This window comes from Secundilactobacillus hailunensis, from assembly GCF_005405185.1.
GTDB classification, from domain to species: Bacteria; Bacillota; Bacilli; order Lactobacillales; family Lactobacillaceae; genus Secundilactobacillus; species Secundilactobacillus hailunensis.
This window is the reverse complement of the sequence record NZ_BJDO01000005.1, coordinates 1-57,671: the sequence shown is the minus strand read 5'-3', so window position 1 is coordinate 57,671 and position 57,671 is coordinate 1. Positions and strand designations below refer to the sequence as shown.

Annotated in this window: 48 protein-coding genes, 7 pseudogenes and 1 other annotated feature (1 of these 56 running past the window's edge); of the genes and pseudogenes, 42 read left to right on the top strand and 13 right to left on the bottom strand. The window is 42.0% G+C overall.

Features of this window, described 5'->3' with window-relative positions:
- Positions 1–275 carry the beginning of a hypothetical protein gene (locus tag FFM73_RS02505; protein ID WP_137630210.1) on the bottom strand. Its footprint begins 547 nt before the window's first position, so the window shows 275 of its 822 coding nt (coding positions 1–275); its start codon is at positions 273–275; its stop codon lies beyond the left edge, outside the window.
- Between the two features lie 226 nt (positions 276–501).
- Positions 502–1,653: an RNA-guided endonuclease TnpB family protein gene (locus FFM73_RS02500; RefSeq protein ID WP_137630209.1), complete on the bottom strand. Its 1,152-nt coding sequence runs from the start codon at positions 1,651–1,653 to the stop codon at positions 502–504.
- A gap of 163 nt (positions 1,654–1,816) precedes the next feature.
- Here FFM73_RS02500 and FFM73_RS02495 point away from each other — a divergent pair.
- The 16 genes and pseudogenes from FFM73_RS02495 to ttdB form a co-directional block, all read left to right on the top strand.
- Positions 1,817–2,023, top strand: a pseudogene (locus FFM73_RS02495) (transposase); the annotation flags it as partial.
- A gap of 331 nt (positions 2,024–2,354) precedes the next feature.
- Positions 2,355–3,740, top strand: coding sequence for a class II fumarate hydratase (locus FFM73_RS02490; protein WP_137630208.1), 1,386 nt, complete (start codon positions 2,355–2,357; stop codon positions 3,738–3,740).
- A 38-nt stretch (positions 3,741–3,778) separates the two neighbouring features.
- Entirely contained in the window at positions 3,779–5,176 is a 1,398-nt protein-coding gene (locus FFM73_RS02485) for a flavocytochrome c (protein ID WP_137630207.1), read from the top strand.
- Positions 5,177–5,216: 40 nt separating this feature from the next.
- Positions 5,217–6,635, top strand: coding sequence for an anion permease (locus tag FFM73_RS02480; RefSeq protein ID WP_137630206.1), 1,419 nt, complete (start codon positions 5,217–5,219; stop codon positions 6,633–6,635).
- A 140-nt stretch (positions 6,636–6,775) separates the two neighbouring features.
- The gene (locus tag FFM73_RS02475) at positions 6,776–7,804 is read left to right on the top strand and encodes a HoxN/HupN/NixA family nickel/cobalt transporter (RefSeq protein ID WP_137630205.1); all 1,029 of its coding nucleotides are present in this window, start codon (positions 6,776–6,778) and stop codon (positions 7,802–7,804) included.
- 29 nt (positions 7,805–7,833) lie between these two features.
- Positions 7,834–9,090 (top strand): lactate racemase domain-containing protein, encoded by a 1,257-nt coding sequence (locus FFM73_RS02470; protein WP_137630204.1) that lies wholly within the window; start codon positions 7,834–7,836, stop codon positions 9,088–9,090.
- A 19-nt stretch (positions 9,091–9,109) separates the two neighbouring features.
- Positions 9,110–9,853, top strand: coding sequence for a nickel pincer cofactor biosynthesis protein LarB (gene larB / locus FFM73_RS02465; RefSeq protein WP_235874431.1), 744 nt, complete (start codon positions 9,110–9,112; stop codon positions 9,851–9,853).
- 20 nt (positions 9,854–9,873) lie between these two features.
- The gene (gene larC, locus FFM73_RS02460) at positions 9,874–11,112 is read left to right on the top strand and encodes a nickel pincer cofactor biosynthesis protein LarC (protein ID WP_137630203.1); all 1,239 of its coding nucleotides are present in this window, start codon (positions 9,874–9,876) and stop codon (positions 11,110–11,112) included.
- 17 nt (positions 11,113–11,129) lie between these two features.
- Entirely contained in the window at positions 11,130–11,960 is an 831-nt protein-coding gene (larE, locus tag FFM73_RS02455; protein ID WP_137630202.1) for an ATP-dependent sacrificial sulfur transferase LarE, read from the top strand.
- Between the two features lie 229 nt (positions 11,961–12,189).
- Positions 12,190–13,101 (top strand): LysR family transcriptional regulator, encoded by a 912-nt coding sequence (locus FFM73_RS02450; RefSeq protein ID WP_137630201.1) that lies wholly within the window; start codon positions 12,190–12,192, stop codon positions 13,099–13,101.
- Between the two features lie 289 nt (positions 13,102–13,390).
- Positions 13,391–14,671, top strand: coding sequence for a 3-isopropylmalate dehydratase large subunit (locus FFM73_RS02445; protein WP_137630200.1), 1,281 nt, complete (start codon positions 13,391–13,393; stop codon positions 14,669–14,671).
- A gap of 16 nt (positions 14,672–14,687) precedes the next feature.
- Positions 14,688–15,191 carry a LeuD/DmdB family oxidoreductase small subunit gene (locus FFM73_RS02440; RefSeq protein WP_137630199.1) on the top strand — a complete coding sequence of 168 codons (504 nt, stop codon included), beginning with the start codon at positions 14,688–14,690 and terminating at the stop codon, positions 15,189–15,191.
- Positions 15,192–15,537: 346 nt separating this feature from the next.
- Positions 15,538–16,185, top strand: coding sequence for a GntR family transcriptional regulator (locus FFM73_RS02435; protein ID WP_137630198.1), 648 nt, complete (start codon positions 15,538–15,540; stop codon positions 16,183–16,185).
- 196 nt (positions 16,186–16,381) lie between these two features.
- Positions 16,382–17,416, top strand: coding sequence for an AraC family transcriptional regulator (locus FFM73_RS02430; protein ID WP_137630197.1), 1,035 nt, complete (start codon positions 16,382–16,384; stop codon positions 17,414–17,416).
- Between the two features lie 257 nt (positions 17,417–17,673).
- Entirely contained in the window at positions 17,674–18,612 is a 939-nt protein-coding gene (gene ttdA, locus FFM73_RS02425; RefSeq protein ID WP_137630196.1) for a L(+)-tartrate dehydratase subunit alpha, read from the top strand.
- A gap of 1 nt (position 18,613) precedes the next feature.
- Entirely contained in the window at positions 18,614–19,225 is a 612-nt protein-coding gene (gene ttdB / locus FFM73_RS02420) for a L(+)-tartrate dehydratase subunit beta (RefSeq protein WP_137630195.1), read from the top strand.
- A gap of 263 nt (positions 19,226–19,488) precedes the next feature.
- Here ttdB and FFM73_RS02415 read toward each other — a convergent pair.
- Positions 19,489–20,837 (bottom strand): annotated as a pseudogene (locus FFM73_RS02415) (IS4 family transposase).
- 163 nt (positions 20,838–21,000) lie between these two features.
- Here FFM73_RS02415 and FFM73_RS12705 point away from each other — a divergent pair.
- The gene (locus FFM73_RS12705) at positions 21,001–21,150 is read left to right on the top strand and encodes a hypothetical protein (protein WP_171001170.1); all 150 of its coding nucleotides are present in this window, start codon (positions 21,001–21,003) and stop codon (positions 21,148–21,150) included.
- Here the strand turns inward: FFM73_RS12705 and FFM73_RS02410 are convergent.
- Positions 21,147–22,003, bottom strand: a pseudogene (locus FFM73_RS02410) (IS982 family transposase). The gene FFM73_RS12705 and the pseudogene FFM73_RS02410 overlap by 4 nt on opposite strands.
- A gap of 114 nt (positions 22,004–22,117) precedes the next feature.
- Here FFM73_RS02410 and FFM73_RS02405 point away from each other — a divergent pair.
- Positions 22,118–23,536: pseudogene (locus FFM73_RS02405) on the top strand (anion permease).
- 336 nt (positions 23,537–23,872) lie between these two features.
- The gene (locus FFM73_RS02400) at positions 23,873–24,775 is read left to right on the top strand and encodes a LysR family transcriptional regulator (RefSeq protein WP_137630194.1); all 903 of its coding nucleotides are present in this window, start codon (positions 23,873–23,875) and stop codon (positions 24,773–24,775) included.
- A gap of 73 nt (positions 24,776–24,848) precedes the next feature.
- Here FFM73_RS02400 and FFM73_RS02395 read toward each other — a convergent pair whose 3' ends face one another.
- Positions 24,849–25,232, bottom strand: a complete 384-nt coding sequence (locus tag FFM73_RS02395) for a type II toxin-antitoxin system death-on-curing family toxin (RefSeq protein WP_137630193.1) — start codon at positions 25,230–25,232, stop codon at positions 24,849–24,851.
- On the bottom strand, positions 25,232–25,453 hold the full coding sequence (locus tag FFM73_RS02390) for an AbrB/MazE/SpoVT family DNA-binding domain-containing protein (protein WP_137630192.1): 222 nt from the start codon (positions 25,451–25,453) through the stop codon (positions 25,232–25,234). The genes FFM73_RS02395 and FFM73_RS02390 overlap by 1 nt, the downstream gene beginning before the upstream one ends.
- Positions 25,454–25,969: 516 nt before the next feature.
- Between FFM73_RS02390 and FFM73_RS02385 the strand changes: the two genes are divergently transcribed.
- From FFM73_RS02385 to brnQ, 5 genes are all read left to right on the top strand, one after another.
- Positions 25,970–27,136, top strand: a complete 1,167-nt coding sequence (locus FFM73_RS02385) for a 2-isopropylmalate synthase (RefSeq protein WP_137630191.1) — start codon at positions 25,970–25,972, stop codon at positions 27,134–27,136.
- Positions 27,133–28,203, top strand: coding sequence for a 3-isopropylmalate dehydrogenase (leuB, locus tag FFM73_RS02380; RefSeq protein WP_137630190.1), 1,071 nt, complete (start codon positions 27,133–27,135; stop codon positions 28,201–28,203). The genes FFM73_RS02385 and leuB overlap by 4 nt, the downstream gene beginning before the upstream one ends.
- Positions 28,184–29,560, top strand: a complete 1,377-nt coding sequence (gene leuC / locus FFM73_RS02375) for a 3-isopropylmalate dehydratase large subunit (protein WP_137630189.1) — start codon at positions 28,184–28,186, stop codon at positions 29,558–29,560. Before leuB ends, leuC begins: the two co-directional genes overlap by 20 nt.
- Complete coding sequence (gene leuD, locus FFM73_RS02370; RefSeq protein WP_137630188.1) at positions 29,560–30,141, top strand: 3-isopropylmalate dehydratase small subunit; 582 nt, start codon at positions 29,560–29,562, stop codon at positions 30,139–30,141. The genes leuC and leuD overlap by 1 nt, the downstream gene beginning before the upstream one ends.
- A 94-nt stretch (positions 30,142–30,235) precedes the next feature.
- Positions 30,236–30,474, top strand: a binding site (T-box leader).
- A gap of 159 nt (positions 30,475–30,633) precedes the next feature.
- On the top strand, positions 30,634–32,043 hold the full coding sequence (gene brnQ, locus FFM73_RS02365; RefSeq protein WP_137630187.1) for a branched-chain amino acid transport system II carrier protein: 1,410 nt from the start codon (positions 30,634–30,636) through the stop codon (positions 32,041–32,043).
- A gap of 401 nt (positions 32,044–32,444) precedes the next feature.
- On the opposite strand, the gene FFM73_RS02360 is transcribed toward brnQ, so the two are convergent.
- A complete protein-coding gene (locus tag FFM73_RS02360) occupies positions 32,445–33,464 on the bottom strand; it encodes an SDR family NAD(P)-dependent oxidoreductase (RefSeq protein WP_235874430.1) in 1,020 nt (339 codons plus the stop codon).
- 80 nt (positions 33,465–33,544) lie between these two features.
- On the opposite strand from FFM73_RS02360, the gene FFM73_RS02355 reads away from it, so the two are divergent.
- From FFM73_RS02355 to FFM73_RS02320, 10 genes and pseudogenes are all read left to right on the top strand, one after another.
- Positions 33,545–34,126 (top strand): MerR family transcriptional regulator, encoded by a 582-nt coding sequence (locus FFM73_RS02355; RefSeq protein WP_171001169.1) that lies wholly within the window; start codon positions 33,545–33,547, stop codon positions 34,124–34,126.
- Between the two features lie 171 nt (positions 34,127–34,297).
- Positions 34,298–35,551 (top strand): SH3 domain-containing protein, encoded by a 1,254-nt coding sequence (locus tag FFM73_RS02350; protein ID WP_137630185.1) that lies wholly within the window; start codon positions 34,298–34,300, stop codon positions 35,549–35,551.
- A complete protein-coding gene (locus FFM73_RS02345) occupies positions 35,544–36,563 on the top strand; it encodes a metallophosphoesterase family protein (protein WP_171001168.1) in 1,020 nt (339 codons plus the stop codon). Before FFM73_RS02350 ends, FFM73_RS02345 begins: the two co-directional genes overlap by 8 nt.
- 139 nt (positions 36,564–36,702) lie before the next feature.
- Complete coding sequence (locus tag FFM73_RS02340; RefSeq protein WP_137630183.1) at positions 36,703–37,557, top strand: hypothetical protein; 855 nt, start codon at positions 36,703–36,705, stop codon at positions 37,555–37,557.
- 218 nt (positions 37,558–37,775) lie between these two features.
- Positions 37,776–37,889: pseudogene (locus tag FFM73_RS12965) on the top strand (GH25 family lysozyme); the annotation flags it as partial.
- Positions 37,890–38,041: 152 nt separating this feature from the next.
- Entirely contained in the window at positions 38,042–40,375 is a 2,334-nt protein-coding gene (locus FFM73_RS02330; protein ID WP_137630182.1) for an SH3 domain-containing protein, read from the top strand.
- Between the two features lie 139 nt (positions 40,376–40,514).
- The gene (locus tag FFM73_RS02325) at positions 40,515–41,363 is read left to right on the top strand and encodes a hypothetical protein (protein WP_137630181.1); all 849 of its coding nucleotides are present in this window, start codon (positions 40,515–40,517) and stop codon (positions 41,361–41,363) included.
- 232 nt (positions 41,364–41,595) lie between these two features.
- Positions 41,596–41,751 carry a hypothetical protein gene (locus FFM73_RS12700; RefSeq protein ID WP_171001167.1) on the top strand — a complete coding sequence of 52 codons (156 nt, stop codon included), beginning with the start codon at positions 41,596–41,598 and terminating at the stop codon, positions 41,749–41,751.
- A pseudogene (locus FFM73_RS12960) lies at positions 41,712–41,825 on the top strand (GH25 family lysozyme); the annotation flags it as partial. The gene FFM73_RS12700 and the pseudogene FFM73_RS12960, both read left to right, overlap by 40 nt.
- A 151-nt stretch (positions 41,826–41,976) precedes the next feature.
- Positions 41,977–44,196 carry an SH3 domain-containing protein gene (locus tag FFM73_RS02320; RefSeq protein WP_137630180.1) on the top strand — a complete coding sequence of 740 codons (2,220 nt, stop codon included), beginning with the start codon at positions 41,977–41,979 and terminating at the stop codon, positions 44,194–44,196.
- Between the two features lie 210 nt (positions 44,197–44,406).
- Here the strand turns inward: FFM73_RS02320 and FFM73_RS02315 are convergent, their stop codons facing one another.
- Complete coding sequence (locus FFM73_RS02315; protein ID WP_137630179.1) at positions 44,407–45,282, bottom strand: hypothetical protein; 876 nt, start codon at positions 45,280–45,282, stop codon at positions 44,407–44,409.
- Between the two features lie 633 nt (positions 45,283–45,915).
- On the opposite strand from FFM73_RS02315, the gene FFM73_RS02310 reads away from it, so the two are divergent.
- From FFM73_RS02310 to FFM73_RS02280, 8 genes and pseudogenes are all read left to right on the top strand, one after another.
- Complete coding sequence (locus FFM73_RS02310; protein ID WP_137630178.1) at positions 45,916–46,308, top strand: DUF722 domain-containing protein; 393 nt, start codon at positions 45,916–45,918, stop codon at positions 46,306–46,308.
- 18 nt (positions 46,309–46,326) lie between these two features.
- Positions 46,327–46,737, top strand: coding sequence for a hypothetical protein (locus tag FFM73_RS02305; RefSeq protein WP_137630177.1), 411 nt, complete (start codon positions 46,327–46,329; stop codon positions 46,735–46,737).
- A gap of 1 nt (position 46,738) precedes the next feature.
- Positions 46,739–47,335: a GH25 family lysozyme gene (locus FFM73_RS02300; protein WP_171001166.1), complete on the top strand. Its 597-nt coding sequence runs from the start codon at positions 46,739–46,741 to the stop codon at positions 47,333–47,335.
- Positions 47,336–47,476: 141 nt separating this feature from the next.
- Complete coding sequence (locus tag FFM73_RS02295) at positions 47,477–49,810, top strand: SH3 domain-containing protein (protein ID WP_137630175.1); 2,334 nt, start codon at positions 47,477–47,479, stop codon at positions 49,808–49,810.
- Between the two features lie 139 nt (positions 49,811–49,949).
- Positions 49,950–50,786, top strand: coding sequence for a hypothetical protein (locus tag FFM73_RS02290; protein ID WP_137630174.1), 837 nt, complete (start codon positions 49,950–49,952; stop codon positions 50,784–50,786).
- Positions 50,787–51,010: 224 nt separating this feature from the next.
- Entirely contained in the window at positions 51,011–51,859 is an 849-nt protein-coding gene (locus FFM73_RS02285; protein ID WP_137630173.1) for a hypothetical protein, read from the top strand.
- A gap of 434 nt (positions 51,860–52,293) precedes the next feature.
- A pseudogene (locus FFM73_RS13275) lies at positions 52,294–52,435 on the top strand (IS256 family transposase); the annotation flags it as partial.
- 114 nt (positions 52,436–52,549) lie between these two features.
- Entirely contained in the window at positions 52,550–52,849 is a 300-nt protein-coding gene (locus tag FFM73_RS02280; protein WP_137630172.1) for a hypothetical protein, read from the top strand.
- A gap of 96 nt (positions 52,850–52,945) precedes the next feature.
- Here FFM73_RS02280 and FFM73_RS02275 read toward each other — a convergent pair whose 3' ends face one another.
- From FFM73_RS02275 to FFM73_RS02255, 5 genes are all read right to left on the bottom strand, one after another.
- A complete protein-coding gene (locus FFM73_RS02275) occupies positions 52,946–54,334 on the bottom strand; it encodes an amino acid permease (protein WP_137630171.1) in 1,389 nt (462 codons plus the stop codon).
- Between the two features lie 419 nt (positions 54,335–54,753).
- Positions 54,754–55,935: an MFS transporter gene (locus FFM73_RS02270; RefSeq protein WP_137630170.1), complete on the bottom strand. Its 1,182-nt coding sequence runs from the start codon at positions 55,933–55,935 to the stop codon at positions 54,754–54,756.
- A gap of 346 nt (positions 55,936–56,281) precedes the next feature.
- Positions 56,282–56,851, bottom strand: a complete 570-nt coding sequence (locus FFM73_RS02265; RefSeq protein WP_137630169.1) for a ferritin-like domain-containing protein — start codon at positions 56,849–56,851, stop codon at positions 56,282–56,284.
- Positions 56,852–56,864: 13 nt separating this feature from the next.
- A complete protein-coding gene (locus FFM73_RS02260) occupies positions 56,865–57,110 on the bottom strand; it encodes a heavy-metal-associated domain-containing protein (RefSeq protein WP_137630168.1) in 246 nt (81 codons plus the stop codon).
- A gap of 86 nt (positions 57,111–57,196) precedes the next feature.
- Positions 57,197–57,671: HAD-IC family P-type ATPase (locus FFM73_RS02255; RefSeq protein ID WP_137630167.1), on the bottom strand; the 475-nt coding region annotated here is incomplete at its 5' end.

Sequence of the window (57,671 nt, the reverse complement as noted above, 5' to 3'; positions counted from 1 at the left end):
TTTAAGGAGATCGGCTGTTTACCAGTTGGTAACATATAAGTAGTAGCTTTACCTTTTTGAAGGACAAAGATTCCGTTGACGGCAGAGTTGGCAGTGACCTGATTTTGAGCTTGAGAAACATGATACCAAATACGTGGTCGGGCAGTCTGGCCTGATTTAACCAATGCCAGTTTAGTGACTGGTTGCGTCTGAACCTTTTGATTACCGCAAGCGGTTAAGAGTAGGCCGAGCGGTACAACTAAAGTTCCGAATAGTAAGTGTTTAATACGCAACAAAAAATTCCTCTCTATAAATGACAGCCGAAATAAACCTGATTTAGAAGTTAATTCTACTATAAAATGGGGAATAATAACATAAATCCGATTAAGTGAACTACTCGTCACTAAAGTAACGAGCTTCTAGGAACACCGCTGACTTACACAGCATTCTCCGAATGGCATGCAGCGGTTACGGCTATTTACTAAGGCACGTTCCATGCCAGATAGTCTTTTAGACTCCAAGTTACGCAGTCGCTTGTAGAATATTAACTGCGGCATTAATGTCTCGATCATGGCTAACGCCACAATTAGGACAGGCCCACTGTCTAATATCTAAAGTGTGCTTACCATCATCATAGCCACAGCTGGAACATATTTGAGAAGTTTTTCTAGGATTAACAGTGACTAACTGTTTTCCATACCAAACGCACTTATATTCAAGCATTCGATGTAGTTCCCGCCAGCTTTGATTGGCAATTGCTCTAGCAAGCTTGTGGTTTTTAAGGAGATTTTTGGTTTTCAAATCTTCAATATAGATCACATCATATTGGGCTACCAAAGTTTTTGTTAACGTATTTAAGTAATTGTTACGTTGGTTGGCTATTTTTTCCGCATACTTAGCGACCATTCTTTTAGCTTTTTGATAGTTCTTAAAGTCTGATAGCTCGCGGGGTTCAATGACTTTGTTGTGTTTATCCCAAGCAATTTCTTGCTGAGCTTGTAACCTTCTCCGAGCTAAACGTTTCTCCCAGTAATGTTTCTTTTTACTGAGTCGTTTATCAAAGCGAATCGTTGGGTATTTCACGCCATCACTGGTGATCATTAAGTCAGCAACACCCAGATCAATACCAACTGGATTACCGGTCTTGGCTAAGGCTTTAATGTCAGTGTCGACTAGAATAATGGCATAGAACTTACCCGTAGCTGAAAGGCGAATAGTCACATTCTTGATTTTGCCAACTGGTTTTCTACCTGATTTAAATTTTAGCTTTCCCAATTTGGGTAACTGGATGTGGTGATTATCAACTAGTTTAATATTGTGATTGACCGACTTGGTCTGATAGCTCTGCTTCGGGTACTTACGAGATTTGAACTTAGGGAAGCCTTTATGCAGCCTAAAAAACTTTTTATAGGCTTCTACTAAGTCATGGTTGGTTGACTGTAAGCTAGTGCTTTCAGCATCTTTTAACCATTCATACTCAGTCTTCAAGGCTGGCAGTAAATTATTCAAGGCAAACGCATTTAAGAATTTAGCTTCTGGGTTATTTTGATATCTTTCAACCATCATCGCTAGTATTTGATTCCAAACAAAACGGTTATACCCAAAGTTGAGTTTGATTTTGAGTTGCTGCTCTTGATTAGGATATAGCCGTAATTTGATCCCTTTTAAAGTCATATAGGTTCACCTCTTTTCCATTTCTAGTATATCATAATGGTATGCTAAAAATGAATATAAGTGGCTATATACCAACGAAATTAGGTAAACGTATGATTAAGCACGAACATCCTAATGTGTATGATTTTAACTTTCAACTGGTTTGGACTACCAAGTAGTGAATAAATCAGCGCCATCTTCAATCGTTAAAGCTTTTAAAGGTGGTTCATGGTTTATTCAGTTCCCACAAACCAAGAGATTACTCTGGAGCGGACATTTATGGTCTCCTAGCTTCTTTATGAGTACCCTTGGTAATGCTTCAAAAGAAACAATAGTTCAATACGTTGACTCACAATTAGACCGATACAACGGTGGATGTCCAAGACATTGATTCATCTCGGCATTAAAATACCGATTTTTCTCAACTGACGCCACTTATAAAGTACAAAATGGGGAATAACTTGTGAAAACGATTCCAAAAAATATGTGTGAAAATGTAAACTAAATTAAAAAATATTCATTTGGATTGTGTAAAATATAAAATGGGGGCATAATACTAATTGATCGCCGATATAGCAACCTCATAAGCAAATATAATGAAGTGAGTAGTTTTTGACTATAACGTATTTGGCTATTATTCTATAGATGTTAGTGAACAATATCACGATAGTCTTTTTGTTGTTACCTGTATAGCAGTTACAAATACAATGGAGGTCAAGAAAATGTCAGATTACAGAATTGAATCAGATACGATTGGCGAAGTTAAGATTCCCGCTACCGCACTTTGGGGCGCTCAAACCGAAAGAAGCCGTAACAACTTCCCAACTGGTGAAAAGATGCCACTGGAAATTATCAAGGCTTTGCTGCAGATCAAGAAAGCCGCAGCTACTGCCAACAAAGAATTAAAGAATATTGACGGTGCTAAGGCCGACTTGATCGTCGAAGCCATTGATACCTTACTTGCACTTGACGATGAGGACTTACGTAAGGACTTCCCATTGGTCGTTTACCAAACTGGTTCAGGTACGCAAACCAACATGAACGTCAACGAAGTCGTTGCTCACCAAGCTGGTAAACTCAACGCTGACATTGAGATCTTACCAAACGATGATGTTAACAAGGGTCAAAGCTCTAACGATATCTTCCCAACAGCAATGAACATCACAGCTGCCAAGGCAGTTAGCCGTTTGGAAGATTCAACTCAGCACTTGATCGACGAATTAAAGGTCAAGCAAGAAAAATACTGGAAGACGGTTAAAATTGGCCGGACCCACTTGCAAGATGCTACACCATTAACCTTTGGCCAAGAAGTTTCTGGCTGGGCTAGTGCATTGGAACATGATTTGGATTACCTAAAGACTTTAGGTAAGACTTTGAGTGAACTGGCAATGGGTGGTACCGCTGTTGGGACTGGCTTGAACGCTGCTCCTGGCTTTGCCGATATCATTGCTGACAAGATGGGCGAACTTTACGGCCTGCACTTTACAGCTAAAACCAACAAATTTTACGGTTTAGCTCACCACTCAGGCTTAAACGTGGTCCACGGTGCAATCAAGACCTTAGCTGCTGATCTGATGAAGATTGCCAATGACGTACGGTTCTTAGCTTCAGGTCCCCGTGCCGGTTATGGCGAATTAAACATTCCAGCTAACGAACCTGGTTCATCGATTATGCCTGGTAAGGTTAACCCAACTCAAGCCGAAGCCATCACCATGGCTGCTGTTCGGGTTATGGGTAACGATGTCGTTGTTGATATGGCATCTAGCCAAGGTAACTTCGAAATGAACGTTTACAAGCCAGTTTTAATTTCAGCCTTCCTTGAATCAGCTGAATTATTGGAAGGAACCATGCGTGGCTTTGCTGACAAGATGATCCATGGTTTGAGTGTTAACTCAGACCGGATGGAAGAATTAGTTGACCGCTCATTGATGACGGTTACTGCCTTATCACCACACATTGGTTACCACGAAAGTGCCACGATTGCACAAGAAGCCTTAGCTGAAGGTACTAATTTGAAAGAAGCTGCTTTGAAATCTGGCTTACTGACTGAAGAACAATACGATGCTTGGGTTATCCCAATCAACATGACCAACATCGATCAAAAGTAAATTTAAAAGCACAATAGATTAAGAATAGGAGCAAAATCATGGCTGAAAAATTTCATTTTCAACCAACCTCACTCACGCGGCTGCGTAAGCACTACGACGTGATTGTGATTGGTTCAGGTGCAGCTGGTATGACGGCTGCCATTCAGGCACACGAGTTAGGTTTAAAACCCGTTATCCTTGAAAAAATGGATAAACTGGGTGGTAACACTAACCGGGCTTCATCCGGAATGAACGCTGCCGAAACCAACGTTCAGTTACAGCACCACGTAGTCGACAGCTACCAAGAATTCTACGACGAGACCTTAAAAGGTGGCGGTGGCAAGAACAACACTGAATTACTGAAGTATTTCAGTGAACACGCTGCTTTGGCCATCGACTGGTTAGCTGATCACGACATCATCTTGGATGAACTCACGATCACTGGTGGGATGAGCAAGATGCGAACCCACCGGCCTCATTCCTTAGCTGCGATTGGTGGTTTTCTGGTGACAGAACTGCTCAAGCAAGTGCAAAAAGCACGGATTCCGCTATTTGCAGGGTTAAAGGTCACTGAATTAACCACTGATGATGAAGGTAAAGTGACTGGTGTACGGGCCACAACTGGTAAGCAAAGCGGTCCGCTGACAGCGGATGCCGTTGTGCTGGCTGCCGGTGGCTTCGGTGCCAACCAGGAGATGCTGACGAAGTACCGTCCTGATTTAAAGGGCATGAACACCACTAACCAACCAGGTGCTACCGGTGACGGTATCAAGCTGGCAGAGGCGTTAGGCGCTAAATTGGTTGATATGGATCAAGTCCAAGTTCACCCAACTGTTCAACAGGATACCCCGCACGCTTACCTCATCGGTGAAGCTGTTCGTGGTGAAGGTGCCATCTTAGTTAATAAGCATGGCGACCGGTTCGTCAACGAATTGGATACCCGTAAGAACGTGACGGCTGCCATTGATGGTTTGAAGGAAAACGGTGCTTATCTGATCTTTGACCAGGGCATTCGTGACCGGGCTAAAGCGGTGGAATTCTACGACTCAATCGGGTTAGTTCACACGGGTAAGTCGTTGGACGATTTAGCTGATCAATTAGGTTTTGACGCCACAGCGTTGAAGCAGACTGTTACTGATTGGAATACCGCGGTTGCTGACCAAGATGATTCAGCATTTAGCCGGACCACTGGTATGGAACGTGATATTTCAACAGCGCCATTCTTCGCGATTCACATTGCACCAGCCGTCCATTATACAATGGGTGGTATTGCCATTAACCATAAGACAGAAGTGCTTAATGATGACGGTAAAGCCATCAAGGGCCTCTATGCTGCCGGTGAAATTGTTGGTGGCTTGCATGGTAATAACCGAATCGGCGGTAACTCAATTGCTGAAACGGTGATCTTCGGCCGTCAAGCTGGGGAACAAGTCTTCAACTACATCAACGAAAAATAATAATGAAACCTTCGGGGAATAATCAAAAGAGGTTAAGAAAATGAGCCTGGGAAAGGTTAAATACAGAAAGTTTATAGCACCGCTAGCAGTTGGAATTATTATATGGTTATTAACGCCATTTAAACCTGTTGGGGTTTCTATTGCAGCGTGGCATATGTTTGCAATTTTCGTTGCAACTATTATTGGGTGTATTACCCAACCACTACCGATTGGTGGTGTTGCAATTATTGGATTTACTATTACGGTTTTAACTGGCGAAGTACCAGTAGATACGGCTATTGCAGGCTTTGGGAATACTAGTATATGGCTAATTGTTATGGCATTTTTCATTTCGAGAGGGTTTATTAAGACTGGTTTAGGTCGGCGAATTGCCTTTAATTTTGTTCGACTTTTTGGTAAACGGACTCTAGGGTTGGCTTATTCGCTTATTGGAGTGGATTTAGTTCTTGCTCCTGCTACACCAAGTAACACTGCACGTGCTGGTGGAATTATGTATCCAATTATTCAATCCTTGGCGCAAGCCTTTGGCTCAACCCCGAAGGATAATACCCAGAGAAAAATTGGTTCTTTCCTCATTTATTCAGAATTTCAAGGGGATATTATTACTTCGGCTATGTTCTTGACCGCTATGGCTGCTAATCCATTGGCACAATCGTTAGCGAAACCGATGGGGATTCATATTACTTGGATGAATTGGTTTATCGCTGGTTTGGTCCCAGGTTTGATTTGCCTAATTCTTGTTCCTTTCATTATCTACAAAATCTTTCCACCTGAGATTAAGGAAACACCAAATGCTAAAGAGTGGTCAGAAAAGCAATTAACAGAAATGGGAAAATTCAGTAAACCAGAGAAATACATGGCATTAGTTTTTGTGGTTGCCTTGGTACTTTGGGTATCAGGATCATTCATTGGCATTGATGCAACTACAACAGCTTTTGTTGCACTTTCGCTTTTACTGTTGACTGGTGTTCTTTCATGGTCAGATATTACTAAAGAAACTGGAGCTTGGAACACATTGGCTTGGTTCTCTGTTCTAGTTATGATGGCTACTCAGCTGAATACTCTTGGATTTATTCCTTGGTTGAGCAAGACTATTGGATCTTCATTACATGGTATGAACTGGATACTTGTCATGATTATTTTGATTGCCGCTTACTTCTACAGTCACTACCTGTTTGCTAGTGCAACAGCCCACGTTAGTGCAATGTATAGTGCGTTCTTAGCTGTCGCTATTGCTGCTGGTGTGCCAACAATGCTAGCTGCCTTAATGTTAGGATTCTTTGGTAACTTGCTTGGTTCAACCACTCATTACAGTAATGGTCCTGCACCAATACTCTATGGTTCTGGGTACGTTACTCAAGGTGAATGGTGGAAGATGAACGCCCTTATGGGGGTCGTATATCTGATTATTTGGATCGGTGCTGGCTCACTTTGGATGAAAGTCATTGGTATGTGGTAAACATAGCAATCAATTTATCTGAACGGGAAGTCAAAAATTAATGAATAAACTGACGATAAACTTCAAGGAGATAATTCCAAGAAGTTTATTGGTCTATCAACTACAATTTGAAATATCGTGCGAAATTGTCTGTTAAGTCAATGAAAGTTGGTGATTTTGTGCAAAAACGTTATAAGTACCCGCTGATGCCAGATATTCTTAAATATGGGGGCGTTGTGTTAGTAATGTTTATTACTGGTACGTTTTTGGTAATTTCCTATATGGCGAAATACCCGTCACTATTATCAATGGCCTTCCTGTCCTTTGCTTTTGGGTTGCAGCACGCTTTTGATGTTGATCACATTACTGCAATTGACAACATTACCCGAAAAATGATCAATGATGGACGTAACACCCACGGGGTCGGTTTTAGTTTTTCACTGGGGCATTCCTTAGTGGTAATTTTGATGGCCGTTGTGACGATTTTCTTCGTGGAGTTATCCAAGAAACTCTTACCAGGACTAAAGAGTGTTGGTAGTATTATCGGCACGACCTTTGCTGGTGTCACGCTGATTTTCTTAGCGATTGTCAACGTTTTTATCTTTCTGAATATCTGGAAGGAATTTAAGCACTTAGATAAGTCAGCCAAAGAAGTTAAAATTGAGAAATCAAAGATTTACCTGATTTTTGAGAAAATGCTTCACCTGATCAATCATAATTGGCAAATTGTCTGCATTGGATTTCTATTTGGGTTGGGGTTTGATACTGCAACTCAAATTGCGGTGCTGGCGACTTCTGCAGTTACTACGAGTCAAGGGGTGCCATGGTATGCCGTACTATCTTTTCCATTGCTGTTTACCTCTGGTATGTGTTTTCTTGATACCAGTGATGGTATTTTTATGAGTACGGCTTATTCTTGGGTGTTTTCATCCCCGGTACGAAAGGTTTATTACAATATGATTTTAACGGGACTTTCCGTACTTGCTGCGCTGTTTTCTGGGATGGTTAATTTATTATTAGCCTTTAAGCTTATTTTTAAAGTTGATAATCCTTTAATTTCATGGGCAGAGGGGCTGAACTTCTTCCATTTGGGAATTGGCTTAGTGGTGCTATTCGTTGTGTTATGGTCAGTATCGTTATTCGGTTGGTATTATTTCGGTTTAAACAAGAAGGAAAAAGCGATTCACTAGAATCAGACTAAATATTGAGGGGTGATCTTTTGAAAGTCAGAGTACCATACGGAAAAGATGAAGAATTTAATATTGATGTTCAGGATTCACAGTTGACGGGGGTTTTTAATCCCAATAAAGTTGAAAAAGTGGATCAAGATTCAGCTATTGATGAAGCCTTAGACAATCCGTTTGATTCAGAAGCCTTTGAAAAGTTTATGGATACTGATGAACGAGTCGTCTTTATCGTTAATGATGGAACACGACCAACACCAACCGCCAAAGTTTTGAGTCATATTTATCCCAAGATCAAAGATAAAAATATTTACTTTATTATTGCCACTGGGGTCCACCGGGCACCTACTGAAGAAGAATATAACTTTATTTTTGGGAAAGACATTTATCAAGACTTGAAGCAGAAGAACCGGATTCATTGCCATGATTGTCACAATGACGAAATGGAATTTCTCGGGAAATCGTCTAACGGAACTGAAATGTACATTAATAAAATTGTGGCGGATGCGGATAAAGTAGTGCCAATCAGTTCAATTGAACCGCACTATTTTGCTGGCTATACGGGTGGTCGGAAATCTTTCCTGCCAGGGGTAGCTTCCTATGATACGATTTCTCAAAACCATTATTTGGCCTTACAGGATTCAGCACGGGCATTAGCATTAGATGGTAATCCAGTTCACGAAGACATGATGGATGCCATGCATGTGTTAAAAGACATCCATATCTTTGCAATTGAAATGGTGCTCGATAGCAGCCATGAAATCTATGCAGTCACGACTGGCGATTTAACTAAATCATTTTACGCTGGTATCGATAAGGCTAAAGAAGTCTATGGCGTTCAGATCCCGCACAAGGCTGACATTGTCATTTCAGTGGCACCATACCCAATGGATGTTGATCTGTATCAATCACAAAAAGCACTTGATAACGGCAAATTAGCCTTAAACAAGGATGGCATTTTAATTCTGGTCGCTAAGTGCCGGACTGGCATTGGTCCTAAGCCTTTCTATGATCTGCTAAGTTCGGAAAAGGATCCTCAAGCGGTATTGGACAAAATTCATTCTAGTTGGAAACTGGGATACCATAAAGCAGCTAAAATGGCTCAAATTGATATTTGGGCGCAGACTTGGGCGGTTACTGATCTAACTGACGAGGAAATGGAAAACGTTCACTTTAAGCCGTTCCATGACCTTAAAAAGGCCTATGCAGCGGCTCTGGCAGAGAAGGGTGATAGCGCAAGTGTGATTGTTTTACCAGCTGGTTCAATGACGGTTCCAGAAGTAACGAAGTAGATTTTAGGAGGGAGACGCTATGGGGCAAGATAAGATGATCGACATTTTAAAGGCAGTCCAGCGACACGACATCGATGTTGATACGGCTAGGCAAAAATTGGTCACGAATAAAGAGGCTTTGCCGTTTGCTGATCTTGATTTAGAACGTCAGCAAAGAACGGGTTATCCGGAAACCGTTTTTGGTGAAGGAAAGACTGCTGAACAAATCACCGCAATTATCGAAAAGTTTCGGGAAAATGAGCAAGTCGTTTTATGTACCAGAATTTCTCCTGAAAAAGCCCACTATGTTTCTCAAAAAATTGCACAGGCAAAATACTATCAAACCGCGCGTTGCTTAGTTATTGGCGACAAAATGACGGCCTCACCAGATTCATATATTGCAATCGTCAGTGCGGGAACCTCTGATATTCCGATTACTGAAGAAGCGGCTGTAACGGCCGAAACGTTTGGTAATCGTGTTGAACGTGTTTATGACGTGGGAGTTGCTGGCATTCACCGGCTATTCGAACATTTAGACGTCATTCGAGGCGCCAAAGTTGTCATTGTAGCAGCTGGCATGGATGGTGCATTGGCCAGCGTGGTTGGCGGCCTAGTTGCAAGCCCCGTCATTGCATTACCAACTAGTATTGGCTACGGCAGCAGTTTTAACGGTCTCAGCGCACTTTTAACGATGCTAAATTCCTGTGCAGAAGGGGTAACGGTCGTGAACATTGATAACGGTTTTGGCGCTGCTTATTCTGCCAGTGTGATTAATCATATGTAGATGAATTGAGGGTTAAAGTAATGAAGACTTTGTATTTAGATGCGTTTTCGGGTATGAGTGGCGATATGTTCCTTGGAGCGCTGATTGATTTAGGCGTTGATATTCACGATATTGAAGCAGAATTAAAGAAACTGCACGTCAGCGGCTACACTTTGACGGCTGAACGAATTGCCAAAAGCGCCATTTATGGCACTAACTTTGATGTTGTTTTGGACTCGGGTGAAGAAAAAGATCACGGCTTCATTGAACATCGCGAGCAGGAACACCATGGGCATCATCATGGTCGCCATCTTGACGATATTGTTAAGTTAATTGAGAACAGTCAATTATCCGAGACGGTTAAAAAACACGCCATTTCAATTTTCCAAGATATTGGTCGGGCTGAATCTAAGGTTCATAACGTGCCGCTGAATGAAGTTCATTTTCACGAGGTCGGCGCTCTAGATTCCATCGTTGATATTGTCGGTTCCTGCATTGCCATGGAGCTGTTGGGTGTTGATGACGTTAAGTGTTCGACCATTACAGATGGCACCGGTTTTATCGATGTTGCTCATGGCCGGATGCCGGTTCCCGTCCCCGCAGTCTCACAGATGCTAACTGAACGAACAATCCCAGTCAAACAAAACGTCAATGTTCACACGGAACTGCTGACCCCAACTGGTTTAGGAATCGTTAAAGAATTCGTGAGTGAATTCAGTTCACTTGATCAAAATGACGATATTCAAAAAATTGGTTACGGGTTTGGTAAACGCGATACTGGTCTGTTTAACGCATTACGGGTCTTTATTCTCGAGAAGACCGATTCCCATATCGATGTTTCGGGGACGCATGATCAGGTGGTTCAAATTGAAACCAATATTGATGATCAGACTGCCGAAAGTCTGGGCTACGCGATGGATAAATTGTTAGCCAACGGCGCGCTAGATGCGTTCTTTATCCCGATTCAGATGAAGAAAAATCGACCAGGAACTAAGTTGACTTTACTAGTAAAAAAACAGGATCAAGATAAGTTAACGGAACTGGTTTTCAAATATACGACTGCTAAGGGTGTCAGATACATCCCGTACGAAAGAACGATCATGCAGAGAAGTTTTGAAAAAATAACTTATAAAAATATGCCAGTTCGAATAAAAATTGCCAGTTTTAAAGCTGTTAAGCGGATCACTCCGGAGTATGAGGATTGCAAAGAGATCGCTGACAAATTTGATTTATCATTGGATACAGTGTATGACAATATTAAGAAACGCTATCAAGGTTAGAAATCGGAGGGAATATCATGGATATAGTAATGAGCAAAGAAGAAGCATTGAATGCAACTGTTAAACAGTATCACTCAGCACTGGTCGCATTTTCTGGTGGCATTGACAGCACGGTTATTTTAAAGGCTGCCATGAATCAATTAGGCAGTCAAAATGTGAAAGCGGTTGTTGCTAATTCTGAACTTTTTAGCGATGAAGAGTTTAACAAAGCAATTGCATTAGGTCGTTCACTGGGTGTAGAAGTTGTTGAAACCCAAATTTCGTACTTAGCCAATGACGATATTCGTCATAACACGGCCAACAGCTGGTATGCGGCTAAAAAGCTGTTTTATGAACGGATGAATGAACTTAAAGCACAATATCAAAGCGGTGTTGTTTTTGATGGCATCATCTATGATGATCTTGCTGATTACCGTCCAGGTTTAAAAGCCCGGGATGAAGAAAAAGCTGTTAGTCCACTGGAGATCAATGGCTTTACCAAAGCTGATGTGCGTGACCTAGCTCGTCAATATCAACTCACTAATTGGAACAAGGTACCGTCATGCAGTGTGTCTTCAAGATTCCCTTATAACACCACGATTACCCAAGAAAAGATCGATATGGTTATGAAGTCGGAAGCTTATCTGCGGTCATTAGGTTTTGGTACTGTCCGTGTTAGAGTACATGATACAGTGGCTAGAATTGAAGTCCCTGCAGATAAAATGACCGCCTTATTAACCATGGGTGCAAGCGTCAATGAAACATTGAAGGGCTTGGGCTTTAAGTATGTCTCGTTAGATCTTGGTGGTTTTGTAAGCGGCCATATGAATGACGAACTTAGTGATGACCAAGTAAAGGCTTATAAGTAATAAGTAGTGGAAAATTCAGGTCAATCCGGTTTGCTGGTGGCTTCTTAAGTCGCTGTTAACTAGCTCCTGTTGAGATCCAATCGGCACAGTCACATTTATTGTGGCTGTGTCTTTTTTTGTGTGTTTTGAAATGATCTTGGGATTGCCCAGCCAGCACGATCTTTTCGTTTGTGCTAAGCTATTGCTAAACTATGATGTGTAATTGCATCTAAGGAGCGGTGTAGTAAAGATGAATACGAAAGACCTCGCCTACTTTAAAGCATTAGTTGAAAAGCGAAATTATACATCTGTTGCTAAGGCTTTTAATGTGTCGCAACCAACCATTACTCAGGCGGTCAAGCGACTTGAACGAGAATTTAAAGATGAATTGGTTCACGTCGATCGAACCCATAGTCAAACCGAAATTACCCGGGCTGGATTATTATTATATGAGAAGGCCAGCGCGATTACGGCCAATTTAAATTTGGCCCATCAAGAAATTGAAAACGCAAAATTATCGAGAATTCGCTTTGGCCTGCCACCGATCATCGGGTCACTGTATTTCCCCTCACTGGCTGGTCAGTTGCTAAAAAACAGACTTTTACAGCGCTTAAACGTAGTTGAGACCGGTTCTGGTGGTTTATTAACTGCTGTGAAAGAGGGAACCATCGATATTGCACTGCTGGCTTCAGTTTTACCGCTTCACGATCCCTTATTAAACGTCAAGCACCTTGGCAGCCGACCTTTTGTGATCGTGGTCAGCCGTCAGCATCGACTAGCCAATCAAAACAACGTCTATTTTAAAGAACTAGCTAATGAAGAATTTATCATGTTAAACTATAAGTTTGTTCATCCTAAAGCCTTTAAAGCCTTTAGTCAGTTCGCGGGCGTTAATCCACCGATTATTTATAAAACCCCAGATATTTTGTGGATCACAAGTCTAGTCAAAGAAAATCTGGGGATCAGTTTGTTGGTTCATGATGTGATCAGTCCTGCCGATAAAGAATCACTGGCCTGTTTGACCATCCTGGATCCATTACCTGAAAGGTTCAATATTTCCATTGTTACTTGGCAAGGTTACATATTGACCGCTGATGAGAAACGGTTTATCAAAGTTTTGAAACAATTAAAAATATCGCAAAATGGTGACTATCAGAATTGATCAGTAACCGAGTATCAAAATACGGTTTAGTTACCTAGAATAGCGGCTGGTTTCCGGAACTTTAGGGAACCAGCCGCTATTCTTATTTCTTAAACATAACCCGACCTAACGCGGTTTAAGGTGATACTTCGGGAGGCGTTGCTTAGCCGATGAGTGTTCATTGTGGCTGATGATATTCTAAAAAAGAATATTAAGGATATTCTAATTTTGCTATTGAATTTCACTGGGAACAAGAGCAATAATATTGTATACAATATACGATATCTAATTTTAAGAAGGAGTGAACGGTATGCATGCTTTAGAGAAGATTCTTGCAAAAAATAGTGGAAAAGATCATGTTTCAGCTGGAGAAATTGTAACCGCAGACATTGATTTTGCGGAAATTAATGATTTGTATTTACAAACGGTTTATTCATTTTATGAAATGGGTGGTAAAAAGGTTTGGGACAATACGAAGTGCACATTTGTCTTTGATCACTATGCACCAGCTCCAGATGAAAAGGCCGCACAAAACCACAAGGAAATGCGCGAATTTGCCAAGAAAAATAATTTGAAATATCATTTTGATACGAATGCGGGTGTTTGTCACCAAGTAATGCCAGAAGCTGGATTAGCTTATCCAGGGATGATCTTGGTTGCCACTGATTCTCATACGACTACCCATGGTGCGTTTGGTGCCTTTGGTACGGGGGTCGGTGCAACGGATATGGCAACGATTCTCCTGACTGGTAAGCTATGGTTTAGAGTACCTGAAATCATTGAAGTTAGACTAGATGGCGAAGCTCCTGAAGGGGTCTTTCCTAAAGACGTTATCTTAAACGTTTTGGGTAAACTTAAAGCGGATGGCGCGGTTTATAAAGCCATTGACTTCACCGGTTCATACGTTGACCAACTGGGCGTTGCCGGTCGAATGACGATTTGCAACATGGCGGTTGAAATGGGTGCTAAAACAGCTTACATGCAACCTAACCAAGCCGTTTTAGACTACGTTTCAAAACGGGCGGTTAAACCTTTTGAAGTCCAATACACCGATGATGATTTTGAATATCAAGAAAGCCACCAATTCGATGTTTCTAAAATGCAACCAACCCTATCTTGCCCAAACAGTGTTGATAACGTTCATGCTTTGACCGACGTTGTTAAAGACGGTGATGTTGAACTTGATCAAGGCTACATTGGTAGCTGTACCGGTGGTCGATTCGAAGATATTGAAGTTGCTGCCAAAATTCTTAAGGGCAAACGTATTCCAAAGTTCAAACGGCTAGATATTGTACCCGCTTCAGCAGAAGTGATGCGCAGATGTATCGAAAAGGGGTATATCAAAGACTTAATTCTTGCTGGCGCAACGATTGCCGCTCCTGGATGTGCTGCTTGTTTAGGTATTCACGAAGGAATTTTAGCTTCCGGTGAAGTTTGCATGAGCAGTACCAACCGGAACTTCCCAGGACGGATGGGATCCGTTGATGCCAAGATTTATTTGGCTAGTCCAGCAGCCGTTGCTTCTAGTATCTTGAACGGAAAGATTACGGACCCTAGACCATATCTTGATGAAATTAAAGTGACAGACTAACAGGGAGGAATAAATTGTGAAAACGACAATTGAAGGAAAAATCATTGTATTAGGTAACAATATTGATACCGATCAAATTTATCCTGGTCGTTACTTGGAACTGACTGATCCAGTCGAAATCGGTAAGCATTGCTTAGAGGGTGTGGATAAAAACATTGGTAAGAACTTCCCTAAGGGTGGAATCGTCGTTGCCGGGACTAATTATGGCTGTGGTTCGAGTCGTGAACATGCCGTCATTACGATGCTGCACATGGGTGCCAGTGCCGTTATTGCGGACTCGTTTGCTCGAATCTTCTACCGCAACGCTGTTAATTTGTCATTGGTACCGGTTATCTGCAAAGGAATCAGTCAACATGTTAAAGATGGTGATGATTTGAAAATTGACCTTGATAAAGGTGTTGTTAAAGATTTAACCACTGGAGAAGAATTCAAATCTGAAAAAATCACCGGTCAACCCCTTAAGATTCTTGACGCTGGCGGTATCAAACCGTATATGCGTCATAAGTTAGGCGTTGATTAATAGTCAAGCCTTGCGTGACTGATGATTAAATGATTTTAGTGCTTTGGCTGAAAGTACGCGGTTTTGGTGATCATCAGGAAATTAGGCCACAAATTGGTTAGATTTCGAAGTATAGCAAATAAAGATGGTTTTCCGATTCGGAAAACCATCTTTATTTGCTATATAATAGGGACCTCATCGGTATTTTAAACTGAGTAGATAACTGATACATCAGGCATTATAGTAACTAAACATTTAACTTTATCGATCGTTTTTAGTATACTTATTCTATAAAGTTTTGCGATTAACCTATCAGTTTCACCACGATTACTCAGACTCAAAATTATAAAAGGACTGGTTAATTTACATGGAACCTATCAAACAGATGCCCACAAACATACGGGTTGCTTCTATTATGAGAAAAGCAATCTTAAGCGGTGAATATTCTGGGGGAGAAGAACTTAGTCTGACCCAAATTGCGACTGAATTGGGTGTCAGCCGGACCCCCGTGCGCGAAGCATTTCAAAAGCTGGGCTCAGAAGGGCTCATTGTTCTTCGGATGAACAAGGGTGCTATCGTCAGTAAGATCGATAAAAAATTCATAACTGATCATTTTGAAGTCCGGATCATTCTGGAGAGTGCCGCAGTCAAACGGGCCACTGAAAATCAAATGGATGTTCAAGGTTTAATCGATCGGGAACGAGCTTTAATTGATTCACCAGCTGCGACAGTTGAAGATTTTGCGTCACTTAATCAGACAATCCATACCGCTATCTGGAAAGCTGCCGATAACAATAAACTGTATAAAATCCTCGAAGAACTTTGGAACGGGGCCAGCACCAATACGATTCATCCAGCTTTGGAACATCATTTGAAATCTGCACATGAACATATTGAATTACTCACTGAGATCAAAAAAGGTCATGCTGAGGTAGCAGAAAATATTATGAAAAAACATTTGTTAAGAAGTATGAATAATATTTTAGATAATTTTAACTTCACTCAAAACATTTAAAATACCCCTCCTCCGAATTGTTAAATAATGTGCAAACGAGTACATTTACGGTCACAATTGTGCTGCGTTAAAACTTATACAGGTGAATGAGCTAAAAAATGTCAAATCTTGACTTGATATGTTTCAATGGACTATTTATTTGCAAGAGAAAGAAAGCTAAAGGCAACTAAGAATCACAAAAAGGAGCGGAAATCATATGACAAATGACATCACCTATTCTTCAGTGGCTCAGGTTAAATTTGATCTGCTGACTTATATGATTGGCAATTATCACTACAGCTGGCATGAGCAAGTGAAGCTGATCTGGTTGCTGAAAGGCACGGTAGAAGCTAACGTGGATGGCAAGCGCTATACGATGCACGAAAACGATCTTCTGCTTGTTAACGCCAACTGTGGTTTCGCGACTTTTGCGTTGTCTAGTGAATGTATTGCTATGCGGCTACGCATTATGCCGACCTTTTTACTCGACCAAGGGATCGATCTCGACCATGGCGCATTCGCACTTAACAGTGTCAAATTACCGCAACATCATGATTATGATCTGATTCGCCAAATCATGGCGCAACTGAGTCTGGGCTTGAAACCTGATCATTTGAATCACTTCAACATGAATCTGCTTTATTTCAGATTGATCGGTGTTTTGGTGAACGATTTCTTTGATCCGGAAGATACGGATAACATGAGTAATAATCAGCCCCAGCATCGCCAGAGCTCACTCAGCCGTGTCATTACGTACATTAATACTAACTATGCGCGAAATATCACTCTAGAGACTGCTGCGGCTGTGAGCCACTATTCAACCGCCTATCTCTCACGGATATTTAAGTCGGAAATTGGGATTAACTTCTATGAATATTTGACACGCTGTCGCCTACAGCACACGGTGATTGCTTTGGGCGATCTGGATACCAAGATTGCCGACATTGCTTTCAACAACGGCTTTAAAGAGGTCAAGTCGTTTAATATGATGTTCAAAAAACATTTTGGTCAGACCCCATCTGAGTATCGCAATCATCTTTCGCAAAATGAAAGTGCGCAAGCTGATCAGTTCAGACGACCGCTTTCAGCCGAGCAAAAATTATGGGTCACCCATCAGCTCACCGATTGGGCGGGAGACACTGCAGTCAATCAGCTTAGCGTCTGTAACACCTGTTCCTATCGAGAACATTTTGTGGAATATGAGGCGCTTAAAACGAAGGTCGATAAATTAAAATCATTGCTCAATCAATAAATCTTGGATAGTCAATTTTTGTGAGAAGATCAGGTAACTACCCATCACAAATTATGGCTATTTTCAGCTATAAAATGCACCATTAACAGCTTTTTGACTGTTGATGGTGCGTTTCTTTTTTTGCCGTCTTATAGTTAATTTTTAATATTAACCAAATTGATTATTTTATTTTTCTGATAAAACAAGTTATATAAGGGTTAGTTTTTTAAACACAAACTAACTACACTAAATTTATGAATTAAAGGAGGAAAAATCAAATGGATACTGCTAAGACTCAGACCTATGATTATACAGAACCTGTTCTATCTGCCAAGGGTCAACGGATGAGAGACATTCTTACTGACTACGTTGTGATGGTCAGCCACCGTTTACCAGACGATATTACAGCCAAATTACAAGAACTACAAAAAGTGGAAGTTGATCCAGTTCAAAAGCTCTTCTACGACACGATGATGGAAAATCAAATGCTGGCTAATAAACTGAAGCGGCCAAGCTGTCAAGATACGGGTGCCTTACAATTCTTCGTTAAGTGTGGCGCTAAATTTCCACTATTAGGCGAACTCAATGACATTTTGAAGGACGCAGTTTACCGTGCAACCAAGAAAGCACCACTGCGGACTAACGCACTCCAGTCGTTTGATGAATTCAACACTGGGCTGAATATTGGTGATGGCATTCCTTCCGTCTTCTTACAAGTTGATGGTAATGGTTCTGACATTCAGATGTACGTTTATATGGCCGGCGGTGGTTGTACGCTACCTGGCGAAGCTCAAGTTCTCATGCCTGGTGAAGGTTATGAAGGTGTTGTGCGTTTCGTTATGGATCGGATGACGAGTTATGGGGTTAATGCCTGCCCGCCATTGTTAGTTGGGGTTGGTATCGGTACCTCAGTTGAAACGGCAGCCTTTAATTCTAAGATGGCCCTGATGCGCCGAGTAGATAGTCAAAACTCTAACGCTAATGCTGCCAAGCTGGAACACTTGCTTGAAGATGGTATCAACAACATTGGCCTTGGCCCGCAAGGTATTGGTGGTAAGAAGTCTGTTTACGGCGTCAACGTGGTTAACACTGCCCGCCATCCATCAGACTTGGGTGTTGCGGTCAGCACCGGCTGCTGGTCACACCGACGTGGCTTGATTAAATTTGATGAAGATCTGAACTATGAATTACCTTATAACAAAGGAGTTGAACTTTAAAATGAAAACTTATCATTTGACCACCCCAATTTCTGATGATGATATTAAAGATATCCGCGTAGGCGACCTGGTTTACCTGAACGGCTCAATGACCTGTGCACGTGATATGGTTCACCGGCGTTTTGTTGAACAGCATCGACCATTGCCAATTGATATCGCGAACAAGGCAATCATGCACGCTGGCCCCATTGTTAAAGATGAGGGTAATGGCAAGTATAAAATGGTTGCTATTGGGACATCTACTAGTATGCGGATGGAGAAGTTTGAAGAAGAATTCATCAAACAATCTCACGTTAAGTTGATTATTGGTAAAGGCGGTATGGGTCCTGGTACCGAACGCGCCTGCAAAAAGTATAAGGCACTGCACTTGATCTATCCTGCCGGTAACGCCGTTTATGGTGGGTTGCATGTTAATGAGATCGTTGATGCTAAGTGGACGGATCTGGGCATGCCTGAAGCAATGTGGTCATGCGACGTGTCAGACTTTGGTCCACTGATCGTTTCGATCGATACGAATGGCGATAACCTCTTTACGAAGAACAAGGTTATCTTTAACGAACGTAAGGAAGCTGAAATTAAGAAGATTCAAAAGCAAGTTAAGTTTATTCAATAAACTTAACTTGCTTTTGAGGGTTGTTTCCCACCAAAAGTCAAGTGATTTATGGCTTTCCGTTAACTAGGAAAGAGTATATTTTATGTCACGGCATATATATCAAAAAAACACGTTCTTAGTTCGTAAGCGCACTATAACCGAACGTCTATGAATGCGTCTAACGGCGCAGAATCACCTTATCAATCTAAAGGTTGAAAGTACCAAAACAGACCACAGTCCTTGATACAAAAGGCATGTGGCATCAAATAATAGTATTTTTAAGTTTATTGAGCACTACCCAGCAGCCTCGTGAGGCCGCTGGGTAATGCTTTTTTGAACTCATCGAAAATGGCATCAAGAACCGCAGTCAGCATTTCAAAGCGTTCACCTAGACCAGTTATCGTTTTTAATAACCAGCCCAAGGCTTTGGCAACCTCAATATCGGGTAATGGACGACCGTAATCGTAAAATAGATCCCCTAGCGTACGTTCATCGGTGTTCTCACGTTGTGATAACGCCAAAATATCATAGCTTAACATGACCATCGCTAAATGGCCACACAAGCCGTCATAACTTTGAATTTGGGTTTGGTTAAATTGAAGATATTGTTTAGCGACTTTGAAATAACACTCAACTTGCCAGCGACGACCGTATAGTTGAATGATTTCAGCTGGTTTTAAACTTAGCTTAGTAGCCGCTAAAACCAAGTACTGATCGGTTTGACCACGTTTGGTCACAAAGACTAATTTCATCGGCATAGCCTGACCAGCGACTTCAAATGTCACCATTGGACTGTACAGGTAAGTGGTCTTAGTCGACCACTTACTGTGACGGAGAATGGCATATAGCGTTTTAACGTCCATTTCACGACCACGATAACGAAAGTAAACTTTTTGCGTTTTCTTCAGCATGCCGATGCCGTCACGATGGCGTTTGACTAGTTCCGAAAACATATGCGGTGAAGCGTACCAGCTATCAAAAAGAACATATTTGGCTTTAACACCAGACGCAATGGCATCATCCACTAATTCGAGAGCCACATCATCATTTTACGGACCGCTTGTGACCGACGTCGAGCCGCTAAAGAACGCTGATCAGTCGCGTTGAACAGCCCTAACTGGTTTTTAACGTTGTGAGAAGACATCAGCGCAAAATGAAGTGGCAGGAAAGTATTGCCATCGCTCCAACCTAAGGTTAGAGCGCGAAAAACCTTAAAGTAACATTGTTTATCATGATCAAAGACCCGCGCTAATAACTCGGTTTTCTTAGAAAACTCCCGCTTAAAAAGCGAATCATCGATAATCAAAGCCTGACGTCGACGATTATCGGTGAAGTGTTGGACATATTCAATCAAATGAATCCCGACTAATTGAACTAAGCGTTGCCAGTTAGTATGAGCGTTATTTAAACAATTACGTACGGTGCGTTTCGAAAAACCATTGGCTTTTTCGGCTCTAAAAATCGAGTAACGATTAAAGATGGTGGTCAGTAACCATTCGAAGAGTAACTCGGTGCGAATACCGCGTGATTTCGAAATATTAGACCGCCGTAGCGTGGCGGAAAGGTGTACCAATTTTGAAAAATGGTGAAAAGAATGGTGAATATTAGTGGAATTATATTGTATAGTAGACATGGGCATGAAACTCCTCCGTATATTTGGGATTAGACACTTTAAGTATACAGATGTGGAGTGATTCATGTCTATTTTTGTACAATAAAACCCCGGTAAGCCGGGGTTTTATTGTACATTTTTAACTTTCAACCTTTAGTTATCAATTATGATGAGGTGATTTTTTATGGCTAAACTTCAAGATGTTGTTCAAATTAAACTCGATCAATCAAAATCAGGTAAGCCAGCAACACCCGGCAAGGCTTTTCAACTGCGATTGAGTGAAGATAAATCGTTAATCGTCTACAACTACACTAATGACTACGCGTGGTGCTAGTTAATTCTAAAACAAGTATCGACAAACAAACATTGTTCAATTCGCGTTTGAAATCCAGCCAATGATCTAGCACGATTATGCTCCAGATCAAAATAACTTACCCACTTAGAAAAAATGGTTTCGATATGCCGACGTTTCCGTTTTAGTAGTCGCTGATTTGCTTTCGGTTGTTTCATATTTCGGCGTTTCGACGTCCAAAAATCAACGCCGATTTTAGCTAACTGTTGATGTGGTTTTTGACTTGGATACCCGGCATCTCCTAGAATATGCTGACACGGATATTGATTAACCAGGGTTGGTACCATTTTAATATCGTGTTTTGATGCTGCTGTGATGGTGTAAGCCACGGCAACGCCTTGATTAGTGACTTCAAAGCTACCTTTGAAACCGTAATACCACATTCTTTTGGTGTCATTATAGCCAATATCGGCATTCGGTTTGAACAGTTTTGCGCGGCGATTACGAATATTTTGACACAGTGGTATCGGAAAACTATCAATGATGGTATAGCTTGGTTGGGGCATTGCTGTCCGGATTAAAGCGCAGCGAATCAATTGAAAAAGTCGATTAGTACGGGCACAAATCCGACTGAAACGAGACCGTTCTGGTAAGTTCTGAAAACCACTAGGAAGCGATAAAATCGCCGTTGATTGGTCATGCCTAGTTCGACTTGCCAACACAGTAAAGCCAATACCGCGCTACATCAGTTAATTTAGCTTGTTTAACGTTTCGTCTAAATCGAATCAAACTGGGAAATAAAGCGCTGATATAGCGGTTCTAAAACCTCACTCCAGCGGTTCAATGGGGATTGAAATTTAATCGTACTTTGATTACACTTGACGTGATCTGATATTGGTCTTGCTTTTTTTAGTTAGCGGTAACTAAAGTGTAGCCGATTCAGGCTATTTTTGTACAACAATATTTAACTAGCACCACGCGTTAATATATATTATTAGGGAGTAGCAAAATGATACTCAATAAAATAAATTATAAGAGATTTATTTTACCGATAGCAGTCGGTTTGATTATTTGGTTCTTGTCACCAATTAAGCCAGTCGGTGTTTCACTCGTCGCTTGGCACATGTTAGCTGTTTTTATTGCCACCATTCTGGGCTGTATTACACAGCCCCTTCCCATTGCTGGGGTAGCACTTATTGGTATTACGGCGTCCGTTTTACTCGGTTTAGTGAAGATGGCAGATGCTGCCGTCGGATTTGGTAATGATACTGTTTGGATGATCGGGATGGCTTACTTCCTGTCACGCGGTTTCATTAATACCGGATTAGGTCGTCGAATCGCGTTGATCTTCGTTCGCTTATTCGGTAAACGAACGTTGGGTCTGTCATACGCTTTGATCGGTGTTGATCTGGTCACTGCGCCAGCCACACCAAGTAACACGGCTCGTGCCGGTGGGATCGTTATGCCAATCATCGAATCTCTGTCCGATACGTTTGGTTCAACGCCTAAAGATGGCACACAGAGCAAGATCGGTTCATACTTGATGTTCACTGAATTCCATGGTGATATTATCACCTCTGGGATGTTTATGACTGCCATGGCGCCTAACTTGGTTGCCGTTGCTTTAGCTAAAGGAATGCACGTTCAGATCTCATGGATGGGCTGGTTCATCGCTGCACTTTTTCCTGGTATTATCTGTTTAGCATTAGTACCATGGTTGATTTACAAGATGTACCCACCTTAAATCAAGGAAACTCCTAATGCCAAAGAATGGGCTGACAAAGAATTGGCTGAAATGGGCAAGATGTCCACGCCAGAAAAGATCATGGCAACTGTTTTCGTAATTGCCCTATTCCTCTGGATGATCTCTAGCTTTGTTGGTTTGGAAGCTTCTACGGTTGCCTTCTTAGCCGTTGTTTTACTGCTATTGACTGGCGTTTTAAGTGTTAGTGATATTTTGCACGAAACTGGTGCCTGGAACACCATCATTTGGTTCTCAATTTTGATCTTTATGGCCAATGAATTAAACACCTTAGGCTTTATTCCTTGGTTATCAAAAGCTTTGGGTAGTAGCCTCCACGGCATGAGCTGGGGAATTGTGTTGGCTGTCTTAGTTCTGTTCTACTTCTACAGTCACTACCTGTTTGCATCAGGTACTGCTCACGTTACAGCAATGTATGGTGCCTTACTGGCCGTTGCCATTTCAGCTGGTGCACCCGCAACCTTTGCCGCAATGATGCTTGGTTTTACCGGTGCGATCTTCGGTTCAACCACGCAGTATGCTAACGGTCCTGCTTCCGCACTGTTTGGTGCTGGTTACAACAAGCAAAGCGACTGGTGGCGTCTAAACTTCATCTTGGGTCTGGTTTACCTCGTTGTTTGGGGCGGAGTTGGTTCTCTTTGGATGAAAGTACTCGGTATGTGGTAAAAAATGTTTTTAAATTAGAATTTAAAAAAGTTGTGCCTGTTTATTTAGACGGGCACAACTTTTTGTATATGGGCAAGGGAACACGTTCTTTTAAGGACGTGATGAATTGCCTAGATTCGGGCCATCAAGTATAATAATGAGGTAGCGAAAACCAAGCTGCCAAATATTGAACCATAACTGGCATGGAACGTGCCTTAGTCAATAGCCGTAAGTAACCTCTGCACGACATTCAAAGAATAATGTGTAAGTCAGCGGTATTCCTAGAAGCTCGCTACTTTAGTTGCGAGTAGTTCACGCTAAGCTATGATGAGTAATTGAATCTAAGGAGCTTTATAAATGAACACAAAAGACTTAGCCTACTTTAAAGCATTGGTCGAAAAGCGTAATTATACTGCCGTTGCTAAGGCGTTTAATGTTTCACAGCCAACCATCACTCAGGCGGTTAAACGACTTGAACGAGAATTTGAAGATGAATTAGTGCACGTTGATCGTGCTCACAATCGGACCGAAATTACCCGGTCTGGATTGTTGCTATACGAAAAAGCCAGCATGATCACCGCCAATTTAACGTTAGCCCATCAAGAAATTGAAAACGCTAAATTATCGCGGATTCGCTTTGGCTTGCCGCCAATCATTGGTTCCTTATACTTTCCTTCATTGGCTGGTCAGCTATTAAAAGAGGGGCTCTTACAGCGCTTAGACGTCACTGAGACTGGGTCTGGTGACCTATTAGATTCTGTTAAGAACGGCGAAGTTGACGTTGCTTTACTGGCTTCAGTTTTACCACTGCATGATCCTTCGTTAAGCGTTCGTCACATTGGCAGTCGGCCCTTTGTGGTCGTGGTGAGCCGGCAGCACCGGCTGGCTGATCAGGGCAGCGTGTATTTTAAAGAACTGGCCGATGAAGAGTTTATTATGTTAAATCGACGCTTTGTTCATCCTAAGGCATTTGAAGCCTTTAGCCGGTTTGCGGGCGTGAATCCGCCAGTGATCTATAAAACACCGGATACGTCCTGGATCACCAGTCTGGTGAAAGAAAATCTTGGGATCAGTTTGTTGGTCCGGGATGTAGTGGGTCCAGCAGATGAGGAGTCTTTGGCTTGTTTAACGGTCTTGGATCCGGTAGCTGAACGGTTTAATATTTCGGTTGTCACGCGCCAAGGATACGTTTTAACACCAGAAGAGGAACGGTTTATTGAAGTTTTGAAGCAGCTAAAAGTACCGGGAAATGGTGAATAGAATAAAAGTAAGTCGTTGATAAAAAAGCGCAGCTCAGTTTCCAAATTTTGGAAACTGAGCTGCGCTTTACTATTTACTTTTGCTTTAAATGGCTGTTAAAAATACCGAACAGATCAGTTGCTTCAAGGTTATTTTGATTGACGCGGTTAACCAGATCCACGAACTCATCGTTGGTAAAGGTTAGGTGATAATCATTTAAATCAGCTAAGGTCGCTACGGCAATCATTGCAGTTTGCAGATTCATGCTCAAAAACGGTTTGCCGGAAATAATGGATTCCATTAAAAAACCGGTTTTATTGGCGACCATTTCTCGCAGGCTCTGATCATAAAAGGTGGATTGGGGAACCGCGATAATCTTATCCAACTGGTCGATATTGTTGACGCCGGGCTGCTGGCTGTCATTGAGAACTAGCCGGCTGTTGATAGCGACTAATTCATCTGCTGTTAGATAACGCATTACTGTTCACCTCGTAGTTGATTGAGCGCGCCATCATATTGATCGATGACTGTTTCTAGACTTTGGAAAAATTGATCATCGAGCTGGATATCATTTCGAAAAGAGACGTCGATGGCATCTCCTTTTTGGACTTTCAGTTTACGCGCAATATTTGCGGGAATGGTAATCGCTAATGAATTGCCAACTTGAATGATTTGACGTTGTGATTTAATTTCATTCATGAGGTTGATCGTCCCTTTCGTTATAACAAATTCATGATTTCATAAAAGTAGTATAGCATAATTAGTATCGTCTAGCATGACAAATTACGATGATTGTCTTTGTATTCCAATAGAATATTAACTAATAGAGAATATATTCATGAGAAAAAAGAATAGTAAAGAAGAAGGAGATTTAAGAAGGCTAGGCGTAGCTTGATATAAACTAATAATTTAATGAGTAAATTGTTAGGAATATTAGAAAATGATTTGTCAGCTCTCATTTGATATGCTAACCTGTGAGCATACTAAAAACGACCAAAAAGATAAGGAGGTACATCTGATGACTGTTCAATTCAATAACAACTCAACACTTGCAACCTCTTTATTAGCCTTATTATTATGACCTAGGATTTGACATTGTGTAACACGTCAAGTCCTATTTGCGTTATGAAATGGGGCTTGGCAAAACAACACCCCATTCAAAGCGAATGGGGTGTTGTTTTTGGTTAAATTACTCAAATCTAGGAGGATATACATATGACTAAACAAATTCAGTTTTTTGATACCACGCTGCGTGACGGCGAACAAACCATTGGCGTCAACTTCAGTATTGATGAAAAAGTGGCGATTGCCAAACAGCTTGAAGCCTGGGGCGTTGACGTAATCGAAGCCGGTTTTCCAGTTGCTTCCGAAGGCGACTTTGAAGCTGTTCAAGCTGTTTCCCGAGCCGTAAAAAACACCTGTGTGACTGGTCTTGCCCGAGCTCGAAAGGGTGATATTGACGCCTGTGTCAAAGCCACTGCAGATGCTGCCCATAAACAAGTCCACGTCTTCATTGCCACCAGTCCAATTCACCGTGACTCCAAACTCCACATGTCCAAACAACAAGTAATCGATACCATTACCGACTGCGTTTCATACGCTCATAAGTTCTTTGACATCGTGGAATTTTCACCAGAAGATGCGACTCGAACTGAGCCTGATTTCTTGGTTGAATCGATTAACGCGGCCACTGCAGCCGGGGCAACCGTGATTAACATTCCAGACACCGTGGGCTACACCAACCCCGTTGAATTCGCTGCACTCTTTAAGAACCTGCGCGAAAACGTCACTGATTTTGATCAATACACCTTCTCCGTTCACTGTCACGATGATCTTGGCATGGCCGTTGCGAACAGCTTAGCTTCAATCGAAAATGGTGCTACTCGGATTGAAGGAACCATCAACGGAATTGGTGAACGTGCTGGTAACGCAGCGCTGGAAGAAGTTGCCGCCGCAATGTACGTTCGTAAAGATTATTACGATGTCACCAACAACATTAATATGAAGGAAACTAAGCACACCAGCGACATGATCAGCAAATTCGCTAAGATGCCAGTACCGCATAATAAGGCGGTGGTTGGTGCCAACGCCTTTGCCCATGAATCAGGGATCCATCAAGATGGGATGCTTAAGAACCCACAGACTTACGAAATTTTGACCCCTGAATCGGTTGGTGCTGCTAAGACCACGTTGCCACTTGGGAAGCTTTCAGGTTCCCACGCGGTGATGAGTAAATTGCACAAAATGGGTTACGACGTTGACCGTGACGATATGAAGATCATCTTCCCCCATTTTAAGAATAAAGCGGATCATACCGACATTGTCTCCGAAGATGATCTTCGAGTGATTATGAACAAATACAGTGAGGTGAAAGCATCATGACAGTTAATATTACAGTCCTTGCCGGTGATTATATCGGCCCAGAAATCATGGCAGCCGGATTAAAGGTCCTGGCTGCAGTCAGTGAGGGGCAAAACTTCGATTACCAGCTTCATGAGATGCCATTTGGTGGTGCCGGGATTGACCAGACCGGCGAACCGTTACCGGCTGAAACCTTGCAGTCTGCCAAGCAAAGCGATGCTGTTTTACTGGCTGCCATTGGCGGGCCAAAGTGGGATGGCGTACCACAAACACCGGAGCACGGGTTACTGGCCATTCGAAAAGCGTTGAATTTATTCGCTAATATCCGACCAACGGAGATCAGTCCCGCAATGCAGAAATATTCGCCCATTAAAAATACCGAACCGGTAGACTTTGTGATCGTCCGTGAATTAACCAGTGGTATTTACTTCGGTAAGCCTCGGGAAACCACCGCTGATTACGCGCTAGATACCATGCGTTATACCAACGAAGAAATCGAACGGATCACTCGGGTGGCCTTCGATATGGCCATGAAGCGCCGGAAGCACGTCACTTTAGTGGATAAGGCGAACGTGCTGGATACCAGTAAATTGTGGCGCAAGATCGTTGCGCAAATTGCCACGGAGTATCCGGATGTGACCTATGACACCAGCTACGTTGATGCGGCCTCCATGAAAATCATTGCGTCACCAAGTCAATTCGACGTGATCCTCACTGAAAATCTCTTTGGCGATATCCTCAGTGATGAAGCTGCTCAGACCACCGGTTCACTGGGAACCATTCCATCTATGAGCCGCGGTACTGATGGGCCATCACTGTATGAACCAATTCACGGATCCGCACCAGATATCGCCGGCAAAGGGATTGCCGACCCGATTTCAATGATCCGGTCAGTGGCCATGATGCTGACCCATTCATTTAACCGCGCTGATTTAGCCACTGAAATCACTGATGGAATCAACCAAACGGTAGCGGCCGGTGTTGTAACACCTGATTTAGGTGGCAAAGCAACTACTGATGAAATGACAAAGACAATTATTAACCATATTAAAGAAAGCAGGCATTCATATGAGCCAGACCATGTTTGATAAAATTTGGGATCAGCACGTGATTACAGGAAAAGAGGGCGACCCACAGCTCATTTACGTGGATCTGCACTTACTTCATGAAGTGACGTCACCGCAAGCCTTTGAAGGACTTCGCGAAAATCATCGTAAAGTACGCCGGACCGATAAAACGTTCGCAACGATGGACCATAACGTGCCAACCAAAGATATCTTTAACATTAAGGATGAAATTTCACGTAAGCAGATCGATACGCTGGCTAAAAACGCCAAGGAGTTTGGTGTTCGGTTAGCTGGTATGGGTGATGAAGATCAAGGCATCATCCACGTGATTGGACCGCAACTTGGGCTAACACAACCTGGCATGGTTATCGTTTGCGGTGATTCACATACCGCCACTCACGGGGCATTTGGTTCCATTGCGTTTGGTATCGGGACTTCAGAAGTGGAACACGTGCTGGCAACGCAAACCATCTGGCAGACGAAACCTAAGACCATGGGGATCCACGTTCATGGCAAGCTGCCAAAAGGCGTTTATGCTAAGGATATTATCATGGGATTAATCGCCCGTGAAGGAGTTTCGTTTGGGACTGGTTACGCGGCTGAATTCTACGGCGATACCATTGAACAAATGAGCATGGAAGAACGGATGACGTTGAGTAACATGGCGATCGAAGGCGGTGCTAAGATTGGTACCATGCGGCCTGATCAAACGACCTTTGATTACGTTGCTGGTCGTAAATACGCGCCTAAGAACATGGCTAAAGCGATTGAATATTGGAAGCAATTTTATACGGATGATGAATCTGCCTTCGACCGCGTGATTGATTTTGATGTCAGCGACCTCGCACCATTCGTATCATGGGGAACTAATCCCGGCATGGCGGTACCAATCGATCAACCATTCCCAGAAATTAAAAATGAAGACGATCAAAAGGCCTATGACTACGTTGGCCTTGAACCAGGCCAAACGGCACCGGAAATTCCGATTGAATTTGCCTTCTTCGGTTCTTGCACCAATGGTCGGCTATCTGATTTGAAGATTGCGGCTTCAGTATTGAAGGGTCACCATATTGCACCGCAAGTCACGGCCTTAGTTGTTCCTGGCTCACGGACGGTTAAGGAACAGGCTGAAAAATTGGGCATTGATAAGATTTTTAAGGATGCTGGCTGTGATTGGCGTGAACCCGGCTGTTCAGCTTGTCTAGGGATGAACCCAGACCAAGTGCCAGCAGGGGTTCACTGTGCGTCAACCTCCAACCGCAACTTTGAAGGCCGTCAAGGGGCTGGTTCGCGGACACACTTAGCAAGTCCAGCAATGGTGGCTGCCGCAGCCATCAATGGCCACTTTGTTGATATCAGAAAGGCAGGCGTCGCATAATGGAACCCATTACAACGATTACGAGTACTTCAATTCCAATCATGAAGGATAACATTGATACCGATCAATTGATTCCCAAGCAGTTTTTAAAGAACATTCTAAAAGTCGGGTATGGCCGTCATCTATTCTTTGACTGGCGCTATGATAAGGATGGCAAGCCTAATCCAGACTTTATCTTGAACAAGCCTGAACGACAGGGTGCGGAGATCTTAGTTGCGGGCGATAACTTCGGCTGTGGATCTTCCCGTGAACACGCCGTTTGGGCATTGAAGGACTACGGCTTTAAGGCCGTTATTGCTGGTGGTTTCAGCGATATCTTCTATATGAATAGTACTAAAAATGGCTTTCTGGCCATTAAATTGCCGCTTGATCAACGGGAAATTTTAGCTGCTGCGCCAGCGGATGCTAAGATCACCGTGGATCTACCTAAACAAGAAGTGCGCTATGATGGGAATCGATTTGCTTTTGACATTGATCCACTCTGGAAGCATAAGTTCATTAATGGTCTGGATGATATTGCCATTACGATGCAGTATGAGGACCAGATTGAGGCTTATGAGAAGAAGATGCCGCAGTTTTAGCTGTGAGTATTTGAACTATTTTATGGCAAAAAGATTAAAAAATTATGTTGACATTCTTATCTAATGTGATTATCATGGAACTTGTTAAACAAATTAAAACGCTATGAGAAAGTTAAGTAATTGTTCAGCACCTGTAAGCGAGCTTCGTTTGGTGAGAGGAAGCCAGAGTTGAACAGTGAAAATCCCTTTTGAGCGACGTACCGAATTTAAGTAACGTACGTTGGGCACTCCCATTATCGAGTTAGCGTATCGTCCTTGCGACCGTACGTGAAGAGGTTATTTTAGTGATAAAATAACGATTATAAGGTGGTACAGTGTAAAAGCACCCTTAGTTCACACATGTTGTGGAGTAAGGGTGCTTTTTTAATACATAGCTTATCAAACACATAAAGGTGGTGGTTTCAGTGGAAGATCAGATTAGTCACATTAGTCAGATTCAGACTCATACTTATTTAATTAGCAATCATACACATAATACGGAGGTCTTCAGATATGGAACAGGTCAAAGATTTAAATCCTAAACCCTTATCAGTGAAACAATATTTAGTCGTCAGTTCAATGCTTTTCGGACTCTTCTTCGGTGCCGGGAATTTGATTTTCCCAATTCATTTAGGTCAATTAGCCGGTGCACATTGGGGCTTAGCAACGGTTGGCTTCTTAGTTACCGCGGTGTTACTGCCATTACTGTCAGTTTTAGCGGTTGCCGTTACCCGTTCAAAGGGTGTTTATGACATCGGTCGTCCCCTTGGTCCAGCATTCGCGTTGGTGTTCATGATCATGATTCACGCCACCATCGGACCGTTATTCGGGACTCCCCGGACAGCCACAATTCCCTTCTCAGTTGGGGTTCAGCCATTGATTCCTGCAAGCTGGGCACATGGTGGACTATTAGTTTTCTCAGTGCTGTTCTTTGGTGCAGCTTTCTTGGTTTCATACGAACAATCAAACGTCATGACGAGTGTTGGTAAAGTGCTTAACCCAGTATTTCTGCTGATGCTTTTCGCGGTCTTCGTCATGGGGTTTGCTCATCCAATGGGCAACGCTAGCAAAATGGCCGTCACTACCGCTTATCAGCACGCTTCATTCTTCAACGGCTTCTTACAAGGTTACAACACCATGGATGCCTTAGCCGGCTTAGCCTTCGGGGTTACCGTCGTTACCGCCGTTAATCAACTTGGTAAGACGAAGCCTAGTTCAAATGCTAAAGTAACTGCTCGCGCAGGTGTCTTGGCAACTGGGACGATTGGTGTGATTTACGTTGGTCTTATCTTCTTAGGTGCTACTACGTTAGGTAAATATAAAGTTTCTGCTGATGGTGGGGTTGCTTTCAACCAACTGGTGACGCATTACTTGGGTACCTTTGGTCATGCACTATTAGCAACGTTACTGACAGTTACTTGTTTGACCACTGCTATCGGTTTGGTTACTGCTTTTGCTCAAGATTTTCACAAGCATTTCAGCCGTGTCAGCTATCGTCAATGGCTCGCATTTATGTGTGCTGCTTCATTCTTGACCGCTAACTTCGGTTTGGATACCATCATCGCTTGGTCAACACCAATGTTAATGTTCCTGTATCCATTCGCCATGGTACTGATCTTGTTGTCAGTCTTTTCACCACTGTTCCATCGGGATGGTGTGGTTTACGCATTCGTCGTTGTTTGCACCGCCGTTCCCGCATTCTTTGACATGATCGACGCCTTCCCAGCTGTTGTCAGTCAAAGTGCCTTTGGTAAAGCCGTCGCAACGTTCCAGCAGGGTGCTCTGCCATTCGCAAGCATCGGCATGGACTGGGTCTTGCCAGCTGTAGTCGGTTTGGTATTAGGCCTTGGGGTTCACTTCTTACGGCCAGTCTTTGCTGCACATCGCAGCAGTGTTGCATCGCAGCAAGTTCACAATCATTAATTAATATTAAAATGAATACTAGTAACAAAGCCCACAGAGTACGCACTCGGTGGGCTTTTGCGTGCTATGATCTAGCATCATTAATGGTGGTTTTCGGCAAGGTAAATGCCGTCCAATCGTTATTTGAACAGGGTCACTTTAAGCGTGTTATAATCAAAATGTAAGCGCTTTATCAATGAGCGCTTAGCAACTTAAAAATCTCTCTGGCAGACTACATTAATCAAGAGATACACCTGCTTCGACAACAAAAGCTCTATCTAAACTTTCTTTCATACCACAACTTGTAACGTGTATTTTCAACTACAACCTTTGATTAAAGTAGTTTTGCAGGGAGATTTTGTTGTGTCTAGTTGAGTGAAATAAATGCGATAGCCGTTAAAGGTAATGCAACTTTAACGGTTTTAATTTTGCGGTAATTTAGTATTCGTCAGCTGTTCACTGATGGTCCAGAGGCGTTTTGCATCATGGGGGTCGATGGTCCACGGGCGGACTCCAAAGCGGGAATCGGAGTTGGCGGATACTGCGGTTGCCACGTTGCTGTCTTCGAGAAAAAGGCCACCCATGTCATTTAACAGGGGACTAGTAGCTGCCCAAAGCTGAGTTGCAGCACCTTGCTGCAAGGTTTTATAGTAATCGTAATCCGCAGTTCGGAAGCCGACCTTAGCTGCTTCAATGGTATTTCTAACGTGCAGCAGACCTAATTGGTTGATGAAGCGACTCATGAACGGATGATACTGGCCAGAAGCGCGACCGAGGCCGGACGTCGGAATTAGTCCGGGATGAACAGCAAATGCACGGATGTTATCCCTTTTGCCGTATTGGTCTAACGCTACGGCGAAAAGCCCATTGGCTACTTTAGATTGTGCGTAGGCCAGATGAGAATCGTAGGGTGTATGTTCCCAGTTGATGTCATCCCACTGAATGCCACCCATTCGTTGGGCCCGGCTGGATACAGCAATTACTCGGGCACCGTGAGCTTTTTGTAAAGCAGGGTACAGTCTCAGTGTGAGTTGGAAATGACCCAAATGATTAGTTGAAAATTGGGATTCATACCCCCGTGAATCACGGCGTAGGGGTGGGAACATGATGCCCGCGCTGTTGATCAAAATATGCAGCGGATGACCGCTAGCAAGGTAGTTATCAGCAAACTGATCAATTGAATGCGGATCCATTAAATCAAGGGTCGCAACGGTAATATTAGGTTCGTTTGCGAACAGTTCCCGCGCCGTTTCTGGATGACGGGCGGGGACCGTGACTTGAGCGCCAGCGTGCGCTAAAGCTAATGAAGTGACCAGACCAATCCCGCTATAACCACCGGTAACGATGGCGTACTTGCACGTTAAATCAATATTTTTCATAATTTGCTTAGCAGTTGAATGAAAGTTAAAGGGACTGTTGATGGATTGCTGTAAGTTTTCCAATTGCGTATTTCCTCCGATTCGGTTATGATTCAAGCGAAGTATATTCCCTAAAGTACACTTTAGGGCAAGGAGAAATGTTTATGAAATCCATTCAAGCAGTGGCAAAATTAACTGATTTAACGGTACCGACCCTGCGCTATTATGATCGATTGGGGCTCTTGCCGAATTTAATTCGGAATCAAAATGGCTACCGCCAGTTTTCAGACCGCGATGTGAGTGACGTTAATCTGGTGAAATGTTTCCGTGAAGTTGGGGTGCCAATCAAGCAAATTAAGAAGATCGTGGTATCAACTGACTTAAACCAGGAAACGGTTGAACAACGGTTAAAGGTGTTGAAGGAACAACAGGCAACTTTACGGATGCAGCGCAGACAGATTGATATCTCTTTACTGGCTTTACAAGTTAAAACAGCACGTTATGAAGCCGTCTTAACTGACCCGAATCGGGTTGATCATGGCGAAACTGAGTTAGTGCAGTATTTTGTGAAATATGCCAGACCAGATCAGCAACAGCACGTTACTAAAAGGTTGACTGCGCTGTTTGAACAGACCAAACCGGCAATTTTAAAGGACACTTACACCGAACTAAAGGATTGTTTTCAACCCGAATATTTGGCTGAAGCTCAAGCTGCCTTTGCATTATTGACTGGTTTACAATATTAGGAAATACCGTTTTGACTTTGCAGGTATTCTCTATAGTAAAAGCCACCGAAAAATTCGGTGGCTCTTTTATTCTGTAGATTGCAACAAATCCGGAACGTAGGGCTTAGAAACCTCACTAGAATGGTCACTGTAATCGCGATTACAGCATCAAAATAAAGTGAGGTAAAAATTATGCCTATTGATGTTTCAAATACACCTGATATGTATGAAATTGATGCTAATGGCTCATTTACTTTTAATGCTCAAGCTGGCGTCCGAAACGAACCCAATATTGACACGACACCAATTGTTTATTATGAATCCGGTGAAAGTGTTAACTATTCCAAGAAACTAAAGAATGGTAACTGGTTGTGGTTATCATATGAATCTGCTTCTGGTACTACTCGGTACGTGCCATATGCCAATACCGATACTGGCGAATACTTGGGGACTGACAGCAATGCCAGTGTTCAGCCAATCGTGCCACCAACTGGAACTGAGACTGGTCAAACTGGTGAATTAGGTAGCTTAACTGGTCAAGCAGGTGCTGATGTTGCTGACCAAACGCCTGACGGCACAACGCTGACAGAATCTGGTCAGTTTACCTTTTCCGAACCCGCGGCAGGCCGAGCCTCAACAGACATGGATGCTGAGCATCTGGATTCATGGTCAGTTGGGGAAACGGTCGACTATAACGCCAAGATTAAAGCCGACGGTCACTACTGGTTCCAATATGTAAATACGAATGGTTCAACTTACTATGTACCATATGCCACGATCAGTCCATTCCGGTATTATGGAACAGATACTAATCCTGGTGATCCGGTTATTCCGCAAAAAGATACCGGGACTACTACCCAAACTGGGACGCCACGTTCACATACTGGGGTCGATACAGCCATGCCGGCCATGGATTCTGATCCAGGAAGAAAGTTTGTCGGGGAAGCCTATATTTATCCATCGGTTGGGTCATTAACAATTCATTCTGATGCATGGGGTCGTGTTAAACCAGTTATGGATCCTAATAATAAAGCTAATCAAATTCGGTTATATAAGAAAGGTACTCCAATTAATTATACTGGAAAAACTTTTAATGATGATCATTTATGGGTTGTTCTTCGAAACGGCCAATATTTGCCAGTCAGTACGTATGAAAATGTAAAGAGTATTGTTGATAGTGCCACTAAGGGAGTCCCTCACAACTGGTCAAATTATAGTTATGTTACTGATGATACTGGAAAAGTTCAGCCGATTGAAGAATATTGGCCTTATGCTTTGGAAATGAAACATGGTCAAGTTAATACAGCAACATGGGAAAAGGGATTAACAATTACAGATATCGATTCTACAACTGAAATTGAGCCAACGCCTGCCGAAAAGGTTGCTATGGATAACTTAGCTGCTGATATTGATCATGATGCTGATCCAGATAGCATACATGGCTGATACTCATTTTGATAGTTATGAAACGCCTTCCAGTGCACGGGCTTTACGTCATCTTAAATTAGTTAGCTATTTTGCTAATCACTATAGTGTGGATTTAGTTATTCATGGTGGTGATTTAAATGATGGTGCAAAGCCAAAAGATATTTCAATTGCCGATATCAAACGGGCCATGAATGCTATTAAGTTGTGCCATCGTCCATTTATTGTTCTTCAAGGTAATCATGATGATAATTCTGGTTACGCACGGGACGAAACAAATAACAATGCAGATCAGGTTATTACTAATGATGAAGCTAAGCCCTTACGCTTAGATCAGTTTTCACAGTGGCTAGATGTCCCTACAGGTAGTGAAAATCCAAATAATGCGGTGTTTGGTAGTTATGATGTACCAAATAGTAATGTAACAATTATTGTTTTAGATGGTTTCGACATGGCTGATGTGTCAGAGCCAAATCATGAATCTTTCCGACATGGACATACTGACTACACTATGCAGCAACGTGACTGGTTAGTTAAGAAACTTGCCGATATCCCTTCAAACCGTAAAATTGCTGTATTTGATCATTTAACGGTTAAAGGTATTAAAGAAACTGAATGGAAATTTGATGATTTTAAATCACTGTATGAAAATACTGGCGCCAAATCTTATCAGGAAGCTGCTGAACGCAGTGGATTAATTTATACTGCCCTGGTTGATAATCAAGCGCAGAAACACAACATTTTAGGGTTCTTCTCCGGTCACACTCATCGTGACAATTATGCAGACTCTGGCAATATACATTTTGCGACTATTGCATGCGATATTGCTGATCGTGGTGACGGTCGAGAAGCACGTGATTACGATGGTGATGATTTAAATGAGTATGCTTGGGAGGTTATTCAATTAAATCCAACCAACACTAATGGTAAGATGGTCATCCAGCATCGATTTGGACGCTCTGAACAAGATGAAAACGTGCAAAATGGACATATCGACTCAGAAAGTTACTTAGGCGAGTGGTCTATTAACTAAGCCATTTCTAGTAAATAACGGGTATGCATACGTATACCCGCGTACATAATGACTAGGTGAACCTTGTATAGCATTGAATTCATTGTTTTATGAATAGAGGGGATTTATAATGAGTTGTACGTAAAGGGGGGATATTGAAATGAATTTAAAGAAACAATTAGGCTTGTCATTAGTTGTCGGCGGTGGCTTGTTATTCGGTTTATCAACCACGCAGACAACGGCACATGCCAGCACTTATTTACGCTATTATGAGAATATTCCCAACAAGACGGTTTCAGTAACTAACAAGAACGCCTACGTATATAACAATGGTCGTTTATCCCGTAAGGTTGGCACGATGCGTTATTACGGTTCAAAGGTTGAAGAATATTACGCTGCTCACGTGGTTAAGAACGGCAAAGCTTCAATCTACTACAAGTTCCGTGCTGGTAATCGCACTGGCTGGGTATGGCATGGCTACTTGAAGTCAATCGCTTCAAGCACTGGTACTACACCAACTAGTGGTGCAACCACGCCAACTAACACAACAGTTGATAATATGAATTGGTCGGCTATTGAAAAACGTGATGTTTTAGATAGTACACAGGAATATATTATGCAATTGTTCCCAGACACCATATATAACCGTTCAGTTGAACTGGCTGCTCAACAACTTTGGAGTGCCGGATCAGCAGATGGCGTAGATTTTGACGAAAGTCAGCAATCCTTACAGAGATGGCTAAGTAGCACTCATTTCATAAGTGGAGACTATGGTCATCGTGTTAGTTCATCTAAAACAATTAACAGTACCGGCTTTGTTGGGATTCCGTTCACGGTCAAAGCACCATATGATCATGCTGCAATTTTAAGAGCACTCGACCAAGCTGGTTATGATGCTAACGCCCGTTCTAAGTTTGCTGGTTGGTCAATTGGAGCTGAATATGAAGAACCAGGTAGTACAGATGAAGGGCCACAAGCGGGTGATGCTTTAGTCTACTTGGTACCAAATCCATAAACTGACTGATTTACTTAACAAGTAATAAATTCAATAGAGATGACCTGATCCTTTAAACAAGGGGATTGGGTCATTTTTATTCTAACCAAGATCGTAAAAGCATTCTCCGTGAGTGCATAGTTTTAAGTTTCTGAAGCCTAGAGCTTGTCCCAGTTCACATCATCAATATCTTCCCACAGTCTGGGATCAAAAGGGAGCAATTAAAATATCAGCCAGCTATCTGGGTTGCTTCTTATGGTGTCAGCCAACCCGGAATAGATAATGTCCAGGCTTGGCAATATACCAATAATGGGTATCAGTTAAAAAAGGACTTTAATTATGATTTTGCTGGAATTCTACAATAAAAAGCTGTCGAGTTTTCAACAGCTTTTTTATATCCCGTGAGTTGCAACAAACCCGGGACACGGGCAGCATAAACCTCACTAGAATGGTCACTGTAATCGCGATTGCAGTATCACAATAAAAATAAAGCGAGGTAAAAATTATGCCTATTGATGTTTCAAATACACCTGATATGTATGAAATTGATGCTAACGGAACATTTACTTTCAATGCTCAAGCTGGCGTCCGAAACGAACCCAATATTGACACGACACCAATTGTTTATTATGAATCTGGTGAAAGTGTTAATTATTCCAAGAAACTAAAAAATGGTACCTGGTTATGGTTATCCTATGAATCGACTTCTGGTGCTACTAGGTATGTACCATATGCCAATACAGAAACTGGTGAATATTTAGGAACCGATAGTAATGCCAGTGTTCAACCTATCGTACCACCAACTGGTACTGGTACAGGAACTGGAACCGGTACTGAAACTGGTGAATTAGGTAGTTTAACTGGTCAAGCAGGTGCTGATGTTGCTGATCAAACGCCTGATGGTACAACGCTGACAGAATCTGGTCAGTTTACCTTTTCCGAACCCGCTGCAGGCCGCGCCTCAACAGACATGGATGCTGAGCATCTAGATTCATGGTCAGTTGGGGAAACAGTCGACTATAACGCCAAGATTAAAGCCGACGGTCATTACTGGTTCCAATATGTAAATACTAACGGTTCCACGTATTATGTCCCATATGCTACCATTAACCCATTCCGTTACTACGGGACGGACGCCAATCCTGGCGACCCGGTTATTCCTCAAAAAGATACTGGTACTACGCAGACTGGAACACCACGTTCACATACTGGGGTCGATACGGTCATGCCAACAATGGATTCCAATCCTGTGCGCGAATATATTGGTGAAGGTGATCAATATATCTATCCAACAGTAGGTTCGTTAACGCTTTTGTCTAATGCTTGGGGACGTGCTAAACCAGTTATGGATCCTAATAATAAAGCTAATCAGATTCGTTTATATAAGAAAAATACTCCAATTAATTATACGGGGAAACTCTTTAACGATAACCATTTATGGGTTGTTCTCCGAAACGGTCAATATTTGCCCGTAAGTACGTATGATAATGCAAAGACTATTCACAATAGTACTGATTCAAAGTATAAATCAGATTACGGCTATGTTTCTGATGATACAGGGCATTTTCAACCTATTGAAGAATATTGGCCTTTTACGAGCGAATTTCCTCATAGTGTTGGCGATACGAAATCTTGGGAAAGTGGATTGAGTATTACTGATATTGATACCACGACTGAAGTTGAACCAACAAGTGATGAATTAACGGCCATGGAAAATATGTCTAAAGCCATTGATGCTGCGGCTGCACCAGATTGCGTTACTATTGCATATACTACTGATACTCATGTTGATAGTTATAAGACACCATCAACGGCCAGGGTATTACGAAACATGCAATTGATGAGTTACTATGCTAATCATTTCGGAGTTGATTTAGTTGTCCATGGCGGTGACTTAAATGATGGGGTTAAACCTAAGGACATTTCAAAAGCCGATATTAAACGAGCTATGGATGCCATCAAATTGAGTCGTCGGCCATTCATTGTACTTCAAGGGAATCATGATGACAATTCTGGTTATGCGCGAGATGAGACTCATGAGAATGGTGATCAGGTTATTACTAATGATGAAGCTGCACCATTACGTTTAAATCAATTTTCACAATGGCTAAATGTACCATCTACTGAGGATGAAATTGATGGTATCAAGACTAATCCTAATAATGCGGTGTTTGGTCGTTATGATGTGCCAAATAGTGATGTTACAGTTCTTGTTTTAGATGGTTTTGATATGGCAGATAATCCTAACCCAAATCGTGAGTCATTTCGGCATGGGCATACTGATTACTCGCCAGGTCAACAGAAGTGGCTAAATAAGACATTAGGTGAAATTTCTGTAGATAGAAAAATTGTCGTGTTTGATCATATTGGACTAAGTGGTATCGGTACTGACTGGAAGAATCATGATGGCTGGGAAAAACTTGATGAAAATAATACGGATGCTGTTTCATATCAACCAGGAGTTAAGGCAAGCCATGCCATTTATACGTCTCTAGTTAATCAGCAGAATCAGCATCATAACATCTTAGGATTTTTTGCTGGGCATACTCATTTAGATAACTATGCAACTTCTGGAGGAATTGAATTTGTAACTTCCTTAGCTGCTGTTGCGGATCGTTCTAAATTTGTTAGTGCAACTGTAGCAGATGGTACCCCTTTTAAATTGGGTGATATTGAAGAAAATGGTTGGGAAATTATTCAACTTAATCCATCAAATGGTCAAGTTATTAGACATCGTTTTGGCGGTAAAACGAGTGGTATAAGTAACAATCCCGATGAGTACTTTTTATCTAATTGGCAGATTGGTAAATTACCACAGAATACTGGGGCAGAATCATAATGAATACTGCAAGCATGCGTTGCATGCTTGCTTACATAAGTGCAATAGTAATTAATGAATGTTTATTGATATTAGATTTATTGCTTAAATGAAAAAGGGGGGCTATACTTAAATTTGTTCTTAAAAGGAGAAACTTAAAATGAAAAAACTTAATCAAGTTGGTCTTTCGTTGTTAGTAGTCAGTGGTATGTTGCTTGGTTTATCAGTAACACAAAGCACGGCACATGCACGTACTTATCTGCGTTACTACGAAAACATCGCAAACCAAAATGCAACAGTTACTAATCGGAATGCGACAGTATACACAAGTGGCTCGTTAAAGCATCGAGCTGGTACCATGTGGAACTATCATGCTAAGGTTGAGCAGTATTATGCTGCTCATGTTACTAAGAACGGTAAAACATCAGTTTATTACAAGTTTCGTGATGGTAAACGAACGGGTTGGGTATGGCATGGCTATTTAAAGCCAATTGTTTCAAATACAGGAGCTACTACGTCAACTACTCCAGCTTCAACAAAGAATCCTTCAACAACTGCATCTGGTAAATCAATTGCACCGGGTACTACGGTTGAAAATGAGGATTGGACTGCACTTGCAAAAAAAGCAGGTGTTGACGATAATCAGGCTTATATAATGCAACTATTTTCTGGAACTATTTACAATCAAAAAGTCCAGAATGTAGCTAATTTATCTTGGAATGAAGCTGATAGTGCTGATTTTGATGATAGCGATCAGGCCTTACAAGAGAATTCTAGTCGCTATGGTGTAAATTCAACTGGAATTGTGGCTATTCGATTTACAGCTTCCACTAATAAGTATCATGATTATACTGCAATTAAAAATGCCATTGAAAAAGCAGGATATGATGCTAGTGCACGTGCCAAATTTACCGGTTGGTCAATTGGTGCTGAATATGAAGAACCAGGTAGTTATTCCGAAGGGCCAAAAGATGGTGATGGTTTAATTTTACTAGTTCCAAATCCATAAGCTGAATGATTCATTTAGCAATTAATAACTTTATATGGTAAACAATGATGACCTGATCCCTTTAAATATTGGGATCAGGTCATTTTTTTGCAAATCACGTTAAAAGTTTCGGTAGCGAAGCCTGGCAGTATTTAGGACCTAGGGTCGATGCATTTTTAGCATTAAATGCCTTTGCATTGTCCCCCCCGAAAAAAGGCAATAATTAAATTGCTTTAAAGGGAGGAACATTGATATGAACTTAAAGAAACAATTAGGCTTGCCGTTAGTTATTTGCGGTGGTTTGTTACTTGGCTTATCAGCAACCCCAGCCAACACACAGGCTCGGACTTATGTGCGTATCAGCCGGCAATTTGGGTTGCTTCTTACGGTGTCAGCCAACCCGGAGTAGATAATGCCCAGGCTTGGCAGTATACCAATAATGGGTATCAGTTAAAAACGGACTTTAATTATGATTTTGCAGGTATTTTATAGTAAAAGCCACCGAAAAATTCGGTGGCTCTTTTATTCTGTAGATTGCAACAGATCCGGAACGTAGGACTTAGGAACCTCACTAGAATGGTCACTGTAATCGCGATTACAGTATCACAATAAAATATAAGTGAGGTAACAAATTATGCCTATTGATGTTTCAAATACACCTGATATGTATGAAATTGATGCTAACGGAACATTTACTTTCAATGCTCAAGCTGGCGTCCGAAACGAACCCAATATTGACACGACACCAATTGTTTATTATGAATCTGGTGAAAGTGTTAATTATTCCAAGAAACTAAAAAATGGTATCTGGTTATGGTTATCCTATGAATCGACTTCTGGTGCTACTAGGTATGTACCATATGCCAATACAGAAACTGGTGAATATTTAGGAACCGATAGTAATGCCAGTGTTCAACCTATCGTACCACCAACTGGTACAGGAACTGGAACCGGTACTGAAACTGGTGAATTAGGTAGTTTAACTGGTCAAGCAGGTGCTGATGTTGCTGATCAAACGACTGATGGCACAACGCTGACAGAATCTGGTCAGTTTACCTTTTCCGAACCCGCGGCAGGCCGCGCCTCAACAGACATGGATGCTGAGCATCTGGATTCATGGTCAATCGGCGAGACGGTTGATTATGATGCTAAAATCAAAGCCGACGGTCACTACTGGTTCCAATATGTAAATACGAATGGTTCAACTTACTACGTGCCATACGCAACTATTAGCCCATTCCGTTACTATGGGACGGACGCCAATCCTGGCGACCCGGTTATTCCACAAAAGACTACTACTGGTGGCGGTGAAACTGAAATTACCCGTTCTCATACAGGCACAGATACCGGCACGCCTAATTTAACTAGTACTTCCACACGTACCAATGTGGGTGAGAAGTACGAATATCCTTCAGTTAGTTCTTTAACAATTACTTCAAATGCTTGGGGACGTGACAAACCGTTCATGGATCCCACCCAGGCTAACCAGATTCACAGATATACGGCCGGTACAAAAATTGAATATACTCACAAATTAATTAATGATGATCATTGCTGGGTAATCCTTAAAGACGGTCAATACTTACCTGTAAGTACGATTGAACATGCTGAAACTACTTACAGCGATTCGACAGGTGGAACTAAAAATCAATCTTCGTACTCTTATGTTATTAACGATACTGGAAAACATTTACCGATTCATGAATTATCTCCGTACAATAACGATTGCATAGGGGATGCGCGAACTGACATTGAGGATTGGGAGGAAAACCTTAACATCGAAAATGTTGATTCTCGAAATCTTCCGACAATTACCGATAATGAAAAAACTGCCATGGATCAACTTTCTTCTGAAATTGAAACTAACGCGGATCCCGACAGTGTCTCAATTACCTTCATTACGGATACTCATTTTGATAGCTGGAAAACTCCCTCAACTGCACGTGTTTTACGGAGCATGCAATTAATGAGTTATTATGCTAAAAATTATGGCGTTGATTTGATGGTTAATGGCGGTGATTTGAATGATGGTGTTAAACCAAAAGATATTTCTGAAGAAGATATTGCACGTGCCGTGGATGCCATGAAACTCGGTCAGCGACCATACATCATTCTGCAAGGTAATCATGATGACAATTCTGGTTATGCTAGAGATGAAACAAACTACAATGGGGATCAAGTAATTACTAATAATGAAGCTTTTACATTGCGTTCTAGCAACTTTTCACAATGGTTAAACATTCCATCTGATAATCCAAATAATGCGGTGTTTGGCACATATGAAATTCCTAATAGCAATGTGACAGTTATCGTACTCGATGGTTTTGATATGGCGGATTATACTAATCCAACACGTACTGAATTTCGGCATGGACACACCGATTATTCTCAAGCACAACAAGATTGGTTGCAGAATACTCTGAATAAAATTGGTGGTACTCGTAAGATAGTTTTGTTTGATCATATTTCTCTGGCAGGTATTGATAACTGGAAAGATAACAGTGGTTATGACGATCGCTATGAAAATACTGGAACGGTATCTTATCAACCTGGTGTAAAAGCAAGCGGAAATATCTATAATATGCTTGTTGCCCATCAAGCAGCATTTCATAACATTTTAGGCTTCTTTGCAGGTCACACTCATACTGATAATAATGCTAATTCAGGTGGTATTCGGTTTATTGAAGCTACATGTGGTATAGCTGATCGTGGTGACGGGGAGAATACTCGTCGAATTGGTGAATTATCTGAAAACGCTTGGGAAGTGATCCAAATCAATCCAACACGAAATCAAGTGACACAATATCGATTTGGGTTTTCAGGTCCTGCATTTAAACCAACTTGGACAATGTAACTAAAATGATTACTACATGTTCCTTCGAAAGCAACCCCCAAAATATACCTTGGGGGTTGCTTTTTCTAAAGAAAAGCATACTGGTACAATCAAAAAAGGCAACTAGATTTCACTTGCATAAAGTGAAATCTAGTTGCCTAACCAGATAAGATTATTTAGTTATAGTTATTTGTTATTAAGTAATACTCTTAAATTAGAATCTTTAAGAGGTTATTTTGAAGGCACTAAGATGATGGTTGTCATACCACCGTATGCACCTTCATCAGCCCAGCTCTCAGGTTCAATGCTACCACCGATATACCAGCCACTGTACTTAGCTCGGGTGTTTGCATCATAACCAGCCTTTGTCAAAGCTGTGTCAATGTTAGCTTTCGTAAATGGTTCTGGCTCACTAACGTCAGCATGAACAATTACTGGCTCAGTACCACTAGGTAAGTGCAAATTATTATCAATAGTCTTAGTCATGTCAGGGCCAAAGTAACCTACCCGATCAACACCATCGTCCAAGTTGTCGTAACTTTTAGCTGTTGAATATAGAAAATTGCTAAATGTAGTGTGAGGGAACATTTGCATTAATGTTGGGTCACTAGCAAAAGGACCAACTGCATTAGTCTTACTCCAGTTAATGTTCTCAACTGCTGCTAAATCAGTGCTAGTTGCGCCTGTGTTACCTGTATTAGTGGTTGTACCAGTATTAGTGGTTGTACCAGTATTCGTTGGCGTGGTAGTAGGGGTAACACCAGTACTTGAAGTAATTGACTTCAAGTAGCCGTGCCATACCCAGCCAGTGTATTTACCGGCACGGAACTTGTAGTAGATTGAAGCTTTACCGTTCTTAACCACGTGAGCGGCATAGTATTCTTCGACCTTAGATCCGTAATAACGCATGGTACCTACCTTACGTGATAAGCGACCATTGTTATATACATAGGCATTCTTGTTGGTGACTGAGACCATCTTATTAGGGATGTTCTCATAATACCGTACATAGGTCCGAGCCTGTGCGTTGGCTGGGGTAGCTGATAGACCGAGTAACAAGCCACCACCGACAACTAACGACAAGCCTAATTGTTTCTTTAAATTCATAATAAATCTCCCCTTCCAATAACCACCTAATTATAAACTAGTTACTTGAAATAAACCATGTGTTTGCTCTTTACCGTATTTAGTCATTAGAACATAAGAAGTGTAAATATAAACGTACTTTCATCGAATCTTTTAGGAGAATAATTTATTAAAAAAGTTGAATATTACTGTCTTAAAAAAGTTTTTCTATCTTATAGCAGAGATTAAAATATACTCTTATTAAAGCTATATTTAATTCTGTAATAAGTTTCCTTTGCTCGTACCTGCTGAAGTGTTACAACGAAGTTAGATAGATTTAAATAAGTAATTCATTAATGGCCTGATTCCTGTATTCGACAGAGTCAGACCATTTTTGTTTTTCAGATTAGCTATTAAAAGTCAAGAATTTTAAAGTTAGCAGTCTTGAATTATGGGGAACGTACGTTCTATAATTGATTTTGAAGTGATGTTATATGGGATCTTTTAACGTGATTACTATTAACATTCTAAATGTTCTAGGGAGATGGATAAGAATCGATATATTGCAACAAAACCGGGATACGTTTCTTTCCCATTTTATTAACATAGGTTTTAAGTCCTTTGTAATACAGAAACAAGTTTAAGTTTCTAAACTATAATTTTGAGGTGATTTTTATGGACGATTATGAGCGTCAGCATTTAGAAAGTATCTTGCGGGATTATCCAAAGATCGATAAGTATATGGCCGTGAGAGTGGCGGAACTTTCATATTCATATCAAGGGCATAGCCATGTGCTATCTAAATTGGCAGTGGGAACTATGTTATTTGATGATTGTATCGGTACAGATCGTTGCTTAGCGCAACTAGAAATCAATAAGCAGTGCATCAGCTACTGTTTAAAATATTCCGACAAAGATACCCAGACAATTATCAAACAACTGTACTTTAATCATGATAACAATCTAAGCTTGGAAGGTATTGGAATGGTTTTGAATATGAGTAAATCCAGTGTGAGCCGTAAACGGACAGCTTTTTTTAAGTTATTGGAACAAGAATTGGGGTATTAGTGAAAGGAGAGTTTTATTATGACAACAGGAACGTTAGATTTTGCGTCAATCGTAACTTTGATTTGTACCACTATTCCGGCGGTTTATAAGCTACTACATCCCTTTATTGCAGAAAAAATGGCCACTGAAAAGAACCGACAAGTTCAGCAGTGCCTACAGATTGCTGATAATTTAGCTTATTCAGCCGTGGCTGCGATGGCCAATTATGCCGCACTTTCTAAGAGTGAACGAAAAGTCCAAGCAGTAGACTATGTATTACAGCATATGGCAAAAACAGCTGGCAATATTTCTAAAGATGTTGTGGCCGATAAGGTTGAACTAGCTTACCAGGAATATAAGCACGTCACTCTAGGTGATAATCACGAAGCAGTCAAAGTTGATGAAACTGCTGCTGATCCAGAGCTATTAACTGCGAATGGAGGTAAATGAAATGACAACTGAATTTGCTGATATCAGTTCGTTTCAGCCAGATACTTTGGACTACATGCGAAAGTTACATAACCACGCAACGGGGTTATTCGTTAAGCTAACGGAAGGATCTGAAAACGGTTCGCATTATGTGAATCCTAAGGCTGGTATACAACTATTGAACGGTTTTGATTTTTTCAAATCAATTGGTGTCTATCACTATTTTAGAGGCAACAGTCAGCGCTACGGAATGAACGACCCCGTAAATGAAGCTAAATGGTTCGTCAAAAACATCATTAAGCTTGGTCTAAACAGGGATACTGTGTGTGCCATTGATGTTGAAGATCAGTCTTTACAATACAATGTGACTGCTGATATCAATCTGTTCTTAGATTACGTATACCGACAGGGCTTTCACTACTTGGTCGTCTACGCCTCAGCCAGCTGGTTTAATAGTCAGCGAATTAAACGTACTCAGCTAAAATATCTGCCAGCTATCTGGGTTGCTTCTTACGGTGTCAGCCAACCCGGAGTAGATAATGCCCAGGCTTGGCAGTATACCAATAATGGGTATCAGTTAAAAACGGACTTTAATTATGATTTTGCAGGTATTTTATAGTAAAAGCTACCGAGAAATTCGGTGGCTCTTTTATTCTGTAGATTGCAACAAATCCGGAACGTAGGGCTTAGAAACCTCACTAGAATGGTCACTGTAATCGCGATTACAGCATCACAATAAAAATAAAGTGAGGTAAAAATTATGCCTATTGATGTTTCAAATACACCTGATATGTATACGATTAATGCTAACGGGACATTTACTTTTAATGCTCAAGCTGGCGTCCGAAACGAACCCAATATTGACACGACACCAATTGTTTATTATGAATCTGGTGAAAGTGTTAACTATTCCAAGAAACTAAAGAATGGTAACTGGTTGTGGTTATCATATGAATCTGCTTCTGGTACTACTCGGTACGCGCCATATGCCAATACCGATACTGGCGAATACTTGGGGACTGACAGCAATGCCAGTGTTCAGCCAATCGTGCCACCAACTGGAACTGAGACTGGTCAAACCGGTGAATTAGGTAGCTTAACTGGTCAAGCAGGTGCTGATGTTGCTAATCAAACGCCTGATGGCACAACGCTGACAGAATCTGGTCAGTTTACCTTTTCCGAACCCGTGGCAGGTCGCGCCTCAACAGACATGGATGCTGAGCATCTGGATTCATGGTCAATTGGTGAAACGGTCGACTATAACGCCAAGATTAAAGCCGACGGTCACTACTGGTTCCAATATGTAAATACGAATGGTTTAACTTACTATGTACCATATGTCACGATCAGTCCATTCCGGTATTATGGGACGGATACTAATCCTGGCGACCCGGTTATTCCACAAAAGACTACTACGGGTGGCGGTGAAACCGAGATTACCCGTTCCCATAATGGTACAGATACACCAATGCCAGCAATGACCTCTGATCCTAATCGAGAACCAGCTGGCGAAGGCGTGACTTATCCAACGGTAGCAACATTAACAATTACTTCTGATGCCTGGGGCCGAGATAAAGCATATATGAATTCACATGGCGTGCAAAACATTCGCCTATACAAAAAAGGTACACCCATTAATTACACTGGAAAAGTCTTTAATGACGGACACCTCTGGGTCGTTTTACGAAATGGACAATTTTTGCCGGTAAGTACGTATGTTAATGTTGAGAGTATCCATCGAAGTGGAAAGTCTGGTGCAGCTAAGGATGAGTCAGATTATTCGTATGTAATTAATGACAGAGGAAAAATCCAACCAATTTCAGAGTATTGGCCTTATACCACCGACACAGATGATACTCGGCGTGACACCCGACCTTGGGAAGTAGGAACGAGCATTACCGATATTGATACTACTACTGCAGTTCAACCAACAACTGATGAATTAGCTGCTATGCAAAAAATGTCAGACTTAATCGATCAGGAAGCAGCGTCAGATTGCGTTACGATTGCATATACAACTGATACTCATGTAGATAGTTACAAAACACCATCTACTGCACGAGTATTACGCAATATGCAACTGATGAGCTACTATGCTGCTAATTTCGGAGTTGATTTAGTTGTCCATGGTGGTGATTTAAATGATGGTGTTAAACCGAAAAACTTTTCCGTAGCAGATGTTAAACGAGCAATGGATGCTATTAAATTAAGTCATCGGCCGTTCATTGTCTTACAGGGTAACCACGATGATAATTCTGGTTACGCGCGTGATGAGACTCTTGATAATGCTGATCAAGTTATCACTAACAACGAGGCTGCGCCACTACGTTTAGATCAATTTTCTCAATGGCTCAATGTACCATCTGTGAACGATGAAATTGAGGGTATTAAAACTAATCCCTATAACGCAGTGTTTGGTCGTTATGATGTGCCTGACAGTAACGTTACGGTTCTTGTTTTAGATGGCTTTGATATGGCCGACAATCCTAACCCCAACCGCGAAGCGTACAGACACGGTCACACAGATTATTCAGCAGGCCAACAAAAATGGTTAAATAAAACACTAGGCGAGATCTCTGCAGATAGGAAAATTGTAGTATTTGACCATATCGCGCTAAATGGAATTGGTTCTGCTTGGAATTATAATGCCGATGTCGATGGTCTGTTTGAAAATAGCACCACAACATCCTATAAACCCGGTGTTACAGCAAGTGGTAATATCTACACTTCGTTGGTTAATCATCAAAGTACGTATCATAATATTTTAGGCTTTTTTGCAGGTCATACTCATTGTGATAATTATGCTACTTCCGGTGGAATTGAATTTGTAACTACCTTAGCTGGGGTTGCTGATCGGGCACTGGATGTAGATCGTTTTGATAATGCTAAAACTACTCAATTTAGACTCGGTGATATTGAAGAAAATGGCTGGGGAGTTATTCAGCTTAATCCTACCGCTGGCCAAGTAATCCAACACCGTTTTGGAGAAACAGATACACCTGATAATGGAGGTACATCCAATGTTTCAGGTACTCATTTCTTACCTAGTTGGGAAATTGATAACCTGCCACAGAATACAGGAGGCAAAGCATAATCTATATATTGTAAGCATGCAGATCGACGCATGTTTACATACATAATCAACATCAAGAAAGCTCATTTCACATTGACTTTATTGTTTTACAAATGGGGGAGACTTATAATGAGTTTGGATATAAAGGGAGGATATTGAAATGAACTTAAAGAAACAGTTAGGCTTGTCGTTAGTTGTCGGCAGCGGCTTATTACTCGGTCTATCAGCCACCCCAGCCAACGCACAGGCTAGAACTTATGTACGGTACTATGAGAACATCCCTAACAAGACGGTTTCAGTCACCAACAAGAACGCCTACGTATATAACAATGGTTGCTTATCACGTAAGATGGGCACCATGCGTTACTACGGTTCAAAGGTTGAAGAGTACTACGCGGCCCATGTGACCAAGAACGGTAAGACTTCCGTTTACTACAAGTTCCGTGTGGGTCACCGCACCGGCTGGGTATGGCATGGCTACTTAAAGTCAATCGCTTCAAGCACTGGGACTACAACACCAACTAATGGTACTAACACACAAACGACTAGCGGTAAATCAATCGCTCCTGGTACCACAGTTGAAAATGAAGACTGGAACGCACTTGCAAGGAGAGATGGAGTCTATTCAGACACAGCTGCTATAATGCAGATGTTCCCTAAAACTATTTACAATCAAAAAGTAGAAGAAATTACCGCATATTCATGGAACACTACTGATGAGGCAGATTTTGATGACAGCGATAATGGTATAAACCAAAATTCATGGGGTACGGGTGTAAACATGAACGGTTTTGTTGCTATTAGGTTCCGTGCTTCTACCAATAAACTGGATGATTACGCTGCAATCGAAAAAGCACTCGACAAAGCTGGTTATGACGCTAATGCACGTGCTAAATTTGCTGGTTGGTCAATTGGTGCTCAGTATGAAGAACCAGGAAATACAGATGAAGGTCCACAAGGCGGTATGGGATTAGTTTTGTTGGTACCAAATCCATAAATTGATAATTTCATTTAATAATTAAATAAATAGGTTAAGTAATGATGGCCTGATCCCTTAAATATGGGGATCGAGCCATTTTTGTGAATAATCTAAAATCTCTGATGGTGAGATCCGCAATTATTTAAGGTGTTTTGCTTATGCATTTTTAGCTTTAAATGCTTGTATATTGTCCCCCTAAAAATAGACTATAATTAAATTGCATTAAAGGGAGGAACTTTAAAATGAACTTAAAGAAACAATTGGGTTTGTCATTGGTTATCGGCGGTGGCTTGTTACTCGGCCTATCAGCAACCCCAGCCAACGCACAGGCTCGGACTTATGTACGGTATTACGAGAACATCCCAAACAAGACGGTCTCAGTAACTAACAAGAACGCCTACGTTTATAACAATGGTCGCTTATCCCGTAAGATGGGTACCATGCGCTATTACGGTTCAAAGGTTGAAGAATACTACGCGGCCCATGTGACCAAGAACGGTAAGACTTCCGTTTACTACAAGTTCCGTGTGGGTCACCGCACAGGCTGGGTATGGCATGGCTACTTGAAGTCAATTGCTTCAAGCACTGGAACTACACCAACAATACCAACTAGTGGTGCTAACACACAAACAACTGGTGGCAAGTCAATTGCACCTAGCACCACAGTTGAAAATGTGGATTGGAATGCACTAGAAAAAGATCCTCGTAGTGGAATTGATGCCGGTGGAGCTTATCTAATGCAGTTATTCCCACACACTATTTATAGTTCTCAGATTACACGAGCAGCAAACGATGTTTTTGACTCTGGTTATAGTGATGCTGTAGACTTTGATGATTCGACTCAAAGCATACAGGAAACGCTGGGTGAAGAGCATGTTAATGGTAATGGTGCAGTCATTATCCGTGTTGATGCTGATGCCCCATACGACCATGTAGCAATGGAACAGGCACTTGAAAAGGCTGGTTATGGTGCCACTGCTCGAGCTAAGTATACTGGTTGGTCAATTGGCGCTCAGTACGCAGGAGCAGAACTGGGTGGTGAGGCGCCAGAACCTGGCTATATGCTAATTATATTGGTACCCAATCCGTAAACTGACTGATTCACTTAATAATTAATAACTTTATATGGTGAACAATGATGACCTGATCCCTTTAAATATTAGGATCAGGTCATTTTTGCATTTAATTTGACAATTCGAGCTGCAAAAAAATGCCGTCACGGGTAGCGACCGCGACGGTTTATGATGACTTTGAACTCATTTGATATATCTATATCCTACCATGAGAGCACAACGTTGGCTGTGAACTACTCGTCACTGAAGTAACGAGCTTCTAGGAACACCGCTGACTTACACATCATTCGTTGAATGGCGTGCAGAGGTTACGGCTATTGACTAAGGCGCATTCCGTGCCAGTGACGTTTCAATATTTTGTAGCTTGGTTTTCGCTACCTCGTTATTATACCTGATGGCTCGAATCTAGGCAATTCATCACGTCCTTAAAAGAACGTGTTTCCTTGCCCTTAACTAAAAAGAAAGAATAATTTTCCAATGATGCCTCATTAGAACAGGTTTTAGTTGCGGTTATCCGTGATTAAATAACAAAACTTTGAGCGGACTCATCGAGAATTTAAACAGGTTCAGGATAATTTGGAATCCATGTTTTAACTGCCGACTAACTAAATACCGTTCTATTTTAAAACTGGCGGTTCTTCCAAAAACACCTTTGCGGCAAGTTTGTGTATAATTAGGATTACTAATCCAATGGGGGAGGGGTACGCTATGTCGCTATTAGCCATTATTGTTGATGTGATTACTGCCTTAACTTATTTTTTCCAGGCTAAATTGGGTACTGTGCCGGTTTATTTAATTGGAATCGTCGTCCAAGCTGTGGCGACGTTAGTCTTAATCATTTGGACATTTACGTATCAGCATCAAAGATACCGTAATCCGTTGATCTTTGGCTTTTTTACAGCCACATTTTCCTACGGCATTATTGTGATTTCAGCTGCGGTAAATGCCCTGATACTGGTCTTATATGTGATGAATATCACGGGAATCAATCATGTTATTTTTAGTTAAAAGAACGCACTCATTTGCATTTCAGCGGGTGAGTGCGTTCTTCATTTTTAAGCATGTAATTTTTCCGGTTCTTTTAGAATGAAAGTTAGATCAATATTACTGATATCGAATACTCAGACCGTCATTGCGTTTAAGCAACAAGTTAAACGCGACTGCCCATATAATGGCACCGATGGCCGGCAATAGCGATGCGTGGCTGAAGAATAGGCTCACAAAGATGGCGATAAAGAAGCAGATCGTCAATGGATTGGACCACTTGTAGCCAGGCATCTTGAAGCCGTCAGTCTGAAAATCTGCGGAACGACGGTACTTGTAGTGGGCCACCATCGTTAGGATGCAGACCAGAATATAAATATCACTGGAAACGGAGGCGATGAAGGTAAACGCCGTGCTCAAGGCGTTGAACGAACTGATGATTGGGGCAAACAACATGCAAGCTGCGGAGAACAGTACCGCAACGATGGGAATCCCATTGGTAGAAACTTTGGTGAATGGCTTCATATGTTTGCTGTGTGATTCCAATGCCAGTTGATACAAGTGACGACCAGTTGAGAAAATGGAACTGTTCAAAGTTGACATTGCGGCGGCAATAACCACCACGTTGATCACCTGAGAGGCAGCTGGCATCCCAGCAAGGGTAAAGATTTGCACGAATGGGCTTTGAGCCGGATTCAGTGAACGCCAAGGGGTGATCGCCATGATCACGACCAGCGAACCAATATAAAATAGCAGAATTCTGAAAATGATTTGGTTGATTGCTTTTGGTAAAACGCGTTTAGGATCCTTGGTTTCAGCGGTGGTAATTCCCACGAATTCCATTCCTTGAAAGGCGAAGAAGACCATTGGAAAGGCCATGATAAACTGATGGAACCCATTTGGAAACATCGTGAAGTGGTTGGTTAAATTACCCCAGGATGCGTGAGTGCCAGCGGGGTTTTGGTGATGGATGAATACTAAATAAATACCAACGCATATCAGCGCGATAATGGCCAAAATTTTAATCCCGGATAAGAACGTTTCGGAATGGCCGAATGAACTGACCATCGCAATGTTAACGCCGGTCAAAACTACCCAGAAGCCCAGTTGAACTAGGGCGGCGGAACTATGTGGGAACCAGAACTGGACGTAGGTTGATAGCGCGATGAGTTCGGCGTTTGCCACCAAAATCAGTTCCAGCCAATAGCTCCATTCGGCAAATTTACCCACTCCTGAGCCAACGTACTTTCTGATAAACGAGACGAAGGTGTGTTGATCCGGATCGGAGTACATCATTTCACCAATTGCGCGCATCATGAGGAAGAAGAAGCCACCGATGATTAAATAAACTAACAAGATCGATGGTCCGGTTCTGTGAATCGTGCTGCCGGCACCCAAGAAGAGTCCGGTCCCAATCGAGCCACCAAACGCAATCATTTGAACAGCAATGTTGGATAGACCACGGCGAGTCCCGTCTTTGTTAACCTGAATTTTCTCTTTTTTCAACATGTTTTTGGCCTCCTTAAGCCACTCATTAATCATTAAAAATCTGAGAATCTACTTTGATAACGCGTTGGTAGAGTATGCTTACCAAACAAAAAATCGTCCCCGCACAGAATTATTCTGTACAGGGACGATTTTTGATCGTGTTACCACCCATTTATTCGTAGTGACGTTACCATCGCTACCTCAAAGGCACAAACATGCCCGGAATTTTATCGTGCTTCCCACGTACCGCAAGCTTTCACTTTTGATAATTGCTCAGAGCTCATCTTCAAGAAACGTTCTAGTCCACCCTTTCACCAACGATGGTCGCTCTACAACTTTACTAATTCCTTTACTCTTCTCTTCATTGCATACTGTATTAAATTTATATTATAAATGATAACATAAATTTTTAATTAATTAAACAGTTTTCACATATAATTTTAATCGTGTAGCTTTTCTGGTTCTTTTAAAATTAAATGTCCAAGTAGTGCAATGACTAAGAAGACGACCGCGACAAGGCAAACACCATTCCATTTGGCGATACTCCATGCCCAAGTTGCGGATAGGGTACCTAGTGAGCCACCGAGAAAGTAGCTGAACATAAAGATGGAGTTATTGCGGCTGCTTTCTTTACGATTCAAGGATTGGACGATGGCTTGATTGGACACCTGACTGAATTGAGTTCCCAGATCCAGTAAGACGATTCCAACGATCAATCCAATCAGCCAGTGACCGATGAGCCAAAATAGCAGGAAGGCGATACTGGAGAAGAAAACTGATAATCCGATGGTCAGCCGAGGTGAGCGGTGGTCTACCAGATTACCAATATAGGGAGCGACGATAACGCCTGCAATGCCCAATAGTCCTAGTAACCCAGCGACGTTACTGCCCAGGTGGTACTGGTCAGCCAAATAGAAAGCTAGGGTTGACCATAAAACGTTAGAAACGGCAAACATAGTAAAACCGTTGAGCGACGAACCGCGTAATCTTCGTTGAGTGGTGAATAGACGCGGCAATGATTTAATAACGCTCGCATAGCTTAAATGCTGGTGACCACGGGGATCCCGCGGCATTGCTTGATGGACGATGAGCAGTAAAATGATGTCCATTATCGCGGCAATCAAATAAATATATTGCCAATTAATGACGCTCCCAAGCAGACCGCTAAAGGATCGTGACAGCAGGATCCCGGTCAACAGGCCACTTAGAACGGTACCTAATACTTTGCCACGCTGCATCGCTGGTGCAAGAAAACCGGCGTACGGGATAATGATCTGCGGTGCTACTGACGTGATTCCAATCAGAGTGGTGGCAATGGCAAAGACAAGTGCATTTGGTGATATAAACGCAATGAACAGGGAAATAATCGACAGGACCATCATGAACTGAATCAAGTGATAACGGTCAAAGATATCACCTAGGGGAACGATCAATAATAAGCCAACAGCATATCCCATCTGTGTCAGCATTGCCAGCACACCGACGATTGCTTTGGAAAGGTGAAAATCGTTAGCGATTAAGCCTTCGATGGGTTGGATAAAGTTCAGATTAGCGACGATCACACCAGTAGCAATCGCCATAATTAAAACGGTTTTACGAGAAATTGATTGTGGTTCATCCATAATATAAGGAAGTCTTCTTTCGAATAGAATAGTGTGCAAAGGTAGAATGTTCTATTTAGAGCAGGAAAGGGCTCTCCGTCCGTACGATTAACCAATGAAAAATCTGATGCGTCATTTAACTTCCTCGTTTCTATTCAATATTAACTTTAAAACAAAGACGGTAGTTTACAGTAATGTTTCATGTGAAACACCTGCTGTAAAGACTTAAACAAGCCGTTTTCACTACTGATTCCATTAATTATACGATATTTTTTCAGAAATTAAAAAAATCCGTTACCATGATTGGTAGCGGATTTTGAAAACTGGGCTTGTTATTAAATTGGTGACTCCCGGTCAGCCATTTAATTTAATCATCATCGTCATCATCATCGTCTTCTTCAACTAAACCTTCCCAAGCGGTCTTACCTAGGAGTGCTTGCAGTTGTTGAATAGCGTGATTGTTTTGTTTTAATAGGGTGGTTAGGGTTTGTGCTAAAGCTGGCCGGTCTTCCTTTGCAGCTAACTTAATCGCCCGGGTGACGAAGAGGTTTTCCGTGTTGTAGTCGTGAGCGGTAATATCAACCAGCTCGGAAGTAGTCAGGTACTTGTTGCGGCCATCTTCATCCAGCATCTTGTAGTTACCGTATTCTTCGGTAGTCGAAGGTGGCAGCTCATTTTCGTCTAGAAGGGCTTCAGCAACCACATCATAATCTTTGCGGGCTTGGTCGATCAGTTCGTCATAGAGTGGACGAACGGCTAAGGCTTCAAAGCCTTTCATAAACCATTTGGCTTGGTGGAGTTTCACATCCAGCACTCGAAGATTCGAGACGATGTGGCCGGTCATCGCCCCAGCGGTGGGGGTATGGTGATCGATGTCGGCTTGTTTAACTTCGGCTTGGTACTTTTCTTCTACTAAATCTTTAACATCTGTCGTCATATATTTATTCCTCCTACTTAGCAGCGACTGCGTCTTTTACCCGGATCTTCTTCACTTCATAACCTAACTTGTCGACCACTTGGCCTAACTCTTCAGCGGAGACCTGGCTGTCATCAAAGTCGGCTTTGGCTTTGCTGGCGTTGAACAGGACTTTCACGTTCTCAACACCGGGCTGGTGAGCCAGGGCACTTTCAATCTTGGTCATGCATGACGGGCAGGTCAATCCATCTAATTGTAAAGTCGCACGTTTGTTTGTCATAATAACGATCTCCTTTTTTAGTTGTTCTTGTTTGTTTTGATTATCTATAGTTTAACTGGTTTTACTGGTTTTGAAATTGACGTAAATCAAGTTAGCGAAGTTTTTTGTGTTGCGGTCTGCTGTGCCTGAGTTGGCATCTTGCCGTAACGGATCAGCCGCATTGCGTTGAAGATCACGACTAAGATGCTGGCCTCGTGGACAAACATCCCGCTGGCCATGTAGATGAAGCCGACAATCAAACCGATTAGCAGGAAGATGACGACGCCAATCGCGATGGCGATGTTTTCCTTAGTGTTGATAACGGTCTTCTTAGAAAGGGCGTAGGCGTGAACCAGAGCTTCAAAGCTGGACTGCATTAACACAACGTCCGAAGTTTCAATGGCAACGTCAGTCCCACTGCCCATGGCGATTCCAATTTGGGCGGTAGCGATAGCCGGGCTGTCGTTGATTCCGTCACCAACAAAGGCAACGTGACGACCTTGATCCTTGAACTTTTTAATGTACTCAACTTTTTCTTCAGGTAAGAGTTCGGCGTGGACTTCATCCAACCCGATTTGTTCG

Excerpts from the sequence above, each read along its gene's own strand:
- FFM73_RS02390 (WP_137630192.1), bottom strand. The coding sequence starts at position 25,453 with ATGAATGAAATTAAATCACAACGTCAAATCATTCAAGTTGGCAATTCA.
- FFM73_RS02325 (WP_137630181.1), top strand. The coding sequence starts at position 40,515 with ATGAAAAAACTTAATCAAGTTGGTCTTTCGTTGTTAGTAGTCAGTGGT.
- FFM73_RS02395 (WP_137630193.1), bottom strand. The coding sequence starts at position 25,232 with ATGCGTTATCTAACAGCAGATGAATTAGTCGCTATCAACAGCCGGCTA.
- FFM73_RS02475 (WP_137630205.1), top strand. The coding sequence starts at position 6,776 with ATGAAAGTTGGTGATTTTGTGCAAAAACGTTATAAGTACCCGCTGATG.
- leuD (WP_137630188.1), top strand. The coding sequence starts at position 29,560 with ATGGAACCCATTACAACGATTACGAGTACTTCAATTCCAATCATGAAG.
- larB (WP_235874431.1), top strand. The coding sequence starts at position 9,110 with ATGGGGCAAGATAAGATGATCGACATTTTAAAGGCAGTCCAGCGACAC.
- FFM73_RS02355 (WP_171001169.1), top strand. The coding sequence starts at position 33,545 with ATGAAATCCATTCAAGCAGTGGCAAAATTAACTGATTTAACGGTACCG.
- ttdB (WP_137630195.1), top strand. The coding sequence starts at position 18,614 with ATGAAAACTTATCATTTGACCACCCCAATTTCTGATGATGATATTAAA.
- FFM73_RS02295 (WP_137630175.1), top strand. The coding sequence starts at position 47,477 with ATGCCTATTGATGTTTCAAATACACCTGATATGTATACGATTAATGCT.
- FFM73_RS02350 (WP_137630185.1), top strand. The coding sequence starts at position 34,298 with ATGCCTATTGATGTTTCAAATACACCTGATATGTATGAAATTGATGCT.
- FFM73_RS02500 (WP_137630209.1), bottom strand. The coding sequence starts at position 1,653 with ATGACTTTAAAAGGGATCAAATTACGGCTATATCCTAATCAAGAGCAG.
- FFM73_RS02320 (WP_137630180.1), top strand. The coding sequence starts at position 41,977 with ATGCCTATTGATGTTTCAAATACACCTGATATGTATGAAATTGATGCT.
- FFM73_RS02330 (WP_137630182.1), top strand. The coding sequence starts at position 38,042 with ATGCCTATTGATGTTTCAAATACACCTGATATGTATGAAATTGATGCT.
- FFM73_RS02430 (WP_137630197.1), top strand. The coding sequence starts at position 16,382 with ATGACAAATGACATCACCTATTCTTCAGTGGCTCAGGTTAAATTTGAT.
- FFM73_RS02400 (WP_137630194.1), top strand. The coding sequence starts at position 23,873 with ATGAACACAAAAGACTTAGCCTACTTTAAAGCATTGGTCGAAAAGCGT.
- leuC (WP_137630189.1), top strand. The coding sequence starts at position 28,184 with ATGAGCCAGACCATGTTTGATAAAATTTGGGATCAGCACGTGATTACA.
- FFM73_RS02435 (WP_137630198.1), top strand. The coding sequence starts at position 15,538 with ATGGAACCTATCAAACAGATGCCCACAAACATACGGGTTGCTTCTATT.
- FFM73_RS02445 (WP_137630200.1), top strand. The coding sequence starts at position 13,391 with ATGCATGCTTTAGAGAAGATTCTTGCAAAAAATAGTGGAAAAGATCAT.
- brnQ (WP_137630187.1), top strand. The coding sequence starts at position 30,634 with ATGGAACAGGTCAAAGATTTAAATCCTAAACCCTTATCAGTGAAACAA.
- ttdA (WP_137630196.1), top strand. The coding sequence starts at position 17,674 with ATGGATACTGCTAAGACTCAGACCTATGATTATACAGAACCTGTTCTA.
- FFM73_RS02305 (WP_137630177.1), top strand. The coding sequence starts at position 46,327 with ATGACAACAGGAACGTTAGATTTTGCGTCAATCGTAACTTTGATTTGT.
- FFM73_RS02345 (WP_171001168.1), top strand. The coding sequence starts at position 35,544 with ATGGCTGATACTCATTTTGATAGTTATGAAACGCCTTCCAGTGCACGG.
- FFM73_RS02485 (WP_137630207.1), top strand. The coding sequence starts at position 3,779 with ATGGCTGAAAAATTTCATTTTCAACCAACCTCACTCACGCGGCTGCGT.
- FFM73_RS02300 (WP_171001166.1), top strand. The coding sequence starts at position 46,739 with ATGACAACTGAATTTGCTGATATCAGTTCGTTTCAGCCAGATACTTTG.
- FFM73_RS12700 (WP_171001167.1), top strand. The coding sequence starts at position 41,596 with ATGAACTTAAAGAAACAATTAGGCTTGCCGTTAGTTATTTGCGGTGGT.
- FFM73_RS02275 (WP_137630171.1), bottom strand. The coding sequence starts at position 54,334 with ATGTTGAAAAAAGAGAAAATTCAGGTTAACAAAGACGGGACTCGCCGT.
- FFM73_RS02285 (WP_137630173.1), top strand. The coding sequence starts at position 51,011 with ATGAACTTAAAGAAACAATTGGGTTTGTCATTGGTTATCGGCGGTGGC.
- FFM73_RS02490 (WP_137630208.1), top strand. The coding sequence starts at position 2,355 with ATGTCAGATTACAGAATTGAATCAGATACGATTGGCGAAGTTAAGATT.
- larC (WP_137630203.1), top strand. The coding sequence starts at position 9,874 with ATGAAGACTTTGTATTTAGATGCGTTTTCGGGTATGAGTGGCGATATG.
- FFM73_RS02450 (WP_137630201.1), top strand. The coding sequence starts at position 12,190 with ATGAATACGAAAGACCTCGCCTACTTTAAAGCATTAGTTGAAAAGCGA.
- FFM73_RS02290 (WP_137630174.1), top strand. The coding sequence starts at position 49,950 with ATGAACTTAAAGAAACAGTTAGGCTTGTCGTTAGTTGTCGGCAGCGGC.
- FFM73_RS02265 (WP_137630169.1), bottom strand. The coding sequence starts at position 56,851 with ATGACGACAGATGTTAAAGATTTAGTAGAAGAAAAGTACCAAGCCGAA.
- FFM73_RS02340 (WP_137630183.1), top strand. The coding sequence starts at position 36,703 with ATGAATTTAAAGAAACAATTAGGCTTGTCATTAGTTGTCGGCGGTGGC.
- FFM73_RS02385 (WP_137630191.1), top strand. The coding sequence starts at position 25,970 with ATGACTAAACAAATTCAGTTTTTTGATACCACGCTGCGTGACGGCGAA.
- leuB (WP_137630190.1), top strand. The coding sequence starts at position 27,133 with ATGACAGTTAATATTACAGTCCTTGCCGGTGATTATATCGGCCCAGAA.
- FFM73_RS02260 (WP_137630168.1), bottom strand. The coding sequence starts at position 57,110 with ATGACAAACAAACGTGCGACTTTACAATTAGATGGATTGACCTGCCCG.
- FFM73_RS02280 (WP_137630172.1), top strand. The coding sequence starts at position 52,550 with ATGTCGCTATTAGCCATTATTGTTGATGTGATTACTGCCTTAACTTAT.
- FFM73_RS02315 (WP_137630179.1), bottom strand. The coding sequence starts at position 45,282 with ATGAATTTAAAGAAACAATTAGGCTTGTCGTTAGTTGTCGGTGGTGGC.
- FFM73_RS02270 (WP_137630170.1), bottom strand. The coding sequence starts at position 55,935 with ATGGATGAACCACAATCAATTTCTCGTAAAACCGTTTTAATTATGGCG.
- larE (WP_137630202.1), top strand. The coding sequence starts at position 11,130 with ATGGATATAGTAATGAGCAAAGAAGAAGCATTGAATGCAACTGTTAAA.
- FFM73_RS12705 (WP_171001170.1), top strand. The coding sequence starts at position 21,001 with ATGGCTAAACTTCAAGATGTTGTTCAAATTAAACTCGATCAATCAAAA.
- FFM73_RS02480 (WP_137630206.1), top strand. The coding sequence starts at position 5,217 with ATGAGCCTGGGAAAGGTTAAATACAGAAAGTTTATAGCACCGCTAGCA.
- FFM73_RS02310 (WP_137630178.1), top strand. The coding sequence starts at position 45,916 with ATGGACGATTATGAGCGTCAGCATTTAGAAAGTATCTTGCGGGATTAT.